General features: G+C 71.3%; 52 protein-coding genes (1 of these 52 only partly in view). 14 read left to right on the forward strand and 38 right to left on the reverse strand.

Annotated elements, in window-relative coordinates:
- Window positions 1–491 (forward strand): WD40 repeat domain-containing protein (locus tag QSK52_RS34800; RefSeq protein WP_435053442.1); only part of this gene is annotated, 491 nt, incomplete at its 5' end.
- Between the two features lie 300 nt (window positions 492–791).
- Here QSK52_RS34800 and QSK52_RS34805 read toward each other — a convergent pair.
- From QSK52_RS34805 to QSK52_RS34820, 4 genes are all read right to left on the reverse strand, one after another.
- The gene (locus tag QSK52_RS34805) at window positions 792–2,006 is read right to left on the reverse strand and encodes an IS701 family transposase (RefSeq protein WP_285740304.1); all 1,215 of its coding nucleotides are present in this window, start codon (window positions 2,004–2,006) and stop codon (window positions 792–794) included.
- Window positions 2,007–2,198: 192 nt separating this feature from the next.
- Window positions 2,199–3,440, reverse strand: a complete 1,242-nt coding sequence (locus QSK52_RS34810) for an IS701 family transposase (RefSeq protein WP_285740305.1) — start codon at window positions 3,438–3,440, stop codon at window positions 2,199–2,201.
- Between the two features lie 116 nt (window positions 3,441–3,556).
- Window positions 3,557–3,994, reverse strand: coding sequence for a hypothetical protein (locus QSK52_RS34815; protein ID WP_285740255.1), 438 nt, complete (start codon window positions 3,992–3,994; stop codon window positions 3,557–3,559).
- A 315-nt stretch (window positions 3,995–4,309) separates the two neighbouring features.
- Window positions 4,310–4,792 carry a hypothetical protein gene (locus tag QSK52_RS34820; RefSeq protein ID WP_285740256.1) on the reverse strand — a complete coding sequence of 161 codons (483 nt, stop codon included), beginning with the start codon at window positions 4,790–4,792 and terminating at the stop codon, window positions 4,310–4,312.
- Between the two features lie 213 nt (window positions 4,793–5,005).
- Here QSK52_RS34820 and QSK52_RS34825 point away from each other — a divergent pair, with 213 nt between their 5' ends.
- A complete protein-coding gene (locus QSK52_RS34825; protein WP_285740257.1) occupies window positions 5,006–5,662 on the forward strand; it encodes a hypothetical protein in 657 nt (218 codons plus the stop codon).
- Window positions 5,663–5,719: 57 nt separating this feature from the next.
- Here QSK52_RS34825 and QSK52_RS34830 read toward each other — a convergent pair whose 3' ends face one another.
- The 22 genes from QSK52_RS34830 to QSK52_RS34935 form a co-directional block, all read right to left on the reverse strand.
- Entirely contained in the window at window positions 5,720–6,043 is a 324-nt protein-coding gene (locus QSK52_RS34830; RefSeq protein WP_285740258.1) for a helix-turn-helix domain-containing protein, read from the reverse strand.
- Window positions 6,040–6,924 (reverse strand): hypothetical protein, encoded by an 885-nt coding sequence (locus tag QSK52_RS34835; protein ID WP_285740259.1) that lies wholly within the window; start codon window positions 6,922–6,924, stop codon window positions 6,040–6,042. The genes QSK52_RS34830 and QSK52_RS34835 overlap by 4 nt, the downstream gene beginning before the upstream one ends.
- Window positions 6,925–6,949: 25 nt before the next feature.
- On the reverse strand, window positions 6,950–8,956 hold the full coding sequence (locus QSK52_RS34840; protein ID WP_285740260.1) for an ATP-binding cassette domain-containing protein: 2,007 nt from the start codon (window positions 8,954–8,956) through the stop codon (window positions 6,950–6,952).
- Between the two features lie 54 nt (window positions 8,957–9,010).
- A complete protein-coding gene (locus QSK52_RS34845; protein ID WP_285740261.1) occupies window positions 9,011–9,523 on the reverse strand; it encodes an NUDIX domain-containing protein in 513 nt (170 codons plus the stop codon).
- A gap of 2 nt (window positions 9,524–9,525) precedes the next feature.
- Window positions 9,526–10,029, reverse strand: a complete 504-nt coding sequence (locus QSK52_RS34850) for an HIT family protein (protein ID WP_285740262.1) — start codon at window positions 10,027–10,029, stop codon at window positions 9,526–9,528.
- Entirely contained in the window at window positions 10,026–10,502 is a 477-nt protein-coding gene (locus QSK52_RS34855) for a GNAT family N-acetyltransferase (protein WP_285740263.1), read from the reverse strand. Before QSK52_RS34855 ends, QSK52_RS34850 begins: the two co-directional genes overlap by 4 nt.
- A gap of 23 nt (window positions 10,503–10,525) precedes the next feature.
- Window positions 10,526–11,422, reverse strand: a complete 897-nt coding sequence (locus QSK52_RS34860) for a phosphotransferase family protein (RefSeq protein ID WP_285740264.1) — start codon at window positions 11,420–11,422, stop codon at window positions 10,526–10,528.
- Window positions 11,419–11,919, reverse strand: a complete 501-nt coding sequence (locus QSK52_RS34865) for an NUDIX hydrolase (protein WP_285740265.1) — start codon at window positions 11,917–11,919, stop codon at window positions 11,419–11,421. Before QSK52_RS34865 ends, QSK52_RS34860 begins: the two co-directional genes overlap by 4 nt.
- Entirely contained in the window at window positions 11,916–13,292 is a 1,377-nt protein-coding gene (locus tag QSK52_RS34870) for an NUDIX hydrolase (protein ID WP_285740266.1), read from the reverse strand. Before QSK52_RS34870 ends, QSK52_RS34865 begins: the two co-directional genes overlap by 4 nt.
- 96 nt (window positions 13,293–13,388) lie before the next feature.
- Window positions 13,389–13,883 (reverse strand): NUDIX domain-containing protein, encoded by a 495-nt coding sequence (locus QSK52_RS34875; RefSeq protein ID WP_285740267.1) that lies wholly within the window; start codon window positions 13,881–13,883, stop codon window positions 13,389–13,391.
- 66 nt (window positions 13,884–13,949) lie between these two features.
- On the reverse strand, window positions 13,950–14,582 hold the full coding sequence (locus tag QSK52_RS34880) for a class I SAM-dependent methyltransferase (RefSeq protein WP_285740268.1): 633 nt from the start codon (window positions 14,580–14,582) through the stop codon (window positions 13,950–13,952).
- Window positions 14,579–14,815: a hypothetical protein gene (locus tag QSK52_RS34885; RefSeq protein WP_285740269.1), complete on the reverse strand. Its 237-nt coding sequence runs from the start codon at window positions 14,813–14,815 to the stop codon at window positions 14,579–14,581. The genes QSK52_RS34880 and QSK52_RS34885 overlap by 4 nt, the downstream gene beginning before the upstream one ends.
- Window positions 14,812–15,297 (reverse strand): NUDIX domain-containing protein, encoded by a 486-nt coding sequence (locus QSK52_RS34890; RefSeq protein WP_285740270.1) that lies wholly within the window; start codon window positions 15,295–15,297, stop codon window positions 14,812–14,814. Before QSK52_RS34890 ends, QSK52_RS34885 begins: the two co-directional genes overlap by 4 nt.
- A 53-nt stretch (window positions 15,298–15,350) precedes the next feature.
- Complete coding sequence (locus tag QSK52_RS34895) at window positions 15,351–16,361, reverse strand: NUDIX hydrolase (protein ID WP_285740271.1); 1,011 nt, start codon at window positions 16,359–16,361, stop codon at window positions 15,351–15,353.
- Complete coding sequence (locus tag QSK52_RS34900; protein ID WP_285740272.1) at window positions 16,358–17,848, reverse strand: GNAT family N-acetyltransferase; 1,491 nt, start codon at window positions 17,846–17,848, stop codon at window positions 16,358–16,360. The genes QSK52_RS34895 and QSK52_RS34900 overlap by 4 nt, the downstream gene beginning before the upstream one ends.
- A gap of 58 nt (window positions 17,849–17,906) precedes the next feature.
- Entirely contained in the window at window positions 17,907–18,986 is a 1,080-nt protein-coding gene (locus QSK52_RS34905) for an endonuclease III domain-containing protein (protein WP_285740273.1), read from the reverse strand.
- Window positions 18,983–20,248, reverse strand: coding sequence for a hypothetical protein (locus QSK52_RS34910; RefSeq protein ID WP_285740274.1), 1,266 nt, complete (start codon window positions 20,246–20,248; stop codon window positions 18,983–18,985). Before QSK52_RS34910 ends, QSK52_RS34905 begins: the two co-directional genes overlap by 4 nt.
- Complete coding sequence (gene fxlM, locus QSK52_RS34915; protein ID WP_285740275.1) at window positions 20,245–22,332, reverse strand: methyltransferase, FxLD system; 2,088 nt, start codon at window positions 22,330–22,332, stop codon at window positions 20,245–20,247. Before fxlM ends, QSK52_RS34910 begins: the two co-directional genes overlap by 4 nt.
- 23 nt (window positions 22,333–22,355) lie before the next feature.
- A complete protein-coding gene (locus tag QSK52_RS34920; RefSeq protein WP_285740276.1) occupies window positions 22,356–23,615 on the reverse strand; it encodes a lanthionine synthetase C family protein in 1,260 nt (419 codons plus the stop codon).
- On the reverse strand, window positions 23,612–26,620 hold the full coding sequence (locus QSK52_RS34925) for a lantibiotic dehydratase (RefSeq protein WP_285740277.1): 3,009 nt from the start codon (window positions 26,618–26,620) through the stop codon (window positions 23,612–23,614). Before QSK52_RS34925 ends, QSK52_RS34920 begins: the two co-directional genes overlap by 4 nt.
- An 83-nt stretch (window positions 26,621–26,703) precedes the next feature.
- Window positions 26,704–26,865, reverse strand: a complete 162-nt coding sequence (locus tag QSK52_RS34930; RefSeq protein ID WP_285740278.1) for an FxLD family lanthipeptide — start codon at window positions 26,863–26,865, stop codon at window positions 26,704–26,706.
- A gap of 67 nt (window positions 26,866–26,932) precedes the next feature.
- Window positions 26,933–27,826, reverse strand: a complete 894-nt coding sequence (locus tag QSK52_RS34935) for a TauD/TfdA family dioxygenase (protein WP_285740279.1) — start codon at window positions 27,824–27,826, stop codon at window positions 26,933–26,935.
- Between the two features lie 177 nt (window positions 27,827–28,003).
- On the opposite strand from QSK52_RS34935, the gene QSK52_RS34940 reads away from it, so the two are divergent.
- Both QSK52_RS34940 and QSK52_RS34945 read left to right on the forward strand, forming a co-directional pair.
- Window positions 28,004–28,435: an NUDIX hydrolase gene (locus tag QSK52_RS34940; RefSeq protein WP_285740280.1), complete on the forward strand. Its 432-nt coding sequence runs from the start codon at window positions 28,004–28,006 to the stop codon at window positions 28,433–28,435.
- Window positions 28,436–28,438: 3 nt separating this feature from the next.
- Window positions 28,439–29,587, forward strand: a complete 1,149-nt coding sequence (locus QSK52_RS34945) for a helix-turn-helix domain-containing protein (protein ID WP_285740281.1) — start codon at window positions 28,439–28,441, stop codon at window positions 29,585–29,587.
- 168 nt (window positions 29,588–29,755) lie between these two features.
- Here the strand turns inward: QSK52_RS34945 and QSK52_RS34950 are convergent, their stop codons facing one another.
- The 8 genes from QSK52_RS34950 to QSK52_RS34985 form a co-directional block, all read right to left on the reverse strand.
- Window positions 29,756–31,639, reverse strand: a complete 1,884-nt coding sequence (locus QSK52_RS34950) for a glycoside hydrolase family 15 protein (RefSeq protein ID WP_285740282.1) — start codon at window positions 31,637–31,639, stop codon at window positions 29,756–29,758.
- A gap of 36 nt (window positions 31,640–31,675) precedes the next feature.
- Complete coding sequence (locus QSK52_RS34955) at window positions 31,676–32,143, reverse strand: hypothetical protein (protein ID WP_285740283.1); 468 nt, start codon at window positions 32,141–32,143, stop codon at window positions 31,676–31,678.
- The gene (locus tag QSK52_RS34960) at window positions 32,140–32,655 is read right to left on the reverse strand and encodes a hypothetical protein (protein WP_285740284.1); all 516 of its coding nucleotides are present in this window, start codon (window positions 32,653–32,655) and stop codon (window positions 32,140–32,142) included. The genes QSK52_RS34955 and QSK52_RS34960 overlap by 4 nt, the downstream gene beginning before the upstream one ends.
- A gap of 151 nt (window positions 32,656–32,806) precedes the next feature.
- Entirely contained in the window at window positions 32,807–33,322 is a 516-nt protein-coding gene (locus QSK52_RS34965; RefSeq protein WP_285740285.1) for a hypothetical protein, read from the reverse strand.
- Window positions 33,323–33,343: 21 nt separating this feature from the next.
- The gene (locus QSK52_RS34970; RefSeq protein ID WP_285740286.1) at window positions 33,344–34,831 is read right to left on the reverse strand and encodes a glutamate ligase domain-containing protein; all 1,488 of its coding nucleotides are present in this window, start codon (window positions 34,829–34,831) and stop codon (window positions 33,344–33,346) included.
- A gap of 79 nt (window positions 34,832–34,910) precedes the next feature.
- A complete protein-coding gene (locus tag QSK52_RS34975; RefSeq protein ID WP_285740287.1) occupies window positions 34,911–36,308 on the reverse strand; it encodes a glutamine synthetase family protein in 1,398 nt (465 codons plus the stop codon).
- Entirely contained in the window at window positions 36,308–37,807 is a 1,500-nt protein-coding gene (locus tag QSK52_RS34980) for an amino acid permease (RefSeq protein ID WP_285740288.1), read from the reverse strand. The genes QSK52_RS34975 and QSK52_RS34980 overlap by 1 nt, the downstream gene beginning before the upstream one ends.
- A 61-nt stretch (window positions 37,808–37,868) precedes the next feature.
- A complete protein-coding gene (locus QSK52_RS34985; protein WP_285740289.1) occupies window positions 37,869–38,843 on the reverse strand; it encodes a hypothetical protein in 975 nt (324 codons plus the stop codon).
- 280 nt (window positions 38,844–39,123) lie between these two features.
- Between QSK52_RS34985 and QSK52_RS34990 the strand changes: the two genes are divergently transcribed.
- Entirely contained in the window at window positions 39,124–40,446 is a 1,323-nt protein-coding gene (locus QSK52_RS34990) for a helix-turn-helix domain-containing protein (RefSeq protein WP_285740290.1), read from the forward strand.
- Here QSK52_RS34990 and QSK52_RS34995 read toward each other — a convergent pair.
- The 3 genes from QSK52_RS34995 to QSK52_RS35005 form a co-directional block, all read right to left on the reverse strand.
- Window positions 40,424–42,199 carry a S9 family peptidase gene (locus QSK52_RS34995; RefSeq protein ID WP_285740291.1) on the reverse strand — a complete coding sequence of 592 codons (1,776 nt, stop codon included), beginning with the start codon at window positions 42,197–42,199 and terminating at the stop codon, window positions 40,424–40,426. The two genes, QSK52_RS34990 and QSK52_RS34995, sit on opposite strands and share 23 nt — an antisense overlap.
- A gap of 151 nt (window positions 42,200–42,350) precedes the next feature.
- Entirely contained in the window at window positions 42,351–43,037 is a 687-nt protein-coding gene (locus tag QSK52_RS35000; protein WP_285740292.1) for a RibD family protein, read from the reverse strand.
- Between the two features lie 41 nt (window positions 43,038–43,078).
- A complete protein-coding gene (locus QSK52_RS35005; RefSeq protein ID WP_285740293.1) occupies window positions 43,079–44,482 on the reverse strand; it encodes a helix-turn-helix transcriptional regulator in 1,404 nt (467 codons plus the stop codon).
- A 595-nt stretch (window positions 44,483–45,077) separates the two neighbouring features.
- On the opposite strand from QSK52_RS35005, the gene QSK52_RS35010 reads away from it, so the two are divergent.
- A complete protein-coding gene (locus QSK52_RS35010) occupies window positions 45,078–46,376 on the forward strand; it encodes an asparagine synthase-related protein (protein ID WP_285740294.1) in 1,299 nt (432 codons plus the stop codon).
- Between the two features lie 63 nt (window positions 46,377–46,439).
- On the opposite strand, the gene QSK52_RS35015 is transcribed toward QSK52_RS35010, so the two are convergent.
- Window positions 46,440–47,324 (reverse strand): GNAT family N-acetyltransferase, encoded by an 885-nt coding sequence (locus tag QSK52_RS35015; RefSeq protein WP_285740295.1) that lies wholly within the window; start codon window positions 47,322–47,324, stop codon window positions 46,440–46,442.
- Between the two features lie 239 nt (window positions 47,325–47,563).
- Here QSK52_RS35015 and QSK52_RS35020 point away from each other — a divergent pair, with 239 nt between their 5' ends.
- The 8 genes from QSK52_RS35020 to rfaE2 all read left to right on the forward strand — a co-directional run.
- Window positions 47,564–47,998, forward strand: coding sequence for an NUDIX hydrolase (locus tag QSK52_RS35020; protein ID WP_285740296.1), 435 nt, complete (start codon window positions 47,564–47,566; stop codon window positions 47,996–47,998).
- Window positions 47,999–48,140: 142 nt separating this feature from the next.
- The gene (locus QSK52_RS35025) at window positions 48,141–49,256 is read left to right on the forward strand and encodes a radical SAM protein (RefSeq protein WP_285740297.1); all 1,116 of its coding nucleotides are present in this window, start codon (window positions 48,141–48,143) and stop codon (window positions 49,254–49,256) included.
- Window positions 49,257–49,374: 118 nt separating this feature from the next.
- Complete coding sequence (locus QSK52_RS35030; protein WP_285740298.1) at window positions 49,375–50,556, forward strand: cytochrome P450; 1,182 nt, start codon at window positions 49,375–49,377, stop codon at window positions 50,554–50,556.
- Entirely contained in the window at window positions 50,553–51,833 is a 1,281-nt protein-coding gene (locus QSK52_RS35035) for a hypothetical protein (RefSeq protein ID WP_285740299.1), read from the forward strand. The genes QSK52_RS35030 and QSK52_RS35035 overlap by 4 nt, the downstream gene beginning before the upstream one ends.
- Window positions 51,830–52,999: a glycosyltransferase family 9 protein gene (locus QSK52_RS35040; protein WP_285740300.1), complete on the forward strand. Its 1,170-nt coding sequence runs from the start codon at window positions 51,830–51,832 to the stop codon at window positions 52,997–52,999. Before QSK52_RS35035 ends, QSK52_RS35040 begins: the two co-directional genes overlap by 4 nt.
- A gap of 71 nt (window positions 53,000–53,070) precedes the next feature.
- Entirely contained in the window at window positions 53,071–54,783 is a 1,713-nt protein-coding gene (locus QSK52_RS35045) for a carbamoyltransferase family protein (RefSeq protein ID WP_285740306.1), read from the forward strand.
- Window positions 54,784–54,872: 89 nt separating this feature from the next.
- Complete coding sequence (locus tag QSK52_RS35050; protein ID WP_285740301.1) at window positions 54,873–56,258, forward strand: GDSL-type esterase/lipase family protein; 1,386 nt, start codon at window positions 54,873–54,875, stop codon at window positions 56,256–56,258.
- A 92-nt stretch (window positions 56,259–56,350) separates the two neighbouring features.
- Window positions 56,351–57,671, forward strand: partial view of a D-glycero-beta-D-manno-heptose 1-phosphate adenylyltransferase gene (gene rfaE2, locus QSK52_RS35060; RefSeq protein WP_435053443.1) — the 5' portion only. Its footprint extends 641 nt past the window's final position; 1,321 of the gene's 1,962 nt are visible here — the first part of the coding sequence; the start codon lies at window positions 56,351–56,353; its stop codon lies beyond the right edge, outside the window.

Here is a 57,671-nt window from a genome sequence, read left to right on the forward strand (position 1 = left end):
CCACCACGACCCGGCCCGACGGCACCCCCCTCGCCATCACCACCAGCGAAGATGAGACCGGCATTGTCTGGGACCTGACCACCGGAGACCGACTGCACATCCTCAGGGGTCACTCCGGTCCGGTGAGCGCGGTCGCCACCACGACCCGGCCCGACGGCACCCCCCTCGCCATCACCACCAGCGAAGATGAGACCGGCATTGTCTGGGACCTGACCACCGGAGACCGACTGCACATCCTCAGGGGTCACTCCGGTCCGGTGAGCACGGTCGCCACCACGACCCGGCCCGACGGCACCCCCCTCGCCATCACCACCAGCGAAGACCGCAGCAGCATTCTCTGGAACCCCTGCACCGGCCAGGTAGTGGAACGCCTGCAGCTGCCCTATACCGGGAGAATCGCGGCAGGTACTGATGCAGGGTTCGTGATCGCCTACGGGGAGAACATTGCGTGCTTCGTCTGGAATCCAGGCCCGGCCACTGGTGGTCTCTAGCTCTGGTGACGACCTCGAGACTGGCAGGCCCGCATCGCCGTGGCGGACACCGGCGTGGCCAGACCCCGACAAGGTGGCGGCCATGCCGGACAAAGGAGCTGGCGATAGCGGTCCAGCCCCTAGTACTCCAGTGAGAGTTCTTCGTTTTCGCTGGTCAGCGACCTGGTGGCGGCGAGTGTAGCCGGGCTGTGTCAGGGGGGGAGGGGTGTTCGCGGGGATGTCGCGCGAACGGGTGGCCGCGGCGCATGTAGTGGCAGCGCCGCGCGTGTGCTTGGTGACGGCGGCGCCATCTGGACCAGGTCAGGGTGTGGTCGCGGTCCGCAGGACGGTGGCGGGGTCGAGCTGCCAGCAGACGGCGAATCTCGGCCGGTGTGAGATCCACGAGGTCGGGCGTGTCGTCACTGTCGCCCCCTTTTCGCGCTCCTGGGCGGCCATGACGGCCAGGAACGCGTGGGCGAGCATCGCGAGGGTGATGTGCCGGTACCAGCCCACGTAGCGGCGGACCTCGTACTGGTCCAGGCCGCACTCGTTCTTCGCGCTCTGGAAGCATTCCTCGATCTTCCAGCGGCATCCGGCGATGCGGACCAGGTCGACGACGGTGGCGTCCAGGGGCGCGCAGGCCAGGTAGTAGGCGACGTCGTCGGCCTTGGTCAGGCTGCGGCGCGCCAGCATCCAGCGTTGGCGGGTGGGCTGGTCGCCGTCGAATTCCCAGACAGCGGGCAGGCGTGCTGCAGCCCAGTCGTAGAGGCGCTCGCCCTTGGCCCCGGAGCCGGCGGACAGTTGCTGCCAAGCCTCGGGCGGGGCTTGGGTGATGAGGAAGTCGATCCGCGGGCCGTGCACCTGCTGGGACTTGGGAACGGCCACCACGTAGGAGAGCCCGGCGTCTTCGAGGAACCGGCGGAAGTGCGAGTCCTGGCCGTAGGCCGAGTCCGCGGTGACCCACGCGATCGGCAGCGGCGAGGCCAGAGCTCGCTTGATCATCGACCGTGCGAGCTCCAACTTGGTGGCGAAGCCGCGCTCGTCGGGGACGCGGGCGGCCTGGCAGCGTTGCCGGTCCTCGGCCCAGGACTTGGGCAGGTAGAGCTCACGGTCGACCAGGGCATGGCCCTTGGTCGAGGCGTAGGCGGCGAAGACGCCGATCTGGCAGTTCTCCGTGCGGCCGGCGGTGCCCGAGTACTGGCGCTGCACGCCGGCCGAGACCGTGCCCTTCTTCACGAAGCCCGTGTCGTCGAGGATCAGGACACCGTCAGGGGTGCCGAGTTGCTCGCCGATGTAGGCCTGCAGGTCGTCGCGGACCTCGTCCGCGCTCCAGCAGGCGCGGGCGAGCAGGTGCTGCAGCCGATGTGGGGCCGGGTGCCCGGCGAACTCGGCCAACTGCCAGCTGTTCTTTCGCCCTACCGGGCCCAGCAGCCCGCGTACGTAGTCCCGCATCCGCTTCCGCGGCTCCACCCGCGTGAATCGGGCCCCGATCCGCAGGAAGAGTTCGGTCAGTTCCCGGTCCCACACATCCGTCAGATCGTCGCTCACACTGAGGAGCTGTCCGCGGCGCTGCCACTACATGCGTCGCGGCCACTCGTTCGCGCGACATCCCCGCGAACACCCCTCCCCCCCTGACACAGCCCGGCTACACTCGCCGCCACCAGGTCGCTGACCAGCGAAAACGAAGAACTCTCACTGGAGTACTAGTACTCCAGCTGTAGATCTTGATCACGGTTGTTGTGCGGCCTGGCGGTGGTAGTGGCTGGTGCGGGCGCGGGCTTGGTGTTGTCGGCGCCAGTGCGACCAGCGGAGTCGGTGCGCCAGGTCGCGGGCAGGCTGGACGATGAACGCGGCGAAGAGGCGTCGGATCTCGTTGCATGTCAGCGGGGCGAGCCCTGGTGCTGTCGGGGCGGCCCGCTCGATGGCGGCCGTGACCGCGAGGAAGGCGTGCGCGAGCATGGCCAGGGTGGTCCAGCGGTGCCAGGAGGTCCACCGGCGGACCTGGTGCTCGTCCAGCCCGGCCAATCCCTTGGCGGCCTGGAAGGTCTCCTCCACAGTCCAGCGGCGCCCGGCCACCTTGACCAGCGTGGCCAGCGGGACGAGGCGGGCCGAGTAGCAGCGGTAGAAGGCGAGTTCACCGGTGCGCCGGTTGCGCCGGATCAGCAGCCACCGGTGGCCTGGACAGTCCGGCGGGCTGTCGATGTCGACCTGGGCCCAGTCGTAGAAGCGGCGGCCCTTGGCGCCGTCGCCCGCAGACAGCCGCTGCCAGGCCTTCTTCGGTAGGCCGTGGGCCAGCACGCCGGCCCGGAAGACGCCCGCGCGGGTGGCGATCGGGCGTTTGCGTGAGACGGCCAGCACATAGCCGATCTGACGTCTCTCCAGTTCGGCACTCAGGTGCGGGTCACCGCCGTAGACCTCGTCGCCGGTGACCCATGCGGCCGGCACGTCAGCGTCCAGGGCCTGGGCGATCATCTCGGTGGCCAGGGCGGGCTTGGTGGCGAATCTCAAGTCGTCGGGGATTCCCGCTGCCCGGCACCGGTCGGGGTCCTGGGTCCAGGAGCGCGGGATGTAGAGGCGCCGGTCAATGGCGGTGTGCCCGGCCGTGGCGGAGTAGACGAGGTAGACGGCCACCTGGGAGTTCTCGATTCGGCCCGCGGTGCCGGTGTACTGGCGCTGGACTCCGACGCTCGCGGTCCCCTTCTTCAGATCCCCGGTCTCGTCGACGACCAGGACGGCCTCCTCGTCGCGAAGGTGGTCGACCACGAAGGCCCGTATGTCGTCACGGACTTGGTCGGCGTTCCAGGACGCGCGGCTGAGCAGGTGCTGCATGCCGGCCGGACTCGCGTCGCCGGCGTGCTCGGCGATCGTCCAGCAGTTCTTCCTCGGCAGGTCCGCGAGCAGGCCCAGCACGAACGCCCGCGCCCGGCGACGTGGCTCCACCCGGGCGAACCGGCCCGCCACCCGGGCCATCAGGCCCTCGAATACCGACTGCCACCGGGCAGGGTCTACGCTGTGGCCCACGGCCACCGGCTGATCTTCGTTTGTCCACACAACTGACGATGATCAACGGTGGCCGCCTCGCGTTTCTACGCCATCCAGCAGTACAGACGGTCCTCCCGGCCGCCGACGGCCCGCGCCAGACCGGCCAGAGCGCGCAGGATCCCGGCGGCCGTCTGCTGGTCCAGCACCTCGCCGTCCTCCGCCCGCTCCTGCAGCCAGAGTCGGCCGACCTCGCCAAGCCGGAGCTCATCGGCGCCGGCGAGCGCGTCCTTAACGGTCCTGGACACGGCCAGGACCAGCGGACCCTCGCCGTCGCCCGGGTCGGCAATGACCTCCGGCTCATCAGCGGCGACGAGCTCCTCGAAGCTCCGACCGGTGAAGATGCTCTCCCACTCGATCAGCGCCTCTTCGGCATCGAAGTTGCCGTACGTCAACGACTCGAAGACCCCGTCCGGGCCGCCTCCCACGACCGCAGCCGCAGCATCACGGTCCGGTGCCACGAAGAACTTGATGACGATGCTCACCGGGGCATCGTGCCTGTTCAACCGGCCCGGGTCTACCTGCCGCAAGCCCACAGAACGGGATCAGCAAAAACCGAGATCGCCCCACTTGAGCGCCAAGATCAAGATCTACAGATGGAGTACTAGGCCGGGCGAACTCGTGCTCTCGTACAGCGTGTGCGCCCCGCTGCTGGTCGCCGGGCCCGCCGTCCCCTGGCTCGTGGTGGCGATCGAGCACATTCGCCAGGCCCACTGAACCCTGGTGGCTCAACCAAATGCTGTCATAGGCGAGGGATGCGCAGGTCGCCAGTCGCCAAAGTGTGAGGCGCTCGGGCAGAGCTAACCCCGGGCTTTCGTCATGGCCTTGAATACTTCCTCCTCTGATTCTCCGCGGATTGCCCAATATAGATCGCGAAGATTTAGAAGCCTCTTTCGGAGGTCCTTATCGGGCTCGACGAGGGCCAGCCTTGCTTCCATTTCCAGCACCTTCCATGCGGCGGCCCGCTGTTCGGCGCGAGAACGCTGCTTTTCGGCATTGAGAAATGTTGAGATAGCCGCACAAATTGCGCCCAGAATGGCCAGGATGGCGGCTGGTATGCGTCCTGCCGTTGATGATAATGCTGTCAGTCCGGCAATCGCCGAGAAGACCGCGGCGGGGATTCCAAACGTGAAGTGGGCCCTCCTCCAGTTAACTTGCTTCCTTTCCCACCTTTCGTGCTCGCCTAGCGCCTCGCTTTGAACCTCGGCGATCAAATCCTTTTGTTCGGATAGCGTCTTGGCCTTGCTGGCATTATCCACAAATCGCGGAATGTAGCTACCCATTTGATAATCCTTGGGGATGAGGTTTCCGGCTGACCTTTGCCTACAGAGACATTGTTTCCCTAGTAAGAGGATGCGCTTCGAAAGGGTAGAGCGCATGTCGACCACTCCGTCGTCCAGTGACTATCGGGTAGCGGTAGGCCGGACGGGGGGACCGCGGCATGGGTCAGCCCGTGCTGACCACGGCTCAGGCAGATGCAGCGGTAGCTTCGCACCGTGAAGCACCTTGTCACCACGGATCACGTAAGTCTGGTTGTCTCCGTGCTCGCGTTCATTGCTGCGGCGTTCTCAGCCCTGTACACGCGCGGCCAGCTCAGCTTGGCGAGGAGGGTCCGCAGAGAAAGCCTCGAACCCTATGTGGTGGCCGAGCTTGCTCCGCGGGCACCAGAGTCGGAGATGCTGTGCTTGGTTATCACAAATATCGGACCGACTGTAGCCCGTGATGTGCGGGTCCAGGTCGAGCCTCGCCTCCGTACCACGCTGGGTTACGAGCAGCAGCGGGCAGTCGAAGCGTTCCTACATCGCCCGATTGCGATGCTGCCACCCGGCCGGCGGATTATGTTCAACCTCGGTACAGCGCACAGCATTTTCGACGAGGCCGCCGGGATTCCCCTGCAGTATGACTTCCAGGTGGAGGCGAAGAGCCTGTTCGGCGACGTTGAGCCTCTGCTCTACCGAATCGATCTCAATGCTCTTCGCGAGAGCGCAATCGAGACGGAGACGACCGTTGGCCAGCTCATGAAGATCAAGAAGTACATGGAAACCATCGCGAACACGCTTCCTCAGCTCGCGCCGCAAAGCCCTACGCAGGCAACGCGCAGAGCTAGTTGGCGATCATGCCGCATTCGGGGACGTCGTCGCCGCAATCGCTAAGATGCCCCTCGTGGGGCTGAGGAGCTAGGCCTGAGCTGGGCATGACCACATTCCGTATCACTTCTGCCGGGCCTGACGGCGGCGGACTGCCGAGCAGTCCCACGTTTCCCGAGGTTGCCCGGCCAGTGTGTGGCCCAAGTTCTCGGCGGCCTGGACGACTTCTCTGCCAAGGCCGGTCAGCGCAAGCTTGCGACCCCGGCCCGCGCGGATCAGCAGCGGGCCGCCGAGGTCCGTCTCCAGACGCTTGAGCTGCACGGTGAGGGTCGCGGGATTGATGCCGTGCGTCCGGCACGCTTCCGTCAGGGTGGGGTACTCGACGACTTGGACGAAGACCCGGAGTCGGCGGAGCGCGTAGGTGTTGCCCAGAGTGGGCCGGATCACCTCCGGTGCCGAGGTGAAGTCGTGCTGCGGGCACCGGGGTTGCCGATTGTTCTGGTGGGCACGGTGGCGGTCGCGGTGAGTGCGGCCTGCAGCTCGGTCCACCAGGCATCGGGAAGGCGTGGATCGCTGGTGAGGACCGGGCTGCCGGCCTGGAGCGCCGGGAGCGGCACGTACTCGGACAGCTCGGCGCGGTAGGCGTGGCGGCCGGTCGACCAGTCGACAAGGCCGTGCAGGCGGGGACGGGGGACGGCCGGCGGGAGCGCCGCCTGGGCGGTGGCGGATCCCTCCCATAGGCGGCCGCCCCCGCGGTCCTGCTGCGCGCAGACCAGGCGAAGCCACCACCGGCCGGCGCGCCGGGAGAGGGTGCGGCCCTGCCAGCCCCACAGTTCGGTCCCGGTCGGCTCGACCCTGAGCGTCCGGGCCGCCGTGGCGTGCGCCCTCCGCATCCGCTGCCGCTCGTCGGCCTCGCCGGGCGGGGCGAACACTGCCGCCGGGCCGTGATCGTGCCTGCTCGCCGCGCTGGGGCGCCCCTCGACGACCGGCTGGATGTCCACGGCGGCGGTGGGGCGCAGGCGGGCGGCGAGGTCCGCCATGTCGGTGGTGAAACGGTCCCCGAGGTCGATGCCGGTCTCCTCGGCGATGACCATGAGCGAGAACAGGCAGTCGGACAGCTCGTGGGCGATCTTCCCGGTGTCGGCGGCCACGTCGGCGCGGTGGCCCTGGTGAGCCGTGATCAGCTTCGCGAGGTCGCCGACGTCACCGGTGAAGCCCAGGACGAAGTCCGACAGGTCCCAGGTGCGGCCCAGCTTCCGCTGGTTGATGTCGTCGTAGAGGGCGCGTACCTCGTCAGCGGCGGCGCGCATCTCGTCCCAGGTGGGCATCGGATGCTCCGTATCGGGTGCGTGGTCAGGAGAGTTCGGCGTCGGCCGGCGCGGATGCGCCGCGCTGGGCGGGGATCTCGGTGGCGTACTGGCGGGCCTGGAGGAGGTAGGAGGCGCGATAGCCGCCGTTGGGGTCGGCCATCAGCTCGGCGTGGGTGCCCTGTTCGGCGAGCCGGCCTTCGCGCAGGACGTAGATGCGATCGGCGTCGGCGGTGGCGGCGAGGCGGTGGGTGATCAGGATGACGGTCAGGCCCTGGTCGGCGAGTTCGCGGACCCGGGCGAACGCGGCGATCTCCGACTTCGGATCGAGGGCAGACGTCGGCTCGTCGGCGATGACGAGATGGGTGGGGCGTCCGCCGGGGCCGGTGGTGGTGGCGCGGTGGTGGGCGCGGGCCATGCCGATGCGCTGCCACTGGCCGCCGGACAGCTGAACGCCGCCCTTGAAGCCGCGGGCGGCGAGGGTGTTCCAGCCATGGTCCTGGGCTTCGACGATCGGGTGCAGGTCGGCGTAGTCGGCGGCCCGCTTGAGCCGCTCCTCCGGGTCACCGCCGTGCTCGGGGCGGCCGATCAGGACGTTGGCGCGCAGGGTGAACGGCCACTGCTGGAAGCCCTGTTCGAGGACGGCGACGGAGGAGAAGAGTTGGTCGCGGTCGGCGGTGGCGGTGTCGACGCCGTCCCACAGCATCCGGCCGGAGCTGGGCGGGTAGAGGCCGGTGAGGACTTTGGAGAGGGTGGTCTTGCCGGAGCCGTTGTCGCCGACCAGGGCGATCACCTGGCTGCGCGGGATCGTGAGGGTGATGCCGGACAGGGCTGGGGTGCTGCGGCCGGGGTAGGTGAAGCCGACGTCCTCCAGAGTGATCACGTCGGGGCGTTCGGGCAGAGCGGTGCCGCCGGCGGGGATGGCGCGGCGCTCGGCCTCGCGCTGGAGCCGGTCCAGGTCGGCGACGAACAGGGCTTCCTCGTAGAGGTTGTTGACGGTGCGGACGAGGGAGGTGATGTCGGCGGCGCCGGTGCGGATGCCGACCACGGCGGTGCCCGCGACGGCGAGGGCCATGTGCCCGCCGTAGACGAGCCAGCCGAGCAGGGCGAAGGTCGCGGCGGCGGCCAGCCCGGACAGGGCGGACGCCAGAAGCGAGGTGGCGGCGGTGGCGCGGGCGAGGCGGTTCTGCTCCCTCTCGGACGCCTCGGCCATGGTGACGTAGTGGCCGAGGATGAACGGGCCGATGGCGTGGACGCGGACCTCGGGCGCGGAGTGCGGCTGGGTGATGAGCTGGGCGAGCAGGGAGGCGGCCCGGTGGTGCTGCAGCCAGGCCATCACCGAGCCGTAGCGGCGGCGGGCGGAACGGACCGCGCCCCAGCCCTTGGGGGCTGCGATCAGGACCAGCATGGGCAGCAACAGCGGATCGAGGGTAAGCAGGACACCGCCGGCGGCGACCAGGCCGAGCAGCGCGGTGAGCACCGAGATGGCCTGGCCGATCAGACGTCGCACCGCGGCGGTGCCGAAGCGGGCGGACTCCAGCAGCCGGGTGAACTCGGGGTCCTCCAGCGCGGCGAGTTCGACGCGGGCGGCGCGGCGCAGGTATGCGACGGTCGCGGCCCGTTCCGTCTTGGGCTCCAGCCGGTCGCCCGCCCAGGACGAAGCGACGCCCAGCACTGCGGACAGCGCGGAGGCGCCGCCGACGGCGAGCGCAGCCGGTAACGCGGCGCGCAGCAGCTGGTCGGTACTCCCGGATGCGAACAGGGAGGTGAGGGCGCGATTGGTGGCGAGCAGTCCGAAGGCCGCGGCCAGGGCACGGCCGAGCTCGGCGACGACAACGGCCACCAGCGCGGGACGATCGGCGTCCCAGGCCAGGCGCAGGGCGGTACGGAGCATGCCGGGGATCTGCCGGGCGATTACGAGAAAACTGATCTTGAGCATGGTCTGCTCGTGGGTGGTGAACCCCCAGTCGGGGAGCAGCCGGCCGCCGAACAGGAACTGCTCGCTGTCGGAGACGGCCTCGTCGGAGTCGGGTTTGGTCGAGCGGGTCTTCAAGCGTTGTCCTCCACGGTGCGGGCATGCTGGCGGGGCGGGGTGAGGCGCGCGTTGTCAGCCGCTCTCGCCGGGGTGCCGGGGCTCGGAGACGAGGTACTCGGCGACACCAGTGCGGCGGGCGGTGAGCGAGGCACGGAGTGTGCGCAGCCGGCGCGGGGCGACGATGCGCGACCACTCCTCGAGGGTGCGGACAGCGTGGCCGCTGTGCTCGGCGGGGTCGAGGGTGATCCGCTCGATCTCGTCGTCGGTGAGCGATCCGCCGTCGAAGGTCACGCCGAGCTTCCACGGCCATGGCGGCTCGGGCGGGGTGAAGGAGAGCATCAGCAGGCGGGGAGCGTCGTCCAGAGAGGCTGGGATGAAGCCGATCTCCTCGGCGGTCTCCCGCAGGGCGCACGCCCACGGATCCTCGTCGGCGTCGAGGAGGCCGCCGGGGTACTGGTACTCGCCTTGGTGGTGGACGGACGTGAGCAGCAGCGGCCGGTCGTGGCGGTCGGTGAAGAACACCCCGGCGTAGGAGACTCCGTGGGGCAGGGTCGGGACGAACTGCTCGGGCGGGACGAAGGTCACGGTCAGACTCCTCGCTGGTCGGGGCGACCGAGCCGGGTGCGCAGGTCGGCGGCGAGGCGCTCGTCGCGCCGGGGGTCCTCCAGCAGGACGCCTGCGCCCTCGGTCATCAGGGCGTGGAACTGCTGCTGTTCGTAGGGGACGCCGGGCGGCAGAGGGGCGATGTGCCAGTGGACGTGGGAGTTGCCCTGCTGGCTGCCCAGACTCAGGACATACACGCGCTCGGTCGGGACGGTGGCGGCAAGCGCGGTGGCGACACGGTGGACCACCAACTGCAAGGCCAGGTACTGGTCTTCGGTGAAGCCGCCGATGGCGTCCTCGACGTGGGCGCGCGGGGCCACCAGCAGCTTGCCCGGCAGGGTTGGGTAGCGGTCGAGGAACGCGACGTGGACGCCGTCGTCCAGGACGATCCGGTGCTCGTACCCGGGGACGCCGTCGAGCATCGAGCAGATGAAGCACGGTCCGTTGCGGGCCCGCTCGTTGTAGGCGTCGAGATCGAAGGCGGTCACCGTACCCAGCCTTCCGGGCCGGGACGCAGCGTCATGTAGCCGTCGAGAGGCCCGAAACCGAGGGAGTGGTAGAGCGGGGCGCCGGCCTCGGTGGCGCGCAGCTCGATCGAGCCGCAGCCGGCGTCCTTGAGCGCCTCGATCAGGGCGGAGGTGGCGGCGCGGGCGTGGCCGCGGCGCCGGTGGGCGGGGTCGGTGGCAACGGTGTGGACGCGGCCCCACAGCCCGCCCGGGTGGGTGGGGCCGCGGTAGCCGCGGTAGACGATCCCGATGGCGCACGAGGCGAGCGTGTGGGCGTCGGCGGGGACCACGTAGGCGAGCAGCCTCGGGTCGGTGCCGAGGCGCTCGCGCATGTCGTCGCGGAAGGTGGAGCGCCACTCGTCGGTGAGCTGCGCATTGTCGAGGACCGCGACGCGCAGGCGCAGCAGCTCGTCGGCGTCCTGTGGGCCGGCGGGGCGAACGGGAAGACCGGGCATGGCGTTTCCTCCAGGCGGGGCAGTCAGAGGGCGGGGTGTGGTGGCGGGGTATGGCGTAGCTGGTCCAGGACGGTGCGGGCGTAGCCGATGACCTCCTCGTCGCGGTGGTGATCGAGTGCCCAGCGCAGGGCGGCGGGACAGTCGATCGCCGCCCAAGCCCGGCACGCTGCCAACTCGTCCGCGGTGAGGTCTCGCCCGTAGCCGGCGAGGAACGCCCCGCGGAGGTCGGGCCGGTGCGGGGTGAGTTGGAACATGACCCGCATCAGGTCGCGGCGCACCGGCTCCTCGACCTGGCTGCGCTCGAAGTCGATCACCCCGATGATCAGGTTGTTGTGCTGGCGATGGAGGAGCCAGTTCCGGGGTCCGAAGTCGCCGTGGCAGGCGGCGGAGGCGGTGTGCGGAGGCTCGGCGCGGGTGGCGTCGGCCAGGACCTGGATGTCCTCGTCGGACAGCTTGGCGTCGCGGGCGCGGGCGAGCGCCCTTTCCCGTTCCTGGCTCCAAGGCAGCTGTTCCCCGATCACGCCGCCGGAGACCGGGTGGGCGTGGATGCGGGCGGCGAGCAGGCCGGCCTGACGGTACACCTCGCGTTCCTCGGCCGGGGCGAGGGCGGTCGTGATGACGGGGGTGCCGGGAAGGGCGGTGGTGACGACGAGCAGCGACGTGGTGTCCTCGGCCAGCAGCAGTGGGGCCCTGCCGGGGCCGAGGCCGGGCGCGAGGTGCCGGTAGGCGGTGGTCTCGCGCCGGTGCATGAGCTGGTTCTTGTGCCGCTTGGCGAACAGGCGGCGCCCGTCGCCGGCGCGGACCTCCCACACCGCCGGCCGACCCGCACGGTCGTGCGAGCGCACCCCCAGCACCTCGTACGAACCGGCCGTCCGGCGCAGCAGTCGGTCGGCGTCGTCGGGAACAGCGGGCGCGGTCATGCCGGCCAGCCGACGGTGGACAGCGGGTTGCCGCGGGTGATCTCACCGAGGGCGTACGCGGTGTAGGGGACGATGTCGTCCGGCAGCCGGTCGAGCGGCCACCAGCGCAGCTCCTCGCACTTGTGCGGCTCGGCGTTGCGCACCCGGCCGTCGTAGCGGGCGGGTCGGAAGAACAGCTGGAGGCGGCTGCGGCCGTCGTCGGCGTCGAGGTGATGCAGCGTGTGGACGAGCGCGAGGTCTTCCTCGGCGATGGTGATGCCGAGTTCCTCCTCGGCCTCGCGGGTCATGGAGCGGGTGACCGGCTCGCCCCGCTCCATGTGCCCGGCTGGTAGGTGCCACAGGCCGCTGGCGTAGCTGGTGTTGGCGCGCCGGCCGAGGAGCACCGCGCCGTCGTTGACCAGGACGAGGTGGACGCCGACGACCAGCGTCAGCGGCTCCGTGCCGGGCATTCGGGGCTCCGCGTTGGCCGGGTGGTCGGTGTGGTCGAGCTGGGTCACGAGGTCCTCCCGGTGGGCAGGTCGGCCGCAGCGGCGAGCAGCGGCAGGTAGTGGTGCAGATAGGGCGGGACCTTGAGGTCGAGTACCTCGTCGAGGGGCACCATGCGTACGGCCAGGCCCTCGTCGCCGAGTTGCAGGGCGCTCTCGTCTCCGTCCCAGACGGCGTGCAGGACGCGGGTGAGCGGGAGGCCGAGGTCGGGGTGCGGGTCGGGGAGGTTCCGCAGCCCGGTGATCTCGATGCCGGCCTCCTCGCGGACCTCGCGCACCGCGCTCTCCCGGGCGCTCTCGTCGGCCTCGCGCCAGCCTCCGATCGGAGTCCAGTAGCCGGGCCAGGCCATGCCCGGCCTGTCTTCGCGCAGGTGCATCAGCAGCCGACCCGCAGGGTCGGTGACGAAGACCAGGACGCCCTCGAAGTCGTCGCCATCCGCGGCGGGGTGCTCCAGGTAGAGCGGGACACCGGAGCGGTGGGCGCGCAGCACCTGCCGGAGGTGCTGGTAGTGGGCGGGGGTCATCCGGGAGCGCCAGTCGTGGGCAGTCTCGAACTTGAACTCGGTGTGCTCGGCCGGATCGAGACGGATCCGGGCCTGCTGTTCGGGGGTGAGGACGCTGCCGTCGAAGACATAGCCGCACACGGGGACGGGGTACTCGGTGCCAGCCTGCTCATGGATGACGGCGACCAGGCGGCGCCGGGCGAAGGCCTCGGGATTCTCGGCGGCGAGGTCCAGGCCCAGCTCCTCCTCGGCTTCGCGTAGGGCGGCGGTGAACGGTGTCTCGCCGTGCTCGACGTTGCCGCCGGGGAAGTCCCACACGTCCGGGTTGGTGGTGGAGCGCATCCCGAGGACGCGGCCCTGCGGATCGGTGATCAGGAAGCAGCCGTACGCGCTGGGCAAGGCGATGGTGGTGAGGTAGCCGCCGACCGGCCGCCAGCCGGGGATGGCCAGGCGGCCGGTGAGCCACTCGATCACCGTGCGCTGTCCGTCGCCGGTCAGCGGTAACTGGTCGGCGGGGACCCACCGGTGGTCGTCGTGATCGGGCGAGAGGACGACCGGGGTGCCGTCGGGCACGACGGTGGTGAAGACGAACTGCCGCACGCGCCTTCCGCGCTGGTTGGTGAAGTCCAGCTGCCGTACGTACTCCAGCGGCAGGTCGGTGAGCCCGGTCTCCTCGGCCAGTTCCCGCGCCGCGCCGACCGGTACGGGTTCGCCGTCTTCCCGACCGCCGCCCGGGTACTCCCACAGGCCCGGCAGGACGTCGTGACCGGCCCGGCGGATCATCAGGATCCGGCCGGATTCGTCCCGGACCACCACGCCGACGCCGATCCGCTCGATGCCTTCGCGGAGGGCCAGGTTGGTCAGCACATTGAAATCGATCACCGAGAAGGCTCCTTGAGTCTCTGGGGGCGGGCACGGCACGCCGGTCGTCACGTCCTGGCTTCGCCGGGGGTGGAGAGAGGGTGGTCCGCCCGGCCGTCAGGATTCGAGGTACGCGATGCCCTGGCCGTCACGGAGGGCGGCGTGGGCGGCGCGCAGGTTCCGGGCGTTGTACGGCTCCATCACGCCCGGCGCGCATGCCTCGTCGAGGTCCCACCAGCGCCAGCCCAGCAACTCCCGCTCGGGCGTGTCGATCCGCTCCTCCGCGCCGGGGGCAAGGGTGGCGTGGAACGTGAACAGGTGGCAGGGATAGGCGTGTTCGTCCGCGGCGGCGCCGGGGAAGAACTCGGCCTTGGTGGTCATCCAGTTGTAGACGAGCAGGCGGCCGACGGTGACCGGGACGCCGAGTTCTTCCGAGAGTTCGCGTGCGCAGGTCGCGGCGGGCGGCTCGTTCCACTCCGCCTTGCCGCCGGGCAGGACCCACATGCGGGAGCGGCCGTGGTGGACGAGAAGAACCTCGCTGTCGCCGCGGGTGATCAGTCCGCCGGCGGCGGCCGAGAACACGGCACGCCCCAGCTGTTCGGTGTCGGACACGTCGTCACTCCTTCGTTCGGGGCCGCCCCCGTGGTGCGGCGGGCGGGCGGCAGATGGGGCAGGCAGTCAGGGGCGCAGGAGCAGGCACTGCAGGGAGCCGAGCGGGTACTCGGTCACCTCGCTCCACCCGGTGCGCAGTTGCTGAAGGGCGGCGTGATCGAGACCGATGTGGTGGCGGCCGTCGGTCTGCCGCTCGGCGAGCGGGGTGGTCACCGCGATCACTCCGTGCGGGGCGAGGCGGCGGCGGGCTGCGGCGAGGGCTTCCTGCTGGTCGAGGAACGCCAGCGCGAGGCGGAAGGCGACGACGTCGAACCCGTGCGCGGGCAGCTCGTCCAGGGCTCGGTTGGCGTCGAGTTCGCGGAAGGCCGCATCGGGCAGGTGGGCGCACCGTTCGCGGGCGGCCGTGATCGCGGTCTGGGCGAAGTCGACCCCCGTGACGGTCGCGCCCCGTTCGCCGAGCGCGGCGGCCAACTCGCCGGTGCCGCAGCAGACGTCCAGCACCGTCAGCCCGGCGATCGGGCGGCCGAGGTGCTGGGCGAGCAGGTCGACCTCCTCGTCGGTGACCGTCCGGTAGCGCGCGCCGTCGCGGTAGCCGGCATCCCACGGGCTCGGGTCGCTCAAGTCCTCCATCGAGTTCCCCTCGTTGTCGGTGCGGCCCGGCGCCGTCGCTGCGGCGGGGCCGGAGGCGATGCGGGTCATGCCGCTGGTGGCGGGAACGGCCAGCCGACCGCGTCCGCGCGGGTGAGTTCTCGGTGCACGCTGCCGTCGGGCTCGTAGGTGGTCCGGTACAGGAACACGGCGTCACCGCCGAGCCGGGCGACGCCCTCCTCGACCACTGGCGCCTTGTCGGCGACTGCGCGCAGCCGCTGGTCGAGGTCGACCGGGCCGCCGGGCGGCTCGGCCGGGCGCCGGTGCCGGCCGGTGCGGATCACGCCTCGACCAGTCGGTGGTGGTCGGGCGCGTCGTCGAAGCCGTACGTGGAGAACGCCGGCCCGCCGGCCAGGTAGGCCTCCAGCGCGGTCTTCGACGTCGGGAACATCGGTCCGGGCAGCTCGCCGACCGGTGCCCAGCGGACCTCGAGATGCTTCGTGGGTTCGGTGTTGACCAGCTCGCCGGTGAACTCGCCGGCCGCGAAGACGAACAGCATGAAGCCGCCGCGCCCGTCCCAGCCCTCCTTCACCTGGATCGTGTGGACCAGGCTCAGATCGGCGGGCGCGACGACGAGGCCGGTCTCCTCGCGCAGCTCGCGCGCGGCGGCGGTGTGGATCTCCTCGCCCGGGTCGACCTTCCCGCCGGGGATCGTCCACGCCGGACCGGGGCTCCAACTGCGCTGGGCGTAGTGGAGGGTGGCGATACGGTCAGTGGTCTTGTCGTGGACGATGACGCTGGCCGACAGCCTGTTCGTCTCGTGCATTGAAGGTGCTCCTTGTCGTGGCCGAAGCCGTAAGAGGGTGGGCTGGGTGGTTGTCAGGCTGAGTGCCCGGTGGTGGGCGGGGTGCTGGAGAGGTGGATGACGGTTCTGTCCTCCAGCGCCTGGAGCGCGGCGGTGAGCCGGTCGGCGAGAGGCCAGGGCAGGTGTGCGGCGGCCTGCTCGGGGTCCATCCAGTGGGCGGCGCGCACCTCGCCGTCGGCGAACCGCAGGCTCGCGGCCTGTTCGCGGGTGAGCGGGGCGGTGTCGAAGACGAAGCACATGACGGCCCGCCCGTACGGGCTGGCGGTGGCGGGCGGGGTGTCCACGACGAGGAGCCGGCCGACCTCGGCGGTGAGCCCGAGTTCCTCGGCGAGTTCACGGGCCGCGGCCTCGGCGGGGGACTCCATCGCCTCCACCATGCCGCCGACCAGCTCGTTGTGGTCCTTGTACGAGGGCTCCACGATCAGGACCCGGCCCTCAACGTCGCGGACCAGGACGGTGGCGGCCGCCATCGGAGAGGGCAGCTGGACGAGGTAGTCGCGCTTGGACATCGGCTGCCGGTGACCGTCGCGCAGGACGGCGGTGTGCGAGCCGCGCTCCGCAATGACCGCCTCCCGCAGGCGGCGCGCGACAGCGGGCGCGAGCAGTTCGAACGCCTCCTCCTCGGTGACGAACCGTGCCTCGCGGAGCTCGCCGGCCTGCACCACCAGCGCCTGCGTGTCCACCGGGCCCACCGGGTGCGCGGCGTAGACGAGGCTGAGGATCGTGCGCCCCCAGATCCGAGCGGGGAGGGTGTCGAGGGCCAGCAGCCGGCCGACCTCGACGCCCAGGCCCAGCTCCTCGCGCAGTTCCCGCCGCAGAGCCAGCTCCGGTTCCTCGTCTTCCAGCATGCCGCCGGGCAGGTCCCAGCCGTCCTTGTAGACGGGGTCCACCAGCACGATCCGACCCTGGTGGTCGCGGATGAGCGCGTCCGCGCAGGCGGCCGGCGCGGCGTGGGCGGCCAGGTACTTGGCCAAGGCGTTGTCGCGCACCGCGGACTGGTCGTTCAGGTCGGGGTCGGCGGTCACGGGGCGCTCCAGGTCAGTGGGATCGGGCCAGTGGGGTCGCTGAACCCGAGGTCGCGGTAGAGCTGTTCGCCGTGCGGGGAAGCGGTGAGCTGGATCTGTCCGCAGCCGCTGGCGGCGAGCCAGTCGCGCGTGGCGGTGACCGCGCGGCGGGCATGGCCTTGGCGGCGGTGTTCGGGGTCGGTGGCGACGGAGGCGATGTGCCCGACGTGCGGGCCCTGTCCGGGGCGGGGCATCCGGTGGTCGTACTGGCCGACCGCGCAGGAGACGAGGCGGCCGGTGCCGACGTCGACGACGAACGCGGCGAACCGTCCATCGCCATTCAAGCGTTCGGAGAACCAGGCCGTGCACTGGTCCGCCCACCCGGGCGGCGGGGTGATGCCGGCGGAGTCGAGCATGACCAGCCGCAGCCGTGTCAGCTCGGCGGCGTCCTCCTGCACGGCGCGGCGCACCACGGCCCCGGCGGGACCGGCAGTGGCGGGTTCCGCGGCCTTCGGCCGGGCGCGGTCGAGTGCCAGGTCGGCGGTGTGCTGGTGAATGAGCTGCTGGGTGGAGTCGCGCAGCCGCAGCCGGTGCAGGTCCTCGGGGCGGAACCAGTGCAGCAGGACGCCCTCGCGGAGGTCGGCCGCCTCCGGGTCGCCCTGCCAGCAGGCGGTGAAGGTCTGGATGGGCACGGCCAGGCCGTCCGCCCCGGTCGTCCACTCGACGGTCAGCGGCTCCACCGGGCCGAGGCGCAGACCCGGGGCCTCCTCGGCGAGCTCGCGGCGCAGTGTGTCCTCCAGGGTGCCGTCGCCGGGTTCCGCGCCGCCTCCGAGCAGGCTGAATTCGCCCGGTGCCCAGATGTGGTCGAAGTTGTCGCGCAGATGCAGGAGGTAGCGGCCGACGCCGTCGTGGATCAGCACGGAGGCGTTCACCGGCTCCGGCCGCCCGTCCAGGCCCGCGGCCTGCAGCTTGGCACGCAGCGACGGGGAGGCGACCTGCTCGAAGGGGCGCCACTCGCAGCCGGTAACCTCCTCCGCCTGCAGCGCGGTCTCGGGCATCGCAGCGTCGGCGAGGTAGAAGGCAAATCGGAAATCGTAGTGCTGGTGGGCGCCTTCGCCCTTGTCGGGGTTCGCATCGATGTCGTTCACGTCGATGTCGACGGGCTGGTCGAGGAGCTGCGGGACCAGGCACAGTGCCTCGGGCGGGATGCCGGCCTCCTCGGCGACTTCCCGCACCGCGGTGGCCAGCAGGCTCGTGTCAGTCTCCTCGCCGTGGCCGCCGGGGCAGAGTGTCAGCCCGGTGGCCTTGTGGTGGATGTGCAGGACCTGTTGGTCGCGGTTGATGACGACGGCGCTGCAGGTGACGTGCGCGGGCAGGGTGCTGCGGTTGGTCGGCTCCGGTGTGGTGGCCAGCATGGCGAGCAGCGGTTCGAGCTTCGCCCGCTCGGCGGGATGGTGATCAAGGTGCGCGCGGGTGACGGCTGCGATGGCGTCGGCGGACGGCGGCAAGCGGGGCTCCTTCAGGACCGGGGGAATGGGATAGGCAGGGCTACCGGCGGGCGGGGCGTCAGGCGGCCGGATCTTCGAGGGCGTGGTTCCACGCGGCCAGGTGGCGGGCGTCGAGGAGCGGGGCGACCGGGGTGGCGAGGTAATCGTGTTCGACGAGGTAGAGGGCGGCGGTGCCCTGGTGGCCGGGGAAGAGCTCGCCCAGCTGGTGGCGGACCTCCTCCTGCGTGGCGCTGTCCCTGTCGAGGAGGCGGCGGGCGAGGAGCTTGGTGTTCCACACGTCCAGGCCGACAGCGGACGGGTCGCGGGAGGCGTGGGAGGCGATGACGCCGGCGGTGTACGGACCGACGCCCTTGATCTCCTGGAACCGGGTTGTCAGCGCGGGGTCGTCGCCGAGGGTGGCGAAGTCGTTGACGGTGAAGAATTCCGCGAACCTGGGCAGGTACTTGTCGCGGTAGCCCAGCCGGTCGGCCTCCTTGAAGGTCTGGGCGGGGATGCCGGCGATGTCGCGTGGGGTGAAGAAGGCGCGCAGGGTGATGCTCGCGAAGCTTACGAGGTGGCCGTAGTGGGTCAGGAGGTTGCGCATCATCTGGGTGGTGCGGGCGATGGTGGTGTTCTGCAGGAGCAGGGCGACGACGGCGATCTCGAACAGGTCCTCGGGGCAGCTCTGCCGCATCCCGGTGAGCGCGGCGAGCGGTTCGCGCATGGCAGGGGCGCGGCTGGCGAGGTCGGTGAACTCGCTCGGGTCCTCCTGCAGTCCGTAGCCGGTGGCCAGGCGCCGTGCGAGCGCCTGGCGGTGGTCGGGCTTCCACTCGCCGTCGGTGTGCACGGCGGCGACCAGCACTTCGGGTGCCTCCTGGCGCAGGTGGACCCCGCACAGCAGCTCCTTGACGCGGAAGGTGCGCCAGCTGTCGGTGGTCGTGTGCGCTTCCAGGCCGGTCGCGAAGTGCGACGGCTTCCACAGGGTGTGGAGCCGGTTGAACGGGCCGGTGACGGGCAGTTCGATCGTGTCGACCAGGTCAAGGTGACGGGGCGCGAGCACGTGGCGGAGGGCCGCCGCGCCGACGCTGGTCCCCTCGAGGCGGCGGCTGTTGTAGAGCGGCTGCAGCTCCTTGCCGTCGGCCTGGACCTCGGTGTTCAAACGCTCTCTCCTCCCGGCAGAAAGGGGTATGTGGAGCCGCCGATGCGGCAGGTGAGAAGCCGCCAATTCGACATCTCAGATGCGGAGTTGGACCAGTTCTGTGGCTGAGGAGTGTCTGATGATGGTGCTGTTCGAGTGCGCCGTTCAAGCGGATTACCACCGGGCGAGCCCGGGTCGAACGGGGAGTTTTCGAGCACCTCCGAGGCGATGCCCAGGGCGGCCTCCAGTTGCTCGCGAAGGGTGATGGGAAGTACGCCGGAGCCCAGTGCGCAGGCGGCGAGAGCCTGTTCGAGAGCGGCCGTCGGGCCCGGTTCGAGGTGGTCGCGGAGGCCCGGGTGGGCGAGGAGGTCTCGCAGTGCGTAGCCGTCGCCGGATTCACTCGTTCGGCTGGTCAGGCGCCGTACGAGGTTTCGGGCGGCAGGCGTGTCCGGGGCCGAAGCGTCGAGGGCGGTGAGCGCGAGCCGGGTGGTGAAGACGGCCATCCCCTCGTCCACGTCCAGGGAAAGCCAGCGGTCTATCGCCTGCGCGGCGGCGTACTGATCTCCGGGGCGGCACAGCGCGGTGAGCACCGCGGTGACGGCGTCCTCCCAGGGATCGCCCGGCTCGGTGTCCTCCAGCAGCGCTAGGGCGCCGGACAGGTCGCCGGTGGTGGCGGCGGCGAGGACTGCGGTCTGGCGACCGTCGAGGATGCGCCGGCCGATGCCGCGGTGCTCCTCGATGTGGCGCAGGGCTTCCTTCCAGCGGCCGGCGGCGGTGAGGGCGCGGGTGCCGTCGGCGATGACGACCCGCCACAGCCACTGACGGACCTCACCGCGCTGCTGGTCGGTCTCGGTGAGGCGGGCCGGGACGGTGATGCCGTCCAGCGTCGTCTCGGTCGCGGTGGTGACGGATCGGTAGAGGTCGAGGAGGAGTTGGTGGCCGCGCTTGTGGTGGCCGGCGCGGATGTGGAGGCGGGCGAGGTTGACGATCGGCTCGAGGCCCCGGATTGCACTCATGGCCGGGAGTGGGCCGCGGGTGAGGTAGAGGGCGGCGTGGCGGTGACAAAGCTCGCGGGCGTAGCTGGGCAGGGCGAGGTCGGAGGCAAGGAGGGCCGCCTGGTTGAAGACGGTGGATGCCTGGCCCGGGTCGGTCTGCCGGGAGGCCGTGTCGGCCAGCTCGCAGAGCCGGCCGACACGGGCGTCGAGGGGCAGGCACGCGGGCCGGTGTCGTGCGACCAGCGGGAAGCGCTGGGCGACGGGACCGGTCGGGTGCACGCGGGTCACTCCCAGGTGACGGTGATCGGGTGGTTGGGGCGGTCCAGGACGAAGCGGCCGGCGGCCGGGTCCGTGGTGGCGGGGGTGTCGGGGAGTTCGATGCGCAGGCTCCGGGTGCGGAAGCCGACGTTCCAGACGCGGATCTGTTCGGCGACGAGGTCGGCGAGCGCGGCGCCGTCGGGGCCGTGGCTGATGACACCGGTCTCGTAGGTCTTGCGGCCGTCGGCGGTGGGCTCGCCGGGGCGCAGGGTGAGGTAGGCGAGGGAGCCGGCGTCCACGGTGGCCATGGCGCCCCAGCCGAACATCGGGTTCACGCCGCGCTCGCGGGCGTTGCCGGTCACGCTCATCCGCATGATCGAGTTCGGGAGGGTCAGGGCCAGCCACAGGTCCTGGTACTCGTAGGTAGTGCCGCCGGGGATGGTCACGCCGGTCCATGTCTCGTGCTGTCCGCTGTCGAGGATGCCGACCAGCAGCTCGGCGTCGACCGCGTCGTGCTGGTCCTTGTGGACCTGGAGGGTGACGTCGCCCTCGCCGGTGAGGGTGACGGTGCGGCGGGCGTCGTCCATGCTGCCGCGCAGCGGCATGAAGACCGCGAGCTGGTCGTCGACCGACACCCAGCCGGCCTCGCCGCGCTCGAAGGCGATGACCCGGCTGGCGGTGCCGCGCAGGCGCAGCGGCAGCACGATCCTCCCGGTGGGCTTGACCTGCTGGAGCCAGGCGCTGGGCATCTCGCTGGTGCTCACCGTGGCGATCACCCGGTCATACGGGGCACCGTCCGGGTGGCCGAGTGCGCCGTCGCCGAGGACGACCTCGACGTTGGTGACGCCGGCGTCGGCCAGGTGCTTGCGGGCGCCGTCGACGAGGTCCTCGTCCACGTCCACGGTCACCACATGCCCGTCGGCGCCGACGATGTGGCCCATGTAGGCGGCGTTGACGCCGGTACCGGCTCCGGCTTCGAAGATCTTCTCGCCGGGCTGCGGGTCGAGCTGTTCGAGCATCAGGGCCACGATCGCGGGCTGGGAGGCGGCACTGATCTGGGTGCCGGATCCGTCGGCCTTGGTGTAGGTGGGGTTGTCCGCGTACGCGGCCTCCAGCGGGAAGCCGGGCAGGAAGTGCTCGCGGGGCATGGTGCGGAAGGCGTTCTCCACCGCGGCGGTGCGGATGGCGCCCTGGGCGAGCAGCCGGTCGGTGAGAGCGGCGCGCAGCTCCTCGGCGGTCGGGGCGGCGGAAGCGGTGTCGCTGCTGAGCGTAGTCATGTGGGTGACCCTAATAGTGGTGTGGATGGTGGACATCGAGGGCGCGAGGCCCTCGTCGGAGTGGAAGGCGGCGTCCAACGCCCGTGCGGCCATGGCGGCTTGGTGGTCGACCGGCAGGCCGGCGCGGTTGGCGTGGAAGAGGAGGTGGTGCGCGAGGACCGCCCGGAGCCCGCGGGTGAGGTGGCCGTCGCGGGCGAGGCGGGCTAGGTCCTGCCCGGCCTTTTCGAAGGCGTGGACCCAGCCGCCGTGGTGGGTGAGCGGGGTGGTGTCGCGGGTGAGGGCCCAGGTATCGAGGCGCATCAGGTGGCGCATCGCGGCGGTCAGGGTGGCAGCCCGGTTGGGCGCTACGGGCTTCGGGGTGTCGCGGAGCCTCGCGAACTGGGCCCAGACGTCGCCCTGTTCGTACCAGTCGAGTCCGGCCGCGCGGAGCATGGCGGAAGTGAGGACGACGATGGTCTCGGTGCGGCCGAGGGCGGGCGGGTTCGGTTCGGCGGCGCGGGCCAGCAGGTGGCGGCTGTCGGCGTGGAAGAGGCGGTGGGCGACCTCCATCGCCTCGATGCCGCCGAACGCCTCGCTCTCGGGCTCGTAGATCACGGTGGCCCAGCCCGTGAGGAGGCCCTCCTCGGCGAGGGTGTCCAGCAGGGATGTGACGACGGGCACGGGGGCGGCGGCCCGGTAGCGCAGTCGCAGACCCTTCTTGCGCATGTACCACCAGCCGTCCAGGTCGCCGTTGTCCTGGGCGAAGGTGAGCACGGGGGCCAGGTGGTGGGCGGCGGCCTGTTCGACGGCGGCGGGGCCGGGGAAGGTGAGGTCGTGCTGGATCCAGCCGGTGGTCATCGGTTCGGTCCTCGGTTGGGTGGTCAGGAGGTGAGCAGGCAGGTGTCCCAGCCGGTCGCGGGGGCGGCGCCGGTGGCGGGGGCGAGCAGGGCCAGGGCGGTGCCGGCGGCGCCCTCCAGGAAGGCCGGGCCCGCTGTCGCCAGGAGGTGGTGGGCCTGTTCGTCGGGGTCGGCGTGCGGAGGGTGGGTGGTGTCCAGGAGCAGGTCGGCGGACGAGCGCAGCCGGCCGGTGTTGCGGGGTGAGGCGTCGGCGGCGGTGCGGTGGGCGATGTGGGCGAGGCCGGCGTAGCCGTGGCAGGCGGACAGGTCGGTGGTCGCGGCGAGCGCCTTCGGGTCCACCAGCGCGGTGGCCAGGGCGCTTTCGGCGTCGTGGCGTAGGTGCGGGTCGTCGAGGGCGAGGGCGGCGAGCTGCAGGGCGCGGGCGATGCCCGCGGTGCCGTAGCACCAGCTCGGCCGTTGCGGCGGCAGCGGTCGGCGGTCCGGGCCGGTCAGGTGTGCGGGGGTGATCCAGTAGGGCCAGGTGTGGCCGTCGCGCCAATGCTCCAGCCAGGCCAGGACGGTGCGGATCGCTTCGCGCTGGCCGTCGACCTCGACGCCTTGCCGCAGTGCGAGGGCGAGGAGCGCGAGCGGCCCGGCGATCCCGTGCGCGAGGCCGAAGTTGGCGTGCCCGCCGGGGAACCGCTCGTCCACCTCACCGGATGGACTGGCGAGCGTCCACCAGCCGGGCAGGACCTCCCCATGCTGCTTGACGTCCTCGGCCAGACGGACCAGGCAGGCCAGGACCCGCCGGATCGGATCCCCGCCGGGACCCCTGCGCAGCAGGACCGAGCCGATGCCGGCCAGCCCCCGGATCGTGTCGAACTCGGCGAGCGCCGGTAGTTCGCCGCGCTCGATCCGGGCCTCGGCCTGCTCGCAGCGGCGCACCGCATCGGCGGCCACGACCTCGTAGAGGTGAGCGAGGGCACGCTGGTAGGAACCGGGGCGGGCCTGGGCGGCGCAGGTGAGGGCATGGGCGAGCGCGGGTGCACCGTAGTAGAGGTAGCTGTCCGTCCCGCTGGTGACCGGGATGCCGGCCGCGACCGACAGCCAGGCACGCACTGGCTCCCACGGGCCGAGGCCCATGGCGGCGCGCTCGATGTGCAGCAGGGCGATTCCCGGGGCGCCGTGGGCAAGGGACTGGCGCCACTGCGGGCGCGACGACCAGGCCGCGGGGGCAGCTGCCGGGTCGATGAGGAGTTCGGCGATCTGGTCGGACAGCCGAAGCGCTGGGTGCGGGCTGGTCACCGGTCACCGTCCCGGGCCAGGCGGGCGAGGGCCGCGGCGCGGGCCAGGTAGAGAACCTGGGCCTCGTCGTCGAAGTCGATGCGGTGCGCACGGACGTACGAGCAGTGCAGGAGGGAGCCGAGGACGTCGTCGGCCTGCACGCCTTGGGTGTGGGGGCCGGGGAAGTGCCGGCGGTACCAGTCGAGCGCCACGTGGCGGCCCGTCCAGGCGTCGACGATGGCATTGCCTGCGGGCTCCGCGCGCAGCGCCGCCCAGTCGTTGGCCGGGTCCGCGAGGCGTACGGCCTCGCGGAAGACCGGTCTGGGCACGGGTGCCGGGGCTTGGGTGGGGACGTTGTCGACGAGCCAGCGCAGCCCGGAGGTGGTCGAGCTGGTGAATCCCGTTGTGATGGCGACCGCGTGGGCGGCGAGCAGCGCCTGCCGGTCGGGCAACGCGGGCTGGGACAGCTGGGCGAGGACGGCGGCGGAGTCCGCGCGGAAGACATCTTCTGCTGCGGCCCAGGCGGGTCCTTCGCCCCACCGGCCCGTCTCGGCGTAGGAGGTCGGGTACACGACCTCGGACAGCAGCCCGGCCTGGTGGAGCTCGGCGGTCCAGCTGCTGATTACGGCGGCGGCCGGCCCGAAGGCGGCCGGGTCGGGCAGGGCGATGCGCAGTCGCAGGTGCTGGCGCGGGTCGCGGAAGCGGACGAACCACCACGCCGGGTGCCCGAGCCGCGTGAGGAGGTCGGGCAGGTGGCGGGTGAGGACGGTGTCCTGTCGTTCCAGGTCGCCGTAGAGGGAGGCGAGGAGCACGCGGGAGGTTCCGGGGGCGTCGCCGTGGTCCGGCTGCAGGATTCGGGCCGGGGTGGGCTTGGGCAGGCGCGGCCAGGCCGGTGCACGGGTAGCGGTGACCGGGATGGCGATCTCGTGGGCCCGGCCGCTGGCCCAGCCGAGGTCGGTGGGGTCGGGCTCCTCGACGAGGACCGCGTGCGGGGCGGAGCGGAGGTGATCGCGTAGTAGGGACCGGTGGTCGGGGTGGTCGAGGTCGAGGGGCAGGCCCTGGCTGTCGGCGGCCAGCATCACGTGTCGCGGCGCCCGGTACCGCGTCAGCCACGATGTGAGGGCTTCGTCCCACTGCTGGCGTGGGGCGTTGGGGGCGGGGAGTTCGGCGGCGGTGAGCCGCCAGGCGGCTGGGGAGAGGATGATGCGCCGGCGCCGCAGCCGGGGCCGGAAGGGCAGTGCGTGGAGCGAGCCCCAGTCGAAGCGGGTGACCTGGTCGGTCTGGGCGCGGGAGAGCTCGGTGATCAACCGGGCGAGCGGCGGGGTGTGGGTGCGCAGATTGAGGGCGTGGGTGGCGGCGGCCTCGATGCGGATGCCGAGGGCCGGTGCCGCCAGGTACATGCGCCGCCCGTCGCAGCCAACCGCGAGGTCTTCGGGGCTGAGGACGCCGTCGGAGGCGGGGCGGTGCTCGGCGAGGCTGATCACCAGCTGGCCGCTCGCCGTGCTGCGGGCGACGTGCCCGGTCGCCGGGTCCAGTGGCGGGTACGACAGCTGCGCGGTGACGGTACGGTCGTCCATTGTCGGTAGGTTCGTCAGCAGGTCGGTGAACGCTGCCTGGTGCTCGGGTTCGAGCAGGTGGAGGAAGCGTCCGACGCAGACGCCGGCCGCGCGGGACACCGACGCCACCTCGAGTCGGAAGTCGCCCCGGTCGAGGGCCTGTCGGGAGCTGGCGTGGAGGCGGGCGACGATCTCCAGGTGCGGTGGCAGGCGGGGCTCGGTCGGCCCGAGGGCGAGCGCGGCGAGCAGTTCCTCGTCGAGGACGACCTCGCGCTCGCGTTCGAGTGCTGCCCGCTGGGCGAGGCAGGCGAGCAGCTGATCGCGTTCGTTGAAGCGCGGTGCCTCGGAGGGCCGGGCACCCGGGTAGCCATCGGGCCAGCCGATCCCGCTGTCGGCCACCATGTCGAGCAGCGGAACCAGCGCGCCGCGGCCGTAGCGCTCGTAGAACCGCTGGTGATAGGAGCGCCACGCCGCCGTGCCGTTGGGCGCGGCGCTGAGCCGGGCCAGCAACTGGGCGGCTCGGGCGGCCTCGTCGGCCACCGCGTGCGGGAGGACCAGGTCAGCGTCCAGCCGCAGGTCGACGGCCGGCACTGGACGGCCACCCTCGGCGCGGCGGAGATCGGCCAGGATCTCGGTCGTCTCGGCGATCTGGTCGGCGCCGGCCTTCTCCAGGGCCGCCAGGAGATACCCGAGGGGGTCGGGCTCGGTGGCGGGGGCGTGGAGGTTCGTGACGAGCGCCCGCTGGGCGACGAGTTCGGACAGGATGCCGGTGACCTGGGCGCCGGTGGCCGTGGGGAATTCGGCGTGGACCTTGTCCGCCAGGTCCTGGAAGCGGAGCGGATGCCGGGCGGCGGCGAGCGCGAAGGCGACAGGGCGGGTATGGCGCAGGGTCGTCTCGGCCGCGGCCGTGCCGCCTGTGTGGCGGGCGAGCGGCCGGTGGGGGACGACGAGTCGATCGCCGCGCACCTGAACGGTGTTGTTCGCCGCTACGTCGAGGCGGGCCAGCACGGCGGAGTGGCGTTCCAACTGCTCGATCACGCCTGCGAGTCGGGACGCCGAGACGCGGGTGACAACGCGGTGCCTGTCACCCCACCGGACGTCGCAGGACGGTCCGAACGATGCGGCCTGCACTCCGGCGAAGTACCCGAACGGGGTGGCGCGGCCGGCCGCGCGCAGGAGGTACCGGGCAGTGGCGTGCGCCGCGCGCCGCACCTCGCGCGGGTCGGGATGCGGCGCGGCGATCAGCTGGGCGACACGATCGGTGAGGGCCGGGCTCGCCAGGTCGAGGGACTGGACGAGGTCGTTGTCGGCCCAGAGCGTGTGCAGCCACAGCACCTGCTGGTGCGTCGCGTCGGTGTCTTCACCGTCGAGGTCCGGCCAGTCGGGAACCAGCCGGTCGGGGTGCGCGATGGCACGCACGAGCGCCACGCCGGCGGCGCGGTAGGAGGCCGTGGGAGCGGGTTGACGCATGGCGGCGGACCTCTGGTTTCGGAGACGGGACGTTGGTGGGGGCCGGTTCCCCGGGAGCGTGTCCCGGGAAACCGGCCGAAGGGTCAGTGCAGGCCGGTGGTGCAGGCGCCGCAGGTGCTGCCGCAGCCGTCATCGGTGAGGACCTGCAGGCTGGCCGTGTCGGTGGTCTCGACGGTGCGGACGTCGAGGTCGAACTCGTCGCCGACGGCGGCCGTGGTGGCCGTGGTCTCGATCTTCTGAGCCATGGTTGGCTTCTCCTTCGGAGGTTTTCCCTTGCGGGACCTGGAGCCGGGGCGCGGGATGCGCCCCGTATCACCAGGAGACGGTGGGGCGGCAGTGCCGCGTGTTGACGGTCAGTCGCTCTGCGGGAGGCAGCAGTTCGCCGGGAGTGCCCTCGGGGCGGCTTTCGGCGTGCGCGGTGGTGGGGCTGGGCAGCGACCATGGGGCGGGAAAGCCGGGGCCGAGGCCGAGCGTGGGGTGCGGTTCGCCCAGCGCGCGCAGTATCAGCCGCTCGCCCAGGAAAGCGGTGCGTCCGTGCAGCAGGCGGTGGTTGTCCAGCACGACGCCCTGCCCTGGGGTCAGGCGAAGCCGGACGGTGTTGCGGTCGATGGCGCGGCGCAGAGCCGGCAGGTGCGTTTCGGCGTCGGGCGAGAACCGGGCGAGGTCGTCCTGCCGCAGCCGCAGCCGCCAGCGGCCGTCGGACAGCGGCTGGAGAACGGGGGTGAAGTGGCCGCCCGATCCGCCGAAGTAGGCGGCCCGGTCGACGGAGAGCGCCTCGAGGGCGGCGGGGTGGTGCGCGGTCAATTCGGCGAGGACGGCCTGGCCGTCGACCAGGAGGCTCTCTCCGCCCTCGTCGCCGGCCCGTGCGCACGCCAGCAGGATCAGGCGCGGCGGATCCGGCTGCTGCGCGCACTCGGTGTGCAGGGCCAGCGGGCCACGCCCCAGACCGGCGAAGCCCGGCCGTCCGGTGTGGCGGCCGGTGTCACGGATGACGGTTAGCCCGTCCGGGTCGGCATCCCGGTGCTGCCACAGGGAGGACATCAGCCGACCGGCCGCGAGGAGCACATCGTCGCGCCCGCCCAGCCTGGAGAGCCTCAGCAACCCGTGCTCGCGCAGCACCTCGCCGGCCCGCTCGCGCCCTGCTCCGTCCAGCACGCTCGCGGTGAAGACCTCGCCGGCGCTGCTGTTGGTGTCGGAAGACGGCATGGTGGATCTCCCTCGTGGGACCGATTGGATGGGAGGCGACACACTCTCCAGCCCGGACCGGCCCGATGGAAAGTGACAGATTGTCAAAGCGTGATCACTGGCTCGCGATGCGTCGTGCCACTGCGCGACTGCTACCTTCGATGGGCCCGTGCCCGCCCGCTTGCCCCGGAAGAAGCGATGACCGGACAGACAGAACAGCCTTACGTGCCACCGGCTTTCCCGATCTCCATCAAGGGCGTCGTGCTCGACCAGCAGCAGCGGGTGCTGCTGCTGAAGAACGAGCGCCAGGAGTGGGAGCTGCCCGGCGGGAAGCTGGAGGGGACCGAGACCCCCGAGGAACGGGTGGTCGCGGAGATCCAGGAGGAGAGCGGCTGGACGGCGACCGCCGGTCCGCTGCTGGACGTGTGGATGTACGAGCCGATCCCCGGCCGCAAGGTCTTCATCGTCACCTACGGCTGCACCGCCACCGACGCCTCTCGGCCTCCGGTTGTCAGCCACGAGCACAAGGAAGCCGGCCTCTTCCACCGCGACGAGGTGCCCGGTCTGGTCATGCCGCAGGGCTACAAGGACTCCGTCGCCCGCTGGTACGAACTGCAGGACCGGGCCTGACCGGTGGCCCGGATCGACCTCAACGGTGGAATCCGCTGGCACTGGACCACCCCGAGGGCCCAGGACATCCTGCGCCGCCGCGCTCTGCCCGAGATCCTGCAGCTGTACCGGGAGATCCACAGCCTGCCGCAGCAGGAACTCGCAGACCTCCTCGGCTACTCCACCAGCTACGTCTCCCGCATCGAGACCGGCTCGCGCACCATCACCGACGTCGGCGCCCTGCGCCACATCGCCGATCGACTCGGCCTGCCGCCGCACTGTCTTGGCATCACTGATGACGCCGACGGAGACCACCAACTCGTGATCCAGCTCGCCGACTCCGTCCTGCGCCTGGCCGAGATCGCCCGCCAGGCCGGGCAGGCCACCACCGCCGTCGCGGAACTGTGGCCGCTGGTCGCCCGCCTGGAGGCCCGCACCGCCGACGGGCACGCGGACCTCGACACCCTGCGTCTGCTCGCCCGCGCCAGAGTCGGTCTCGGCGTCGCCCTCGGCCACGTACTGCCGGAGGAACGCCTGGCCACAGCCGCCAGCTGGACCGGCAAGGGCCTCAGCATCGCCCGACGCCTGGACGACCCGGGCCTCCAAGCCCACGCCCTGCGCCACCACGGCAACGAACTGCGCAAGTCCGGCCTGCACCTCCGCGCGCTCGACCGCCTCGCGCAGGCACGCGACACCGCCCGCACCATTACCGAACGCGCCGAAGCCGTCGTCCTCCTCGCCCGCGCCGCCGGAGCCGCGGGAAACGCCCCCGTCTTCGACGAGGCGGTCGAGGCCGGCCACCGACTCCTGGACGAGGCGCCGCCCACCGCGTTGTTCTCTGAGTTCACTATCCACGAGGTCCGCCTTCGCGGTCTCATGAGTACCGGACGGGTCGCGAAAGCAGTGCGGCAACTCGACCGGGCGCCGGCCGCCGGCCTCGGGGCGACCGCGCAGTGGCGGATCATCGCGGCAATCACCGCCGGGCAGGTACTGTTGCGCCGCGGAGACCTTGCAGGTGCGGGTGAGCAACTGAACGCCGCGATCGACGGTGCCACCATGCACTGCCTCCCTCACCAGCTCCAGCGCATCGTCCGCGCAGGCGGCAACGTGCCTGATGTCCAGGAGCGGGCCAACGGGGCACTCGACCAGCTCCGCGCCGAGATAGCGGCTTGACACGCGGTTCAGCGTCCCCGTGGTCGACAATTCACTACTCCCCTCCTGGTGTTGGATCGCTTGGGCTGTCCCCGGTAGCAACTGAGTACGGGTTGCCGGGCATCGCGCGGTCGCGGTGCGTCGGCGCTGAAGGCTAGGGACGGCGGGCCGGGATGGCCGTGGCGCCGGTCAGACGCGCAGGGCGTCGTCGGCTCGGCGGTGCTCGGAAAGCGGCAGCGGTGCCGCCATCAGGTGCAGGGAGTCCGCGAGGGACCAAGCGCTGAACCCTTGCGGGTAGTTGCCGAGTTGGCGCTTCTCGGCCGGGTCGTATTCCTCGGCGAGGAGGCCGAGGTCGCTGCGCAGCGCGAGGAGTCGCCCCGTGAGGTCGTGGGCCTCGGCGGGCCGGCCGATGAGGTGGAGGGCGTCGGCGAGCCAGAACGAGCAGGCGAGGAAGGCGCCTTCGTGTCCGGCGAGGCCGTCGACGTTGTCTGCTTCCCGGGTGACGTAGCGGCGGATCAGGCCGTCGGGGGTGGTGAGGTGGCGCTGGATCGCCTCGACGGTGCCGATCACCCGCTTGTCGTCCGGGGGCAGGAAGCCCACGCGCGGGATGAGCAGCAGGGCCGCGTCGAGGTCCGGGCTGCCGTAGCTCTGGGTGAAGGTGTTGCTCTCCGGGTCGTAGCCGTTGGCGCAGACGTCGGCGTGGATCTGGTCGGCGAGCTGGTGCAGGTTCGCGAGCAGCACGGTGTCGACGACCGGGCGGCGCTCCAGGATGCGAAGGGTGCGGTCGACGGCGACCCACGCCATCACCTTGGAGTGGGTGAAGTGCCGGCGGGGACCGCGGATCTCCCAGATCCCCTCGTCGCGGTGCCGCCACCGCTGCTCCACTTGCCGTGTGAGGTCGAGAAGCAGGAGGTCGGCGGCGGGGTCGGGTGCGGCGCCGGCCTGTTCCATGGTCCACAGGGCGTCGGTGATCTCGCCGAACACGTCGAGCTGGAGCTGGCCGGCGGCGCCGTTGCCGATGCGCACCGGCGCGGACGCCTGGTAGCCGGGCAGGTGCGCCAGGGTGCGCTCGGTCAGGTCCTTCTCGCCGCTGAGCGCGTAGATGACCTGCATCCGCTGGGCGCCGCCGGCAGTGGCGATGGTGCGGGTCAGCCACTGCCGCCAGGCGAGGGCCTCGTCGAGGTGGCCGAGGCGAGTGAGCGCGGTGGCGCTGAGCGCGGAGTCGCGCGGCCACACGTAGCGGTAGTCCCAGTTCCGCTGGCCGCCGATCTCCTCGGGCAGGGAGGTGGTGGGGGCGGCGACGATCCCGCCCTCGTGGTGGCACAGCAGTTTGAGGGTTGTCGCGGCGCGCAGGACCGCGGGCCGGTCGGGGCCGTAGTAGGTGCAGCGCGCTGTCCAGGTCCGCCAGTAGGCGCGCGCGGCCCGGAGCGCGGCTGGGCCGTCGGGGACCGGCGGGACCGGCCCGCCGGGGGCGTGGTGGGTGAGCGCGAAGACGACCTGCTGCCCGGCCTCGATGGTGAACTCGGCGCGCACGTCGCCCTGGTGGACCGTGACCGGCGCGGTGGCGTCGAGCCAGTACACCTCCGGGGCGCTGCCCACGGCGATCCTTCGGGTACCGGCGTCGTCGACGTCGCGGATCAGCGGCAGGGAGGTGGTGCCGTAGCCGGGACGCAGGCGGGCGAGGGAGCGCATGGCCACGGTGCCGGTCAGGCCCTCGACTATGCGGATCACCTGCGGGGCGGGGGCGTTGCCCGGGCCAGGTGCCGGGGTGGGCATGAAGTCGACCACCCTCGCCGTGCCGGTGGCGGTGTGCCAGTCGGTGACCAGGACGGCGCCCGCGCCCTCGTAGCGGCGGACCGGCGGCTCAGCGGCGTCGGCGGGGGCGATGCGCCACAGCCCGTGGTCATCGGTCCCGAGCAGCGAGGCGAAGAGGGCGGAGGAGTCGAAGCGGGGCAGGCACAGCCAGGTGATGGCGCCGTCCCGGTGGACGAGCGCAGCGGAGCAGGTGTTGCCGATGACGGCGTGGTCCTCGATCAGACCGGGGGCGACGACGGGTTGGGCGGACACGGACATGCGGCGGCTCCGGGGAGGTACGGGTGGGAGGGGAGTTCAGGCGGCGCGGAGGGCTGCCAGCTGCTGGAGGGCGGCGGCGACGGTGGCGGCCAGCGTGGTGTGGACGGTCAGCCACGGAAGCTCGTGGTGCAGCCTGCCTGGCATGCCGCTGCGCCAGGCGGTGTCGGGGCCCCAGCCGACGACGAGCGAGCCGCGGCCGGAGAGGACCTGCCGGCTGTAGAGGTCGGCGACGGTGATCGGCCCGGCCGGTTCCCAGAAGAGCACCACGTCGGCGCACCGGATGGTGGTGGACTGCCAGCCCAGCGGAGCCCAGGCGGCGAACCGCCCGGTCCCGGCGGCCGGGTGGCGTGGGAACGGGTCGAGCACGGTCCCGTCGTAGCCGGACGTCGCGAGTAGGGTGGCGGCCTGCTCGCGCCACTCGTCTCCGTCGACGGCCCGGCCCGCCAGGTACACCGACGGGCGGCCGTCAGGGGTGTACGGCTCGGGCGGGTGGATCACTCTCACGCGGCCGCTCCCGCATTCGCCACCGAGGGGCGGGGCAGGGCGGCGGTGGCCGGGATCGTGCCGGTGGTCAGGAGCACCGCGAGGGTGTGCCCGCGGGTGCGGGTGCGAAGGAGCCGGCCGACCTCGCGTGCGGTCTCCTTGACCTTGCGCTCGGGGATCGACAGCAGGTCGGCGGCCTGGGCGCTGTCGTGGCCGGCGAGCGCGGTCATCACGGCGAGCTGCTCGGCGGACAGCTCCGGAAGCGGCAGGGTGACGTCGCGGGTGATCTCCGCGGTGTCGATGGCGCCGCCGGCCACGCACCGGGCCACGGTGAGCACGGTGCGGTGGAAACCGAGCCGCTGGTTCACCCGGGCCACCCGGTTGTTGACGGTTCGGTAGTGCTGGCCGAGGAGCTTTGCCGCGCCGGCGATGGTGTGGCCCGCGGCGAGCGCTGTGACCGCGGCCCGTTCGTCGGCGCTCAACGGCACCGCGGTGCCGGGTGGGGTGCCGGGTTCGCGGCTGTGCGTGGTCACGGTGGTGTGGCTCCTCGGAGGGGTGCGGCTGTTGGAGTGCGGCCCTGACCCGGACGGCCGCCATGGGTTGGTGCTCGTGCTCAGCGCCCGCGAAGGGCGGGCCCGTGCGTGCCCGCTGGACGGCGCGGGCCCGGACCGAGGGCAGCCTGGTTCACGCTGCGGCGCTGACGGGCGTTTCTGCAGGAAGCTCGGCCCAGGCGGGCGTGATGTGTGCGGGCTCGACCAGTCCGCACAGGACTCCGGCGACGGCGGCCTGCTCCTGCCGGTGGACGCCGAGGGCGTTCAGGACGCGGGCGGAGTAGCCGCGCATGGTTCCGACGGCGACACCGAGCTCGGCCCGGACCTCCTCGGGGCTGGTCCCGCCGGCCCAGGCCCGCAGGATGCGCAGCATGCGCGGCGGGAGGTGCGGCAGGGTGGTCTGGGCGGCGCAGGGCTGGGTGGTGCTGGTGACGATCCGCTGGGCGGTGGCCCAGGCGGCGGCCTGGGTGCGGGTGTGACAGCTGGTCTTGTCCAGAAGCGCGGTGACCGCGCCTGCGATGGAGTTGAGCGGTCGGCCGGTGGTGGTGGAGATGGTCCGCTCGCTCGCGGCGGCGGCGAGCAGCTGCAGGAGTGTGCGCTCGTCGGGGGTGAGATCGGGGCCGGGCAGCGGGAGCGGCGGCGGGTTCATGGCGGGGCTTCCTTCGCGGGGTTAGAGGTCGGTGGGGATCGGGGTGTCGGGGGCGGCGAGGTGGTGCAGCAGCCGGACGCCGAGGCGGGCGGCGGCGTGGGCGCCGATGGTCACGACGAGGTCGCCCGGCGCGGCGAGCCGTGCGAGGACCTGTTCCGCAGCCGGCGCATCGGGGCCGTGACCGAGGACAGTGATCTGCTCTGCGGGCATGCCCGCGGCGATGGCGGCGCGCCGGATTGCGGCGCGCTCGTCGTCCAGGCGGGTGCCCGGCATCGGCGAGTGGACGGGCAGCAGCACCGTGCGGTCCGCCAGCGCGACGGCTTCACCAACACGATGGGCCAGCGCGCCGGTGCGGGTGTGGCCGTCGGGCTCGAACGCGGCCAGGACGCGGCCCTCGGTCAGCAGGCGGGCGGCGGCGAGGTCGGCGGTGATCTCCTCGGGGTGGCGGGCTCGGGAGGCCATCACGGTGACGCCACGCTGGGTGCCGCTGCGGGTCAGGTGCCCGTCGATGCCGCGGAACGCGCTGATCCCGCGGGCCAGGTCCACGCCGCGCGCACCGAGGACCAGACCGGCGGCGAACGCGGCTGCGGCGGCGAGGGCGTGGTGCCGGCCGGGCACGGCGAGGGTGAACTGGTGGAACTCACCGCTGGAGGTGTCCTGGACGGTGATGTGGGTGTCGCTGCCAGACCACACCTCCTGGACCAGACGCACGTCCGCATCGCGGTCGCGGCCGACGGTGAACACCTGCGGACCCGGGTCGCGGGCGAGCCGATCGGCCAGCAGCCGCGCGCCCTGGTCCCACACGCACAGCACGACCGCGGCGGCCCGGCGCGCGGCCCGCTCGGCCGCGGCCAGGGCGGAGGCGAAGTCCTCGGTGTGCGGGGGGTTGGCGTCGATGCCTGTGACCAGCAAGACCCTCGGGGTGCAGTGCGCGGTGGGCACCGCCGCCTCGTGCGTGGTGTTGTCGTCGCCGAGGTCGGCGATCAGCAGGCCGCCGCCGCTGGCGTGCCCGGCCGGGGCGCCGATGGGCGGCTCGTTCAGCACCCAGCCGGGGTTGCGGTGGGCGAGCGCGGAGGTCAGGATCGCGGCCGGCATCTCGGTGGAGTGGGTGCCGGTCACCGCGACGCTCACCGGGGCGTGGTCGACGAGCTCGCCGAGCGCGCCCAGGCGCCCGAGCACCGGGATGCCGAGCCCGCCGGCGGCGTCCAACTCCGCGCGGGGCCGAGACTCGGCGCCCTGCCACACCGCGCACGAGCGGCCCACCATCCGAAACCCCGAGCCCGGACGGTGCAGCCGTACCCCGGCCCGCTCGATCTCGGCCAGCAGCTGGTGATCCGCGCCGAGCGGCGCGCAGGCGCTCACCCGGGCTCCGGCACCGGCCAGGTAGAGGGCCAGGCCCGTCATGCCGGGCAGATGGACGTCCAGCAGGTGGGGGCGCGACAGCCGCTCGGTCAGCGCCGGCCCGCACACCGCAGCCCTGCTGGTGATGGGGGTGATGTCGGTTCTCAACGCTCTCTCCTCTCCTCCAAGTTGGTGGGCCGGCCGCCCGCGAGGCGCGGGGGACTCGCGCGGGCGGCCGACCGGTCTGCTACGCCTGGGCGAAACCCCAGGCGAGTTCGGCGTCGGTGACGGTGTGCGCGAGGGCGAGGACCTCGCGCCGCCCGGCCACCACGAGGTGCCCGGCCACCTCGCCGCCGAGGAGCTCCAGGGCCAGCGGGCTGGACTCCATCGCCGCCACGGCCTCGGTCAGGCTGGTGGGCAGGGTGGGCGCGTCCCACGCCTCGTAGCCGTCGCCCTCGCACGCCTGCGGCGGCTTCAACTCCCGCTCCAGGCCGTGCCGGATGCCCGCCGCGACCGCGGCCAGCGCCACGTACGGGTTCGCGTCCGCACCCGGCACCCGTACTTCCAGGTGCAGCCCCCGCCCGTGCCCGACGACCCGGACCGCGCAGGTGCGGTTGTCCCGACCCCACACGCTGCGGGTCGGCGCGAAACTCCGCGGGCGAAGCCGGCGGTAGGAGTTCACGTGCGGCGCCCACATCGGTCCCGTCACGGACAGCACCTCCAGCACACCCGCCACCGCGGCCAGGCCCTCCGCGGACAGCTCGGCCTCCCCACGCTCGGTGCACATCGCCGGCTCCGCGCCGCGCCACAGGGACACGTGCAGGTGCATCCCGGACCCGACGCCGGTGGCCGGGGCCGCCATGAACGTCGCCGACATCCGGTGCTGGTCCGCCACCGCGCGGGCTGCATGCTTGAACAGCACGTGCTGCCAGCACGCCGCCTCCGCCTCCCCGTACGGGAACGTCACCTCCACCTGCCCCGGCGAGGACTCGGTCTTCACCGCCTCCACCGGCATGCCGGCCTCGCGCAGCACCCGGCGAAGATGCCGCGTGTAGGCCGTGAGCTGGGACGGCTGGTCGAGCGCGTAGTCGCGGTTGTCCCGCGTCACCGGCACCAGCTGGCGGAAGGCATCGTCGGCGGCCTCCTCCGCGGTCCCCTCGAAGACCGTGAACTCCGTCTCGATGCCGACCTTCAGCCGGTAGCCGAGACCGGCCAGCTGGAGGAGCTGCGCCTGGAGGATCGCGACCGGGCCGGTCGGCAGCGGAACGGCGCCGGGGGCGATCGGCTCGGCGGGCAGCAGCGCGGTCGCCGGCAGCCACGGAAGCCGCGTCGCCCGAGACCGGTCGGGCAGCAGCAGTACGTCGCCGAACCCGCCGCCCCACGAGGCGGACATCCCCAGGTCCGTGTCGAACAGGTAGCCGCACACCTCCGGAGTGAACGACCCATCGCACAGCCGGGGAAGCAGGAACTCCGCGTCGAGCTCCTTGCCCTTAAGCCGGCCCTGGCCGTCGACCACCCCGAGCAGCACGGTGTCCACCGCGCCGTCGGCCGCCCACCCTTCCAGCGCGTCCCTGGTGCCAGACGTCGGCGTCGGCAGAGCGTTGGCCTGCGCCGTCCGGGCCTGCTTCGATCGCTTGCGGGCCATCACACGACCCCGATCGTCAGCTCGGCCAGCTCAGCGTTGGACTGGACCGGCGGGTTGTAGGTCCGCCCCGCCGTCCGCCACCACGCCCACGCCCCCACCAGCGCGACGCCGAGAGCGACGGGCGCGTAGTTGAAGGTGTCACCGGTGACCGGGTACGCCTGCGGCAGGCAGAACAGCAGAGTGACCACCGCCACCCAGCACACCGCCACGACACCGACCGGCCGGCTCCACCGCCCGAGGTGCCACGGCCCGGCCTGAAACCGCGACCCGGCCCGCAGCCGCAGGTAGACCGGCACCGCGTACGCCGGCGTCATGCCCAGCACGTTGATCGCCGTCACCGCCCCGTACGCCACCGGGCTCCACAGCGCCGGCAGCGCCAGCACCGCCGCCACCGTGACCGACAGCCACACCCCAGCCACCGGCGTCCCCGTGCGCTCCGACACCCGGCTCCACAGCCCCGACCCCGGCAGCGCCCCGTCCCGGGAGAACGCGAACACCATCCGGCTCGCCGCCGCGGTCTCGGCGTTCCCGCAGAACAGTTGGGCGAGGATCACCACGGCCAGCAGCACCTTGGCGCCCGTCAGTCCGAGAGCGTCGAGGAAGATCTGTGCCGGCGCGGCACCGGTCGCCGAGGCGAGGACGCCGTCGTAGTCCTGGACCGCGTACAGCATCCCGGCCAGTAGCACGAACCCGGCGATCCAGCTCACCCAGATCGACCGCACGATCCCCCGGGCCGCCGACACCGACGCCTTCGTGGTCTCCTCGGACATGTGCGCCGAGGCGTCGTACCCGGAGAACGTGTACTGCGCCAGCAGCAGCCCCAGGGCGCTGACGTAGATCGGGTTGGACCAGCCGGTGTTGTTCACGAAGTGGCTGAACACCCAGGTCGTGTCCTGGTGGTGAGAGGGAACCAGCGTCAGCGCGCCGACGATCAGCGCCACGCCGCCGATGTGCCACCACACCGAGATGCCGTTCAGGAGCGACACCACCCGCACACCCCGCAGGTTCAGCGTGGCGTGCAGCACCAGGATCGCCAGAAAGATCCCGAACAGGGAACCCGGTGTCGGCGAGTAGCCCCACTGGAGGTTGAGGAACGCCCCGACGAAGGAGGCGGCGCCGTAGTCGATGCCGGCGATCCCACCGACCAGGCCCAGCAGGTTCAGCCACCCGGTGAACCAGCCCCACCGTGGGCCGCCCAGCCGGTGTGCCATGAAGTACAGCGCGCCCGACGTCGGGTAGGCCGAGGTGACCTCGGCCAGCGCCATGCCGACCAGCAACACCATGAACCCGACACCGATCCAGCCCAACAGCATCACCGCCGGACCCCCGGTGTTCAGACCGAAGGCGAACAGCGTCATGCACCCGGACAGGATGCTGATCACGGAGAAGCTGATGGCGAAGTTGCCGAACTCGCCCATTCGGCGGGTCAGTCTGGGCTCGTAGCCGAGCCGGCGGAGCTGTTCCTCGTCGGCGGATGGGGTGGTGTGGGCAGGGAACATCGGGAGAACCTCCGTTGGCGAGGGGGACGTGAGAGCCGTGGACGGGCAGGCAGCGGGCGGGTCAGGCCGATGCGGTCGCGCGGCCGGCGTGCGCCTGGAGCTGGGCGGTGAGCAGCAGCTCTTCCCCTTTCTCGGGCGAGTCGGCGAGGTGGGTCCAGGGAGCGCGCGAGGCGAAGGGTCCGAGGGCCGAGAAGACCTGCACGGCCGCGTCCATCTGGGCCGACGCCCACAGCGCATGGGCGAGATAACTGAGGTCGACGACCGGCCATGAACCGGGCTCCGCCTCAACCCAGCTTGCGTACGCCCGCACACTCCGGGAGAAGTGAGGTTCCCGAAGCCATTGGCGACGCACCGCATCTTTGCGTCTCTCGTTGCGGTACTGATCGACCGACAGATAGAGCGGCAGCGCTGCAAGCGGAGAACCGTCCCGAGCGGCCGGTACGACTCTGTGGACGAAGTCGGTTGCCGCCGGCCGGTAGATGCGGGTCCAGTACCGCAGCATGCGGTGGTGAGACTCCCTGTTGCCGGGATCACGCTTGAGCGCCTCGTCGAGCAGGCCCCACGGTCCAGTCGGCAGCAGTGGATCTGATGAGCGAAGCCCGTGCTCGGGGCGATGCTGGCGTGGATCCAGTGAAGCCAGCGCGAGGAGACAAACCCATGGCACTGGGTCTGAGGGATTCGCCTGCGCGGATTCCCAGCACGACTCCCGCGCGGCCTGCTCCAGATGAACTGCTTCCGGTGATTGAGCCTCCGCCGCCATCAAGGCGTGCTCGACCATGACGCGGGTCTTCAGGATGGAGAGCCCCGGGTCTTCCGGCTCCTCGCACCTCCAACGAGAAAGCACCGTCGACCTGGCAGCGACCAGCGCGAGCACCTGCGTCCGGGAAGTGCGGCGCGCCCAGTCCTGCCCGGTTGTGGCCAGCAAACGCTGCGTCGACAGCCAGCGCCCCGCCTGAAGGTCGTCCACCGCTGTCCGCAGCTCCTCGTCGAGCCCGGCAGGGTGGTACGCCGGCCGCGCCGGACGTGCGGTGTTCATGGTGGCCGAATCCTCCCTCTCATGGGCATGACAGACTGTCGCTCCCCGAAACCGGGGTTCAGATCGAACGTTGGCCAACCGGGTTCCACGCAGCGGCAAATGGGCACAGGTCAGGACTGGGGTTGGTGCCCGGATGCCCGACTTCCGGCGGCGAGTCATACAGAAGCAGCACGAAGCGCTGGAGAACAGAGCAGACTTGACGCACTGATGGCGCATTACTGCGACAAAGTGCCTGCTGAGCTGGGTCTTTGTCGCGTCGACAGAGTTTGGGAATCAGCCAATGGTGGTCAAGAAGCGCACCGCACTTGCCCTGCAGCGAATGGCAGCGGGCCACTCGCAGGAGACACTTGCCGCCGCGATGGACGTTGAGCGAACCACTGTGGCGCGCTGGGAACGGGGCAAGGCCGAGCCGCGGCCCTGGCAACGCCCCAAGCTTGCGAAGCTGCTGAACATCGGGGCTGCGGAACTCGACAGGCTGCTGCGGCTAACCTGTGAGCAGATGGCAGCGGAGTCCTCGCCCGGACCCACGAGCCAGGCAGAGCTACAACCAGGACCCAATCGCCTGCCGAACGGTAATGCGGTACAACTCGCCGACGTGGACACGCTGATCGGCGACTGGGCCGCAGCAAACTCGACCGGTCATGGGGTCGGGAAGACGCCGTGGGTCACCGAAGAGGAGGTCGGTGTCGCTGAGGGCATGCTCGCCATGTTCCGCCAGCTCGACCACACGCACGGCGCCCGCCACTATGCCCGACAGGTCCGCGACTACATCGACACCGAACTCGACGCCATGCTCCGCCGCCCCGCCGCCGACGACGAGGTCGCCCGCAACCGCGCCAGACTCACCGCCGGATTCTGCGAACTCGCCGGATACCAAGCCGTCGACACCGGAAGCCCAGTCCGTGCTCAGGCGTACTACCAACGCGCCCTGACCCTCACCACCGCCACTAACGACCAGGCATACGGCTCCTACCTGGTCGCCGTGAACCTCGGACACCTCGCCTTGCACTGCGGCCAGCCGGAGGTCGCCCTGCGCTGGGCCTCCTCAGCCCGCGCTACGGCCGGCACCGCAGCCAGCCCCGCCACCCGGGCAGCCATCACCGCCGTCCTCGCCCGCGCGAACGCCCGCATGCAACGCGAAGCTGAAGCGACCCAGCTGATCCGGCAGGCCGAGGAACTGCTCGATGTCGCCGACGGGGACGAACCGACCTGGATCCGATACTTCACCCACGCATACCTGGCCGACGAAATCGCACACTCCCTCCACGACCTCGGCCGCGCACCGGCCGCAAGAACCCAGCTGACGGACGCCCTCCAAGGAGTCGGCAAGGACAAGGTCCGCAGGCTCGCCATCGACGCTGCCCTGCTCGCCTCCACCTGGCTGCGCACCGGAGACCTGGACCAGGCGTGCGCGGTCGGCCGGGAAGCCGTCACGTACGCTGCCAGAACCGGCTCCGGTCGGTGTATCGACCGTGTGGCCGGCGTCCTCGCCGACCTCCAGGCCCACGCCGACTACGCGCCCGTGCGTGACCTGCGGGAGTTCACACGGGCAGTGCTGCCCGAGGCCGACCGCGTCGCGATCACCCTCTCCCGCGGCGCATGATGCGCTGGTAGAAACCGAGTTCGGCACCGAGCGCATGCTGCCGTGACGCGGGATCCGACAGGTAGTGGTCGCCGCCTGCGAGGAACAGGCTCTCGTGGTTCCGGTCCCGAGCAGACAGGGCGCCGGCGAAGTGCCTCGCCTCGCTGGCCGAGGTAATCGTGTCAGCCGTGCCGTGGATCACCAGAACAGGAACCCGGACACGGTCGGGTGCCGCCGCGCCCGCAGGCCCGCGCAGTACCGCTGCATGCGGACGCTGGAAGGGCGGCACGGACCTCTCCCATCGGGCCGGGTCGATGATCGCCGACGTGGCCGTCGCCGCGCTGAAGGGAGCTGGCCGGCACGCGGCCTGGAGTGCGGTGTACCCACCGGCACTGGCCCCGCTGATGAACAAGGCTCCGGGCAGAGCAACGCCGGCCGCGAGGAGATGCTCGCCGACAGCGGCGCAGTCGTCGACGTCGTACTCACCCCAATGGCCGTGCAACGACTGCCGGAAGGCTCGTCCCTGTCCGGTGCTGCCCCGGTACAGGACTTCGGCGACCGCAAAGCCGTGACTGATGAAGAACTGCGTCGTCCAGTCCAGTCGCAGGGGGACATCATCGGTCGGCCCGGGATGAGCCCGGACGATCAGCGGCACCGCCCCGGTGTCGTCCGGGCGGTGGAGCAGGAAGCGCAGTGGCCCGTTGACCGTCTCGACGGTCTCCACCGAGGGCGGTGAAACCGTCCAGGGTGATGGGGACGGCGGCTCTGGTACCACCAGGCTGGCACGACCGTCCGACCCGGCCGCGAGGTCGACCGACCAGATCGAGGGGGAACTGCTTGCCGTGGACCCAATCACTGCCACCGCGGTTCCCGTGGCGGCGACATAGGGCTTTATCGATGTGAGGTTCGACGCTATGCGGCGTCGGTCAGTCCCGTTGACGAGCAGCAGCTCGGTGGCGATCCCGTCCGTGGCGGTCAGCACGACCTCACCGCGCGGCGTGAAACCGTACGACTGGTACCCGCCCTCCCACGGCGCAGGGGCGCAGTCCGCGTCGACCGGGGCGATGGCCTCCGCCACGCCGTTCCACCGGTACAGGTTCCACCAGCCCGTCCGGTCGGACATGAAATGCAGTCGGCCGCCCGGCCCCCACGATGGCTGCGTTACGGACTCCTGCCAATCGCCAGCGACGACCACGCCCGGCTCTACCACGCCTGGCCGGACGGCTGCCAGCAACAGCCGGGAGCTGTCCCACGGCATCTGGTCGCGGTCCCACTCCAGGTAGGCCAGCATGCCCGGCGCAAGCCGCGGGCTGGCCAGGAACCCGGAGGAGCGGACCAAGACCTCGACGTGCCCCGTCCTGGACACAGAAACGATCTCGTCGGCCGAGTCGCCACCGCGGACCGCCAACGGAAGCCCGTCCCAGGACAGCGAGAGATCCCCGTACTGCACCTGATCGTCGCCAGTCGCGACGCACACCGGAGTCCCGCCCGTGGGAAGGTGGAAGAGAGAGCCGTTATCCACGAACCACACGCCGTCCGGCGCCACCACGAAACTACCGCCGCCATAGGCGTGAAGCTGACCACCGACCGAGAACTCCGGCGCAGTCACCGACAGGGTTGAGCCAGCGAAACTGCGCATGAGTCGCTGGCGTCCACCATGGTCGGGATCGGACTGCAGCCACCACAGTGCGCCCTGCGCGAAGCAGAGTTCGTCATAGGTCACCACGGTCTGGGCCACCCACGCGGGCGCCAGCCCGGTGCCGTTGTCGGTCATGCGGCGCAGTCCTCCTGGCATCGCTGCTGGCCTGCCCGTAGGCTACCCGTCGGCCGGGGCTTGGACGAACCTGCAGACCACAGCGGTGCGCGCGCTCGATGAGCGCTCCGGGGCTGGACAGCACATGGTGGCATCGGGCTGGCAACCTGGATCAGCTGGCCTCGGTCTTGGGCGCGTATCGCAGCACCACCACGTCGCCGACCTGCTCCGACCCGAGAAGCTTCATCCGCCGGCCACTGCCACCCGGGTAGTCGGCCGGGTGGAGGAAGCGGGGTGCTGCGGCGTCGCCGACGAGCAGCGGAGCGATGGCGAGGTGGATCTCGTCCGCCAGCCCCTGGGAGAGGAACTGGGTGTGGATCTGCCCGCCGCCCTCGACCATGAGGCGCTCGACGCCGCGGGTGGCAAGGTCGTCGAGCAGCGTGCCGAAGTCCACGGTGGGGCCGGTGCTGACGACGTCGGCCAGGCCGTCGAGGGTGTCGCGAAGCTTCGGTGCTGCAGCGTCAGTGGTGTAGACGACCTTCTGGTCGCCGAAGTGCCAGAACTTGAGGTCGCGGCTCAGGTCGCCGCTGGCGGAGATGGTGACTTTGAGCGGGTACTCCGTCTTGCCAGCTGCGATCCGGTCAGCCCGGCGCTTCTCGCTGTTCACGAGCAAGCGGGGGTTGTCGCTGCGGAGGGTGTTGCCACCGATGAGGATGGCGTCGGATTCGGCCCGGACCTGGTCGACGCGATCGAAGTCCTCAGCGTTCGACAACAGAAGACGCTCGGGCGAGGCGTCGTCGATGTGGCCGTCGACGGAGGTGGCGACGCTCAGCAGGACGAAGGGGCGGGAGGGCATCATGAGGTCCGTTCTCTCAGGTACGCAGCATCGGTCTGTGGTGATCACACTTCATGAACCAGGAGGCTGTCGAGTGCCTGCTGGAATTGCACGACCTCGGGCACTCCCCGCCACCCTCGCAGCAACGCGTCCAGATTGGCCAACTCGTTGAAAATCCGGGCCGATCCGGTGGTCGCCGCGATCGACAGCGCCGTGCAGGCGGTGACGGCTGCCTGCTCCGGGCCGTCGATGGACAGCTGGGCGATGGCCGAGCGGGCGAGGTAGACACCGCGATCACGACGGTAGGTCGCGGGCAGGGACCGGATTGCCTTCTCGAAGCCGACTACCGCATCGCGGTGGCGTCCCAATGACGACAACGACCGGGCCCGTTGAGCCTCGACGTACGCCTCGTTCAGCCAGCGGCCACGGCCGACCGGTGCCTCGGGTGGGCGGGTGAGCAATGAGAGTGCCTGGTCGAAGGTGTGTTGGGCTGTCCGCTCGTCGCCGAGCAGCGCGTGTCCGTGGGCCTCGTAGACCGCGCCCATGGCGCTCAGCCGGCTTCTCGAGCCGGCCAGGCGCTGGGCTGAGGCGGCGAGGTCGATGGCCTCGATCGAGTCCTGCATGTCACCGGCGAGCTGGGACTTCCGGGCCATGATGTAGGCGGTCAAGTCCTGGTCTCCGGAGGCGCTTGCCCAGTCGACGGCGCGGTCCGCCCAGTACTGGGCGGCACGGTGGTCGCCGCTGTCCTGGTACAGCCAGCTGCAGAACTCGGCGTACTCGGCCTGCACTTGTAGCAGGTCGTGCCGGTCCCGGCCGGACGCCTCGCGGCGAAGGTGCTGGATGAGGCGAACGTGCTCCTGCGCCGTGGAGACGACCTCGCGAGGCCCGAGGACGTTGTCACACTCCACCAGCGACCTGCGCAGGGACCTCATGTTCTCGACCGGGTGGATATCCGGCGAGAGGACGGGCGGGGTTGCCTGGACCTCGGGTGCCGCGAGACCCGACAGCGCTGTGGCACCCGCAGCAGCGGTGAAGCCCCGCAGCAGGGCTCTACGCGGCATGGTCACGAAGATGATCCTCCCATCTGCGGTCCGGCAGCCGACCCGGACGCCGCCGTCCATCAGCGCCATCGACGCGGCGCCGACTGTGTGGCCATCGAGGTTGGGCGCGTTCCATTCCGGCGTCGTGACACGCTGTACGCCTTCACCGAGCAGCGAGGCTCCTCGCGCCGACGTCGTGTTGTCGGCCAATACATCCTGCTCGAGAGGTGACAGCAGTGCGGCGAGTTCGCTCGTACTAGCCCCTAGCACTCTGGCGAGCTTCGCCATCTGCCACGGGCGCGGGAGAGCGGAACCGCGCTCCCACCGGCCGACCGTCGTCCGGTCGACCCCCATCGCGGCCGCGAGGGACTCCTGGGTGAACCCCGCGCTCGCGCGTTGCGCGATGAACCGGTCGCGCTTAACCCCCATGACCTGCCCCCTGTCCGCGCCAGGACTCTGTCGGCTGCCGAAGTTGCCAGGCCAGACGCGGGTTTGCCACATGAATGCCTCATCGATGCATCAATTCTGCTCTGTTCAAAGTTCGTTCGCAGCGGTTCCCTGGTGCTCGCCGGATGGACCGGTGCACCGAGGACGAAAGGCCAGTCGAGGCGCAGGCGTCGGACGATCGGAGTCCGCATGGACCGTGCTAGCTGGATCCCGCCGCTGGGGAAGGACCGTCCTCTGAAGTTCTTTCTGTTGTGCGAAGTTGAAGGGAGGTCAGGTCGGTTGGTTTGACGCCGTTTCGCCCGGGACGTCTCCGGGACGTCTTGGGACGGGGTCGCGACCGTCCTCGCGTCGGCTGCCAGCATGGACGGATCGCCATGCGGTCACTGTGAGGGATCGAACGGTAACTCTGATGATCGGGGAGGGTGTTCATGTCGACGAAGTCAGTGCCCGGCGACGGGCAGCATGGCAAGGGGAGTAAGGGGAGCCCGGGAGGCGGGGCTACCCAGGGTGCCTGGGCGTTCGTCCAGGATCTGACTCGCGGCCTCCTGGCACTGCGCCGCAGGTGAGTCTCCTGCCAATGTTCGAGGACGGGGCCGGCCGGAGGTCAGCTGACCCGCTGGGTCTGGCGGGCCCTGTCCCCGTGGTCGACCTATCTGCGCTGGCCCTGCTCCTGGCGCCTCCGGCGATGCTGGGCGAGTTTATCCCGGCCTCGCCCTGGCGGAACGTTCACCGGGTTCCCGTCGCCCTACCGCAGGCGCAGGCCGCTGATCTCAGGTCGGCGTTCACCGCCTCTGTCCGCGAGCTCACCGAGGGCACGCAGACGATCGGGGTCCTGGTCTCCGGCGGGTTGGACTCGCTCGCAGTACTGCTCCACGTGCTGCGGGTTGCCGACGATCGCCGTGTAGTGGCACTGACCACGGACCTGCGCGACGATGCCGGCAGTAGCGCTGCGGCTGTAGTCCACGAACTGGTGGATGCGCTGAGGCTTCCGATGGACCTCGTCGTGCTCGACCCCGCGCGGGATCGCGCCGAGCCGGCGTGGACTGCAGCGGGGCCACGGCTGGATGCGCTGCCCGAGGTGAACGCGGCGGCGGCAGAGACAGCGCACTCGCTCGGGTGCGCGATGCTGCTCTCTGGGGACGGTGCCGATGAGCTGTTGGGCGTCCCGCGGTTCGCCGCTGCTGAGGTAGCCCGACGGCGTGGGGTGCGAGGCGCTGTGCGGTATGTGAGCGACATGGCACGCTCGGGCCCGGGAGCGTTCGGGGAAGTCGTCGCGCTGGCGGCGGGGTTGCTGCCTCGTCAGGCTCGGGCACGGGCCTACTGGGCCGCCAACTGGCCGTCCTGGTGTGATCCCGTGGCGTCCGCTGTGCTCGCGGAGCCGTTTCGAGAGGCGGCTACCGAATGGGCCAGGAGATGGGTGGACGGCACGGTCGCTGCCCATGCCTCGGCCGGGCGCACGTGGGCCCAGGCCGACGCCCGCGACGCGCTGCTGCCCCGCGAAATCATCCCGCCAGCGGGGAGGGTGGCGGAGGCCTCGCCGTTCCTGCACGCGGGGTTCCTCGCCGCGGCCCTCGCGCTGCCGATCGGCGACCGGTACCACCCGGGCCTTCCCAGCGCCTATCAGCGCTGCAAGGCCCAAGTGGTTCGGCTGCTTCCCAGCGGAACCGTCCATGCGCTACCCCAGCGCAAGCAGTACTTCACCGCCGCCCTCGGTCTGCAGGCTGAAACAGGGCGGAAGGCGCCGATCTGCGTGGAGGCCGGGCTGATCGACCCGGCCGCTCTGGCGATCGAGCGGGACGCGGCCGTGCTCCTGGTGGTGGCAGCCATCGAGCGCTGGTTGGCCGGCGCCCTGGAGCACGGCGCCGACCTGCGATGACAACCCCACTGATGCACCCACGATCGGAGCGGCACATTGAACCAAGGTGCACCGTGCGGAAGTTCAAGGACGTCGCGAGAAGCTCCACAGGCGATCGACCTCAACCAGGCCTGCTCGGTCATACATCAGATTCGCGGCGGCCCGGCTTCGCTCAACATCGTCGGCCGGGGCGTCGTCGTCCACGAACAGGATGACCTCGCTCGCCCCCAGGCCCGCGAGAAGGTCAAGGCAGGACCCCATCAGCGCCGGCCCCAGACCGCGCCCGCGGTGCGCGGGGGTCACGCTGATCCACCACAGCACGCCGATCCCTGCGACAGGTCGGCCGATCGTCGCCTCGGCCATCAGTTCACCGTTGTCACCGCGGATCTCCAGCTGCTTTCCAGGTGGCTCCTCGCACTCGCTCACCGTGTAGGAGGCAGTGTGTGGCAGGCCCGCGATCGGCAGTGGGGAGTGCATGTAGCGCCAAAGGTTCCGGCCCGAGAACCCGGCCAGCTCGAGCGCCTGGCGGGTCTCGGGGCGGTGGCCTACGGGCAGGCCCTCCAGCCCGAGCGTCAGCGCGGATGCGAATTCGAAGGCGAGGATCATGCGGTCGCCGAGCTCGCGCACCACGTGGGTGATCAGCGCGCTGGCGATGGCCTGGTCTTCCCGGCAGTGCAGCCACAGCAGGAGCCCAGTGCCGTCCGAGGAGCGAACGGCGTACGAAATGACCCCCAGTACTCGTCCGGAAGCGTCATGGACGATGTCGGTGCTCGGGGCGTCAAGCTCCTCCCACCATCCGGCGTCCACCTGCGACTTGCCAGCCAGTGCGTCGGCCAACATGCTCGCGGTGCTCTCAGGTTGACCCGTGAGTCGGTCAGCGTTCACCAACGCGAGAACCGCGTCCTGGTCGGCCGCCTCATAAGGACGTACGGACAAGCCCATCGCCGGACCGGTGGTCACCGTTGTCACGCTCACGCGCCTCCTCTGTTGTGCGCCGACTGCCCACTCACCCGCCGTCGAGGGGCCGTTGCGCCTATGGCTCTCGGAGGATGGCGTCGGAACTGTATCGCCTTGGGGCGAAATATGACTCTATGTCAGCTCGCCCAGATGCGTTGGCTTCCCAGCAACCCGGCCCAGGGGTTGGCCCGGGAGGCGACCCGGGCCCGGTTGGGGTTCTGGTCATCCATCCCTCGTACTGGAGGTACCCGATGCCCGGGAAGGTCACCAAGGAGAAGGTCCTCGTCTACATCGTCCGCGACGGGAAGCTGCTGGTCTTCCGGCACACCGACTACAGCTACGAGGAAGTCGGTATCCAGGTCCCCGCCGGCAGCATCCGCACAGACGAGACACCGGAGGCCGCAGCTCTGGGTGAAGCTCGGGAGGAGACGGGGCTCGCTGGCCTCAAGATCGTGCGAAAACTCGGTGAGACCACCTACGACCTCAGCCCGTACCGCTTCGAGATCCAGCACCGCCACGTCTTCCACCTTGAGCCGACCGAACCCACCCCGCAGCGGTGGATGAGCCAGGAGAACCACGACGGCGAGCAGGATCCGACTCGGCTCGAATGCTTCTGGATGCCGCTGGCGACAGCCCACATCCTCCAGTCTGGCCAGGGCGCCCTGCTGGGAAGCCTGTTCGACTAACCATCCGCGCGGGTCACGTGCGCTCCCCGGACTCCGGCGGCCAGGCGCACTGCTGGATCAGATTTCGCGTTCATAGACGGCTGCTCCGCGAGCCGCCGGTCCACAGCACCGGCTGATCAACTGGGAAAATGGGGGGCATTTCATGCCTGAGCACGCGCTTGACGTTCCGGTGTCCGTGGGCGACCTTCGGCGCCGGATCGGTGATCTGTCGCTGCGTCTGCGCACGTCCGGGATTCAGACGAAGCCGGCTGAGCCGCGGTTCACCGACTACGACAAGATCCGGCTGCCCAGCGGCGAGCTGGTCGGCCGCAAGAAGGTCATCATCATGTCCGGCGGCTGCTCGGTGCCGACGTGCACGATGTGCCCGTTCACCAACTTCAACAACTACGGTATCGACGGCGGCACTTCGCCCGAGAGTCTTCTGGACCAGGTACGGCGCACGCTGGCCCGGACCGAGAACGAGCCCGCCTACGAGGTGCTCTCCCTCTATAACGACGGCAGCTTCTTCGCCCCGCGCGAGATCCCCCGCGACGTCCAGGTCGAGATCGCCCGCCTGGTCGCGGCGGCCGGGGTGAAGCGTCTCGTGGTCGAGTCGCTGCCACAGTTCGTCACCGCCCCCGTGCTGGCCCCGTTCGTGAAGGCCCTGGGCGGAGTGCAGCTGGAGATCGGGATCGGGCTGCAGTCCGCCGACGAGCTTGTGCGCGAGACGCTGGTGAACACCCGCGTTTCCCAGAAATCCTTCGAGCGGGCGCTCGCGGTGATGGCCCACCTCGGGGTGGACCCGAAGATCTACCTGATGATCAAGCCGCCGTTCCTGACCGACGGCGAGGCGGTGACCGACGTGGTGGAATCGGTGGACTACCTGACCGGTCTCGGCGTGCGCGGGATGACGCTGTGCCCGACGCGGGTGTCGCGCAACACGGTGGCGTGGGAGCTGTGGCAGGCCGGCCAGTACACGCCGCCGAACCTGTGGACGGTGGTGGAGGCGGTCCGCCGGGTCCACGAGCGGCTCGCGGTGCGGGTCGCGTGCGTGAACCTGCGCGGCACGGACTTCGAGTCTGTCTTCCCCGACGCGTGCCTGTCCTGCGCGGACCAGGTGGTGGATGCGCTGATGCGGTTCGGGGAGAGCGGCGATGCGGCCGACCTGCCCGCGGACTGCTCCTGCCGGCCGCCGCTGGAGGTGATCGCGCTCGACCACGCCGCCATCACCGCCCGGGCGGCGCAGCAGCTGAACGTCCTGGAGCGCTCCGGTGTCTGAACGGACCGTCCCATCGACGGCGGACGGGTTACCGCCCCGGCACACGGCCCGCGGCTTCGACGCAGACCCGCTCGGTGTTCTGGACGAGGGCCACCGCCAGCACGGGCCGGTGTTCCGGATGGCGGTCGACGGCATGGAGACCGTGCTGGTCGGCACCTGGGCCGGGCTGGGTGAGCTCTTCGCAGCCGAGCGCGGCCACCTGGAGGTGCTCAACACCCCTCTGGTGCACGACCTGTTCGGTCATGCGCTCTTCAACCTCACCGGGGATGGCCACGGCGAGGCGCGGCGTCGGCTGCGGACCGCGCTGTCCGGGCGGGCGCTGCCCTGCTTCGTGCCGGCCCTGCTGGAGGTGACCGCCCCCGTGGCGGCCCGGTGGGCTCAGCGCGGTACGCGGGATCTGCACCGGGAGGTGCGGGAGTTGACCGGCTCCATGAGCGCCCGCGCCCTGCTCGGGATCGTGCCGGGGGAGACGGACGCGGCGGCGTTCGCCTCTGACTTCGAGCGGTTCGTCGGGGCGACCGGCGCGCCGCCGGGGCCGGCCAGGTTCGCGACCGCGCGGTACTGGGCGGGGCGCGCCGCGCGGCGGCGACTGCACGATCTGTTCGCCCGGCGGGCCGCCGCGGCCATCCGGGTCGCGTCTGCCGACTCGGCACTCGCCGGCTTGGTGGCCGCCTTCGATGACGCCCCGGCGGCAGCGGGGCCGCTGGCGGACCATCTGCTGGCGCTGCTGATCGCCGCACGGGAGACAACGGCGAGCCTGGCCACCTGGTGCCTGGTGGAGCTTGCCAACCACCCGGAGCATGCCCGGCTCGCGGCAGCGGAGGCCCGCGCGGTGTCGGCGGAGCCGGACCTGCTGGTGCGACGCGACGCGCTGCCGGTGCTGAAGTCGGTGCTCGCCGAGACCCAGCGCCTGCACTCGCCGAACCTGCTGTCGATGCGGGAGACGGTCTGCCCCGTGACATTGGGCGGCCACCGGATCGAGGCGGGCACGCGGGTGGCCTACTCACCGTCCGCCGGGCACTTCGACCCCGACACCTTCCCGGAGCCCTACGCCTTCCGGCCGGGCCGCTTCGTCGCCGAGCAGGCCCACCGGTCACGGCTGTGGGCGTTCGGCGGCGGCGCGCACGCCTGCCTGGGCCGGCCGCTCGCCGAACTGATGGCCCTGACCGTCATGACCTCCGTTCTGTATCGCGGGCTTCCACAGCTGCCCGACGGCCCGCCCACCCGGTTCCGCCACCGGCCTGCCAAGGCTCCCATCGACCCGCTGTCCTTCGCCCTCGACCAGGAGCCCGCTTCGTGACCCGCACCCCGCCCGACGCACTCGCCGTCCTCCAGCAGGCCGCCGCCCAGCACGCGGCCGGCCGGCACCGGCTGCACCTGGTGCCCAGCGAGAACGGACTGTCGCTGGCTGCCCGCATCCCGCACCTGATGGACGCCGCCGTCCGCTACGCCTTCCCTGGAGACGGGACCGAGAACTGGGCCTGGCCGGGCCGCCAGGACCTCGTCGCGGTTGAGCAGGCCGCCGCACAGCGGCTGGGCGCGCAGCTGGGGGCCGAGCATGTAAACCTCAAACCGGTATCCGGGGTGTCGGCGCTCACGGTCGCACTGTCCGCGCTGGCCGACCCCGGTGCGACCGCGTTCAACCTCGCCGAGCGCGACGGCGGGCACGGCTCGACCCGCTTCATCGGCACCCGGCTGGGACTGCAGATGCGCGACCTGCCCGTTGACACGGCCACCTGCACCCCCGACCTGGAAGCCCTCGCCCGCCTACTTGAGACCGAGCCGCGGCCGCAGCTGGTGTACCTGGACGCGTTCATGTGCCTGTTCCCTGTGGACCTGCCCGGCCTTCGGGAGGTGGTCGGCCCCGAGACGGTGATCCACTACGACGCCTCCCACACCCTGGGCCTGATCGCCGGAGGCGCCTGGCAGAACCCGCTCGCCGAGGGCGCGGATAGTTTCGGCGGCTCCACTCACAAGACCTACCCGGGCCCGCACAAGGGCCTGCTGGCCACCAACGACGCCAGTCTCGCGGCCCGGCTGGACGAGCATGCCTCGCACTTCGTCTCCCACCATCACCCGGCCGACGTCGTCGCCCTGGCCGTAGCCGCCGCCGAGATGGACGCCCGCGGCCGGCAGTACGCGCACGCCACCGTCGCCAACGCCCGGAGCCTGGGCGCGAAGCTGGCCGAGCGCGGGTTCACGGTATGCGGGGAGAAGGCCGGATTCACCGACTGCCACCAACTGTGGATCGACATCGCCCCGCTGATGGACGCCGAGCAGGCCTCCCGCCGCCTCTTCGAGACCGGGATCGTCGTCAACGCGATTCCGCTGCCGCACATCACCGCCGACGCCGGGCTACGCCTGGGCATGCAGGAGGTTACCTGGGCCGGGATGCGCGAGGACTGCATCGACGAGCTGGCGGCCATCTTCACCGCCGTGCTGCGAGACCGGGTGGATCCGGCGGCCGTCGCGCCCCGCACCTGGGCACTGGCCGAAGTGTTCCAGCCGGACGACAGCACGGACGAGCAGGTGCTGCGCATCGCACTCGCCGCCGCCGGGATCGGCGGTGGAGAGTGATCCCGGAGCAGATCCCGGGCAAGGGCGCCTTCCTCGGGCCCGACCACACCATCGAGAGCTTCGAGATCCGGCCGGACTGTCGGCACTTCGCGGGCGGGATGCCCTGCCGTCACTGGCGGCCGTGCCACGGCTGCCCGCACCATGACCCGGTCGATCACCGGGTGCTGATCGTGATGCTCGGCCTTCTGGGCGACATGCTCATCGCCTCCCCGCTGCCCAAGCGGATCCGCGACGACCACCCACACGCGCACGTCACCTGGCTCGTCGACGAGGCGAACGCTCCGATCCTTCGGATGAACCCCTACGTGGACGAGGTCCTTGTCCACGACTGGGAGGCCGCCGCCCAACTGCCGTCGCGCCGCTTCGACGCGGTGTACTCCTTCGAGCGGACCCCATCGGCGGCGGCGCTGGTCGACCGGATCGAGGCCGGGCACAAGGCCGGGCTCGCCTTCGGCGGCCCCCATCACGGCCTGTATCCGATGGGCCCGGCCGCGGAGCAGTTCTTCCGGCAGAACACCTGGAACGACTACCGCACCACCACCAACGTCCAGACGTGGACGGAGCTGTACTTCGCGGTCGCCGGATACGAGTACGCCGGCGAGCCGTACGTCCTGGCGGTGCCGGAGGGTGCCAGGCGGCGGGCGGCCGGGCTGCTCGAGGAGCGCACCGGACCGCGGGTGTGCCTGAACCTGGGCGGGTCGCTGCCCACGAAGCTGTGGCCGAACCGGCACTGGGCTGACCTCGCCGACGCGCTCCTGGACCACGGCGCGCAGCTGGCGATCCTGGGCGGCCCGACCGACCAGGCGGCGTGCGAGGCGCTGGTGACGCACCTGCGGATGCGCGGCGCCGACGAGTCCAGGGTCGCGTACGCCCCACTGAGTCTGGAGGAGGCGTCCGCACTGCCGGGTCTGGTCGACGTGGTGGTGACCGGCGACTCCTTCGGCTTCCACCTCGCGCTCGCGCACACCAAGCCGACTGTGCTGCTGCTCGGGCCAAGCAACGGCGCCGAGGTCATCCCCAAGCACGTCACCAACGTCACCGCGCTGCGCTCGACGCTGGCCTGCTCGCCGTGCGCCCACCAGGTCGCCTGCGGCGGGGTCGGCGGCTGCATGGACACCATCGACCCGGCCACCGTCCGCAAGGCGACCCTCGACCACCTGACCTGACCATCCGCCCGCACCCGGCCACGTGCCGGGGATGGGCGACTTGCGAGAAGGAGTGATCCGCGTTGGGAATCGTGCTGGGGTTGGGCGGACCGTACTACCACGACGCCTCTGCCTGCCTGGTCATCGACGGCCACGTCGTCGCCTTCGCCGAGGAGGAGCGGTTCTCCCGCCGCAAGCACCACAAGGACTCCCGCTCCTGCGCCGTGGCCGCCGCCTACTGCCTCGCGGAGGCCGGAATCACCCTGGACCAGGTGGACGAGATCGCCATCGCCTTCAACCCCACCTGGCCCGAGCCCAGCGACACCTGCACCGACAGCGAGCTGATCGCCGAACTCCTCGACCCCACCCTGTTCGGCCACCACCGACCCCGCCAGGTCACCGTGATCGAGCACCACCTCGCGCACGCCGCCTCCGCCTTCCACCCGAGCGGCTTCGACGAGGCTGCCGTCCTGGTGGTCGACGGCTCCGGCGACGGCATTTCCGCCACCCTCGCCCACGGCACCACCAGCGGATGCAAGGTCCTGCGCCAGTTCCCCTTCTCCCAATCCCTGGGCTGGTTCTACGAGACCGTGGCCGAACACCTCGGGCTCGGCGACTGGACCAGCTCCGGCAAGCTCATGGGCCTGGCCGGCTACGGCAACCCCGACCGCTACCAGCTGAACTTCCTCACCCCCCGCGCCGGCGGCTACCACCTGGACCTGTCCCGCTACGGAATCCGCCCCGACGAGAGCGTCGACGACCAATACACCGACCTTCGCTACTACCGCCGCCTCAAGACCGCCTACGCCACCGCGTACACCGACCTCGGCATCCCTCCGCACCGCCGCGCCCGCACCTACACCGGCGGCCGGGTCATCCCGGACACGGGCTACCGGCCCGACCACGCCGACCTCGCCGCCAGCGCGCAGCGCCTGCTGGAGCAGTGCCTGACCGAGCTGGCCCGCGAGGCCCTCACCGCCACCGGTGCCACCCGGTTGTGCGTGGCCGGCGGGGTCGGGCTGAACTGCTCCGCCAACGGCCGCCTCGCCGCCCTCCGTGGCGTAGAGGAGCTGTTCGTCCAGCCGGCCGCCGGGGATGCCGGCTGCGCCATCGGCGCGGCGCTCGAGGTCGCGCTGCGCCGCGGCGACCTCACCCTGCCCGGGCCCGCGATGACCACCGCCGCCCTCGGCCCCGCCTTCGACCCGGGCACCATCCGCGCCCTCCTGGACGACTACGGCCTGGCATACCGGGACCACGGCGACGACCTGCCGACCGCCGCCGCCGGGCATATCGCGCTCGGGCGCACCGTCGGCTGGTTCCAGGGCCGCATGGAAGCCGGCCCCCGCGCGCTCGGCCGCCGCAGTATCCTCGCAGATCCCCAGCACACGCAGACCCGCGACCACATCAACGACCGCGTCAAGCACCGGGAGTCGTGGCGGCCCCTTGCCCCGGCCCTCCTGGAGGACGCCGCGCCCAACCTGATCGGCACCGCCGCCCCGCACCCGTTCATGATCGTTGCCCGGCAGGCCACCGACACCGCCCGCAAGTTGATCCCGGCCGCCGTACACACCGACGGCACGCTGCGCCCGCAGACCGTCGCCCGCGACGACACCGACCCGTACGCCCGGTTGCTGGCCGCGTTCGCCGAGCAGACCGGCCGGCCACCCGCCCTGCTGAACACCAGCTTCAACCACGAGGCCGAGCCGATCGTGTGCAGCCCGCGCGACGCGGTCGCCACCTTCGCCGCCGGCCCGCTCGACGCCCTCGCGATCGGCCCGTTCCTCGTCCGCAAGGACAGGCCGTAGCTGACTGTGCGACACGACCCGCTCACAGCCGGTACGTTGAGGCCCGGCCCTGGCCATCATCCGCAGCAAGCGAAGGACCGATTCCCGCGATGACCAGCACAACCTCCCCCGCTCAGAGCACCGCCGAACGGCTGCGCGCCGAGCACGGCCCGGCGCTCACCCTCGGCGACGACTGCGACCTGCCCAACGACCTCCAGGTCGAGATCGACCAGGGAGCCCACCTGACGATCGGCGACCGGGTCTCCATCCGCCGCGGATCCACCATCCAGGTCCACCGCGGCGCCACCGTCGCCATCGGCGCGGACGTCGCCATAGGAGAACACACCTTCATCTCCGCCATGGCCGGCATCCGCATCGGCGACGGCGCGGCCCTGTCGAACATGTGCGACCTGCACGACCACAACCACCGCCCCCGCACCGCGGCGCACGTACCGACCGGGCAGCTCGTGCCGTGGGCGTCCGGGTTCGAGGCCGCGCCGATCGTCATCGAACCCGGCGCGATCCTCTCCAACAAGGTCACCGTCACCGCCGGCGTTCGCATCGGGGCCAACGTGCTCGTCGGCGCGAACGCGGTCGTCTCCCACAGCATCGCTCCCGACACCGTCGCCACGGGCGTCCCGGCCGGTGTTCGGCGCCGCTTCGACGGCGCGCGCGTGCCGCGCGAGGACCGGCGCAGCCTGACCGTGGGCTTCTTCGGCACCTCGATCATGGAACACCTGGAGGCGGTCAACGCCCAGATGACCACCCAGGCCAACCTGCCCGAGATCGGCTCGAAGGTCACCGTCGAGGGCTGGCACCAGCGCGGCTGGGTCCACCGCCTCGCGCTGTCCCTGCGCGCCGCCTGGCCGCACGTCGGCCTCGACCTCCGTAACCACGGCGAGGGCGGCGCCACCAGCCGGGACATCGCCGGCATCGTCGATGGCGACCGGGCCACCACCGGCACCGACTACGACCTGGTGTTCCTCGGCTGCGGCATCAACGACGTCTGGCGCCGCTTCCAGAACCGGATGGCCGAGGCGGTCGACCTCGACGAGTACACCCGGCACTTCAACATGATGCTGGACCAGCTCAGCGGCTACACCCGCCGGATCATCGTCATCTCCGAGACCCCGTTCGGGCCCATCGAGTCGCCGGAGACCGTGGCCGACATGAACACCGAACTCGGCCGCTACAACGAGGCCGCCGCCAAGGCCGCCGCCGACCACGGCGCTCTCTTCCTCGACGTCTGGGCCCCGTTCACCGCAGCCGCCCGCCACCTCGCCCCTGCGGACGGCGAGGACGATCCGGGCAGCCTGTGGAGCGACGGGGTGCACCTGACCGAGCTGGGCGACACCGTGCTGCTCCAACAGGCCGAGCAGTTCCTGGCCGAGCACCGGATCGTGGAGAAGCTCCTCGACTACCCGCTCCTGGAGCGCGACGCCGCGCTCGCCACGTACGGCCCCATGTTCGCCCGGTACTGGCCGGCCCGTTCGTAAAACCGCAGGGCGTCCGGCGCTGGTCGGCCACCGCCGGACGCCCCGGCACCAAGTCGTCCCCTGCCCGCCACTTCCTTCGACGGAGCCGCCCCGTGACCCTGCCGGGCCGCGCGCACATACAGGCGCTCACCGCCGCGTTACCCCTGCTCGACACCAGCCGACTCCAGCAGTGGGGCCGCCTTCTCGCCGAACGGCTGCCCGCAGGCGGCCGGCTGCTGGTCGCGGGCAACGGAGGCAGCGCGGCCGAAGCCCAGCACCTGACCTCCGAGTTGGTCGGCCGCTTTCACGCCGAGCGGGCGCCACTGTCCGCCATCGCCCTGCACGCCGACTCCTCCTCGGTCACCGCCATCACCAACGACTACGGCCCGAACGAGGTCTTCGCCCGGCAGGTCCGCGCCCACGGCCGGACCGGCGACGTCCTGCTGCTGCTCTCCACCTCCGGCACCAGCCCCAACGTGCTCGCCGCCGCCCACGCGGGCCGGGAGCTCGGCTTGACCGTCTGGGCGCTGACCGGCCCGGCCCCGAACCCGCTCGCCGACGCGAGCGACCAGGCCGTGTGCGTGGACGCCGGCCAGGTCGCCACCATCCAGGAATGCCATCTGGTCGCCGTGCACCTGCTGTGTGCGGCCGTCGACACCCACCTCACCGAACCGGAACCCGCCACGGGCGAGCAACCGGACCACGCACGGCGGCTGGTGGTCGTCGGCGATGTCCTGCTGGACCGCGACATCACCGGCACCGCAGACCGGCTCTCCCCGGAAGCCCCCGTTCCCGTCGTCGCCGACGCCCACGCCACCGACCGGCCGGGCGGCGCCGGCCTGGCCGCTATCCTCGCCGCCCGCCAGCCCGGCTGGCGCATCACCCTCGTATGCGGAATCGGCCAGGACGAACCCGGCGCTCGGGTCCGCGCGCTCCTGGACGACGCTGGAATCGAGGTCATCGACCTCGCCACCAGCGGCACCACCCCGGTCAAAACCCGCGTCCGCGCCGCCGACCGCACCCTGCTCCGCTTCGACACGGATGCCGACCCGCTGCCGCTCGGCCCCCTCCCCGATCCCGTCTACACTCGGCTGGCCGAGGCCGCGGCCGTTCTGGTCTGCGACTACGGACGCGGCGTCACCTCCCACGACGACCTGCGTCAGGCCCTGAGCACCGCCGCCACCAAGTGTCCGCTGGTCTGGGATCCGCATCCCAAGGGCGCCGCACCGGTCCCCGGTACGGCCCTGGCCGTACCGAACGCGGACGAAGCCCGCCTCCTCACGTGCCACGCCGACCAGCGCGACCTGACAGGCGACACCGCCCGGGCCGCACGGCTGCTGACCGCGTGGCCCGTCAAACAGGTGGCCATCACCCGGGGCCGCGACGGCGCAGTCCTGGTCGCCGACCCCGACGCCCATCCCCTGGTCGTCCCGG

It is taken from the genome of Kitasatospora phosalacinea (assembly GCF_030268885.1).
Classification (GTDB): domain Bacteria; phylum Actinomycetota; class Actinomycetes; order Streptomycetales; family Streptomycetaceae; genus Kitasatospora; species Kitasatospora phosalacinea_C.

What these genes read in the sequence shown, in the direction of transcription:
- QSK52_RS34925 (WP_285740277.1), bottom strand. Translation starts at nt 26,620, where the DNA reads ATGCGTCAACCCGCTCCCACGGCCTCCTACCGCGCCGCCGGCGTGGCG.
- QSK52_RS34835 (WP_285740259.1), bottom strand. Translation starts at nt 6,924, where the DNA reads ATGCCCACCTGGGACGAGATGCGCGCCGCCGCTGACGAGGTACGCGCC.
- QSK52_RS34855 (WP_285740263.1), bottom strand. Translation starts at nt 10,502, where the DNA reads ATGCCCGGTCTTCCCGTTCGCCCCGCCGGCCCACAGGACGCCGACGAG.
- QSK52_RS34860 (WP_285740264.1), bottom strand. Translation starts at nt 11,422, where the DNA reads ATGACCGCGCCCGCTGTTCCCGACGACGCCGACCGACTGCTGCGCCGG.
- QSK52_RS34890 (WP_285740270.1), bottom strand. Translation starts at nt 15,297, where the DNA reads ATGCACGAGACGAACAGGCTGTCGGCCAGCGTCATCGTCCACGACAAG.
- QSK52_RS34880 (WP_285740268.1), bottom strand. Translation starts at nt 14,582, where the DNA reads ATGACCCGCATCGCCTCCGGCCCCGCCGCAGCGACGGCGCCGGGCCGC.
- QSK52_RS35025 (WP_285740297.1), top strand. Translation starts at nt 48,141, where the DNA reads ATGCCTGAGCACGCGCTTGACGTTCCGGTGTCCGTGGGCGACCTTCGG.
- fxlM (WP_285740275.1), bottom strand. Translation starts at nt 22,332, where the DNA reads ATGACCACCGGCTGGATCCAGCACGACCTCACCTTCCCCGGCCCCGCC.
- QSK52_RS34950 (WP_285740282.1), bottom strand. Translation starts at nt 31,639, where the DNA reads ATGTCCGTGTCCGCCCAACCCGTCGTCGCCCCCGGTCTGATCGAGGAC.
- QSK52_RS34965 (WP_285740285.1), bottom strand. Translation starts at nt 33,322, where the DNA reads ATGAACCCGCCGCCGCTCCCGCTGCCCGGCCCCGATCTCACCCCCGAC.
- QSK52_RS34990 (WP_285740290.1), top strand. Translation starts at nt 39,124, where the DNA reads ATGGTGGTCAAGAAGCGCACCGCACTTGCCCTGCAGCGAATGGCAGCG.
- QSK52_RS34980 (WP_285740288.1), bottom strand. Translation starts at nt 37,807, where the DNA reads ATGTTCCCTGCCCACACCACCCCATCCGCCGACGAGGAACAGCTCCGC.
- QSK52_RS34930 (WP_285740278.1), bottom strand. Translation starts at nt 26,865, where the DNA reads ATGGCTCAGAAGATCGAGACCACGGCCACCACGGCCGCCGTCGGCGAC.
- QSK52_RS35020 (WP_285740296.1), top strand. Translation starts at nt 47,564, where the DNA reads ATGCCCGGGAAGGTCACCAAGGAGAAGGTCCTCGTCTACATCGTCCGC.
- QSK52_RS35010 (WP_285740294.1), top strand. Translation starts at nt 45,078, where the DNA reads ATGTTCGAGGACGGGGCCGGCCGGAGGTCAGCTGACCCGCTGGGTCTG.
- QSK52_RS35030 (WP_285740298.1), top strand. Translation starts at nt 49,375, where the DNA reads ATGGCGGTCGACGGCATGGAGACCGTGCTGGTCGGCACCTGGGCCGGG.
- QSK52_RS34935 (WP_285740279.1), bottom strand. Translation starts at nt 27,826, where the DNA reads ATGCCGTCTTCCGACACCAACAGCAGCGCCGGCGAGGTCTTCACCGCG.
- QSK52_RS34940 (WP_285740280.1), top strand. Translation starts at nt 28,004, where the DNA reads ATGACCGGACAGACAGAACAGCCTTACGTGCCACCGGCTTTCCCGATC.
- QSK52_RS34820 (WP_285740256.1), bottom strand. Translation starts at nt 4,792, where the DNA reads ATGGGTAGCTACATTCCGCGATTTGTGGATAATGCCAGCAAGGCCAAG.
- QSK52_RS34985 (WP_285740289.1), bottom strand. Translation starts at nt 38,843, where the DNA reads ATGAACACCGCACGTCCGGCGCGGCCGGCGTACCACCCTGCCGGGCTC.
- QSK52_RS35005 (WP_285740293.1), bottom strand. Translation starts at nt 44,482, where the DNA reads ATGGGGGTTAAGCGCGACCGGTTCATCGCGCAACGCGCGAGCGCGGGG.
- QSK52_RS34975 (WP_285740287.1), bottom strand. Translation starts at nt 36,308, where the DNA reads ATGGCCCGCAAGCGATCGAAGCAGGCCCGGACGGCGCAGGCCAACGCT.
- QSK52_RS35000 (WP_285740292.1), bottom strand. Translation starts at nt 43,037, where the DNA reads ATGATGCCCTCCCGCCCCTTCGTCCTGCTGAGCGTCGCCACCTCCGTC.
- QSK52_RS34995 (WP_285740291.1), bottom strand. Translation starts at nt 42,199, where the DNA reads ATGACCGACAACGGCACCGGGCTGGCGCCCGCGTGGGTGGCCCAGACC.
- QSK52_RS35050 (WP_285740301.1), top strand. Translation starts at nt 54,873, where the DNA reads ATGACCAGCACAACCTCCCCCGCTCAGAGCACCGCCGAACGGCTGCGC.
- QSK52_RS34810 (WP_285740305.1), bottom strand. Translation starts at nt 3,440, where the DNA reads ATGGCCCGGGTGGCGGGCCGGTTCGCCCGGGTGGAGCCACGTCGCCGG.